A 46,849-nucleotide genomic window follows, 5' to 3' on the forward strand; every position below is an offset into this window, starting at 1 on the left:
GAGGCGGGGCAGGCCTGGCCGGGCCGGGCCGGGAATGTCAGGTGGCCGCGCTGAAGAGTTCCTCCAGCAGCGGACGCAGTGCTTCCGGGTTCTGCACGTGAGGGCTGTGGCCGACGCCGGGAAGGATCACCGGGTCGGGCACCAGCGTGCGCAGGTGGTCCGCCGGGCTCATCGGGTCGGTCTCCCCCGCCGCCAGCCGCACCCGCGCCCGCGCGGCGCCGAGCAGGCCCGGCAGGTCCGGGCGGCCGACGGCGAAGGCGCCGGGGTCGAGGCTCAGCCGCCACCCGTCCTCCGCTTCGACCACCAGCCTGCTGTCGATCGCCGCCGACGGCAGCCCGGCCACCTTGGCCGCGCGGTCGAGGGCTTCCTCGGGTGAGGCGAACAGCCGGGACGGCTTGGCCGCGAGCTGCGCGGACTTCGCCAGGTCCTCAGGGGTCCAGCTCACCTTGATGCCGATACCGCACACCGCGGCCACCGGCACCCCGAACCAGCCGCCCGCCAGAGCCAACCCGACGACACCGCCGAGTGAGTGGCCGAGCACGACGACCAGCCCGTCGACCGAGCCCGCGACCTCGGCGGCGAGTCCGCCGAAGGAGTATCGGGTCAGGGCGGGCGAGTGGCCGTGGCCGGGCAGGTCGGGGGCGACCCAGCGGCCGGGCCACAGCGGCGTCACGCCCTTCCACACCTCGGCGGTCGCGCCCAGGCCGTGCAGCAGCAGCAAGGTCGGCCCGTCGACGCCGCCCCGCGAGACGTACAAGTTGTCCACGTGCCGATCTTGCCGCACGCGCCGCCCGGCGGTACAGAATGCGGGCATGGACGCCGCGCCGATTCTCGACCCGGACACCTACGTGACCGCCGTGCCGCACACCCTGCTGGCAGGCCTTCGCGGGGAAAGCGCCGTCCGGTGGGTCGAGGAGCCCGACGGCCCCGGGTTCTGGGCGGTCCTGCGGCACGCCGAGGTGCGCCACGTCCTGCGCACGCCGGAGGTCTACTCGTCGCGCCTCGGGGCGACGCAGATCCGCGATCCCGAGCCCGAGGCCCTGGCCTACGTGCGCCGGATGATGCTCAACCAGGACCCGCCGGACCACTCACGCCTGCGCGGCCTCCTGACCAAGGCGTTCACCCCGCGCGCGCTGGCCCGGCTGGCCGACCGGATCGACGGTTGGGCGCGTGACCTCGTCGCCCGGGCGGTGCAGCGCGGCGAGTTCGACTTCGCCAAGGACGTCGCCGCCGACCTGCCGCTGCTGACCCTGGCGGAGGTCTTCGGCGTGCCCGCCGAGGACCGGTGGCTGATGTTCGACTGGAGCAACCGGGTGATCGGCTTCCAGGACCCCGAGTACGCCGTCAGCGACACCGAGGGCGCGGGGTCGACCGACCTGGCCCGGCAGGCGCTGCGGCTGCGACCGAAACCGGGGGCCGACGGGCGGATGCCCGACCCGCGGACTCGGGACGGGATGCCCGACCTCTACGCCTACGCCAACGGGCTCGGCGAGATCAAGCGCTTGCATCCCGGCGAGGACGTCATGAGCACCCTGATGTCGCATGTGGACGAGGAGGGCGGCAGGGTCTCGATCGAGGAATTCGAGAATCTCTTCTGGCTATTCTCGGTGGCGGGCAATGAGACGCTCCGCAACGGCATTCCGGGTGGAATGATCGCTTTGTTGTCCCATGTGGACTCTTATCGCCGACTCAAAGCCCAACCCGAGCTTCTGCCGAGCGCCGTCGAGGAAATGCTGCGGTGGTGGACACCGGTGATGCATTTCCGCCGGACGGCCACAGTGGACACCGAACTCGCCGGGACACCGATCGCCGCGGGCACGAAGGTGGTCGTGTGGTTCTCCTCGGCGAACCGCGACGAACGAGTCTTCCCCGACCCCGACCGGTTCGACATCACCCGCAAGGGCGCAGAACACCTCAGCTTCGGCCACGGCCCGCACTTCTGCCTCGGCGCACATCTCGCGCGGGTGCAGATGCGGGCGATGTTCCGGGCGGTGCTGGACCTGCCGTACCGGTTGACTCACGCGGGCGAGCCGGTACGGCTGCGGTCGAACTTCCAGAATGGGATCAAGAGCCTGCCGCTGACCACGGCCGCGTGGTGACGGCCGTGGTCACCGGGTCAGGTCAGCAGCCGCCGCAGTTGTAGTACGTGACATCCCAGTGGTTGCTCTCGAGGTAGTAGATGTTGCCCGAGCCGGAGCGCCACTTGTTGCCGCCGATGTAGCTGAAGTTGTTGCGGATGTAGTTGCCCACGCAGGTGTAGAGCGAGTAGTCGAGCTTGTAGCCGTTCCAGTGGCTGTAGGTGCCGCTGGCGTGGCCGGTCTCGGTGCCCCCGGTGATGTTGAGCGCGCAGCCGGACGCCCGCTTGAGCGTCTCCGCGCCCTGGACCGTGGTCAGGTTGATCTGCTCGAAGGACGTGCAGGTCGAGTTGTAGCGGTTGCTGCAGTTGCCGCTGGAGGACCAGGTGATGCCTGCGGCGCGGAACCGGGCGGCGGCCTCGCTGTGGGAGAGCTTGGTGACCAGCACGCTCATCGGCGTCGCCGCCGACGGGGTGAACACCCGGTCCCGCTCCTCCACGGCGGCGGAGGCCTGCCCGGTGGCGAATAAGGAGCCGAGGATGGCGACCGCGGCGACGATCGCGGCCTTGATCGGGGTGGTGCGCATGGAGTGTCCTTTCGGTGGGCAGCCCTCACCGACCCGGGGCGCTCCGGGTGTCGGAGGGTGTGCGGCAGCGGCGGGAACGCTTGTGCCCCAACGGACGCGGTGGGGACGACAGGGGAACGTCCGGTGGCGCGGCTAGCAAGAACGAGCGTAACCGGCAGACATCCATCCACAGCTGCGACGACTGGAAGTTTCCCGAGCGTTCGTCACAAGTCAGGGGGTCGCGACGAACGCGTAGTGGGCGTGGACCGCTTCCTGGCCGGTGTAGTTCGGGCCCGCCGCCGCATCGGCGCCGAGGTAGGCGTACGGCAGTCGCACGTCGCGACCACCCCGCAACGAGACGCGTCGCCGCCTGCTGTCGTAGTCGAAACCGGCCGCGCGCAGGGCGCCGGTGAGCCGCCTCCCCCACGGTTGCCCGGAAGGGTCACGCACCGCCGCCGCGTCGAAATCGGCGACGAGCAGTCCGTCTTCGGCGAGCCAGGTCGCGGCCCTGGCCAGCAGACCGAGACGGTCGCCGACGTAATGCAGCCCGTGGACGCAGGTGATCAGGTCGAACCGGCCGTCGGTCTCCCAGTCGGAAAGCGAGGCCACCAGCAGGTCCACCCGCCCGGCCGAGGGTGCGAAGCAGTCCACCAGGTCGACCCCGACCAGCGGCACGTCGCCCACCAGCCCGGCGGCCTCGATCAGCGCGCGACCGCTGCCGCAGCACAGATCCAGCCACCCTCCCGCGCCCGCCGACGCGACCGGGTCCACGCCGAGCTCACGGCGGTAGGAGTCCAGGCCACGCCCGCGGTTCATCGCGTTGTTGGCGACCACCGACGACCGCGCGAGCGTCGCGTCGTCGACCAGGCCGTCAGAGCTCAACGGGCACCCCGGTGGCCGCGGACCGCAGCGCCGCCTCAAGCGTGTCCACGACCACCACCGACTCCGCGGGCGGCACCGGCGGCGGGCCGTCCCCGCGGACGCACGCGGAGACGGCCTGGTAGAACGCCAGGTAGTCGCCCTTCTCCGTGGGCACCTTCCGCACGCCGTCGTCGGTAAGGACTTCGCCCCACTGCGACTCCGGGTACTCGCCGAAGCCCGCGTCCGTGGGCAGCGTGCCCTCCACGGACGCCTTCTCCTGCGGGTCAAGTCCCCAGCCGCGGTATCCCGCGTCCGCACCCACCACGATGAACCGGGGCGCGACCGGCATGGTCACGCTGCTCATCCGCAGGTAGGAGCGCACGCCGTTCGCGTGGGTCAGCAGGACCGTGGCGTCCTGCGCGACGGGGGCCGCCGGGTTCGGCGACCGGGTCTCGGCATGGACCGACACCGGCTTGCCGAACAGCACGACCGCCTGGTCGACCAGGTGGCTACCCAGGTCGTAGAGAATGTCGGCGAGGTCGGCCGGGTCGGCGCTGACCTTCCACGATGTGCGCGCCTTGCGAGACGCGCGCTCGAACCGCGACTCGAAGCGGCCGATCTCGCCGAGGTCTCCGTCGGCGACCAACCGACGGACGGTGCGGAAGTCGCCGTCCCAGCGCCGGTTCTGGTACACCGTGAGCATCCGGCCCGCCCGCTCGGAACGCTCCACCAGGTCGCGGATCTCCGCGCCGGTCGCGGCCACCGGCTTGTCGACGACCACCGCCATCCCCGCGTCCAGCGCGGCGCGCGCCTGCTCGACGTGGAACCGGTTGGGCGAGGCCACCACCACGACGTCGATATCCGACCGCCGCCACAGCTCGTCCACAGTGGACAACACAGTCGCGTCCGGATACCGCCTCCCGACTTCCGCGGCCCGCTCGGCCGAACCGGTCACCACCGCGCCGACGCTCAGTCCGTCGGCCGCCTCGACGAAGGGGGCATGGAAGGCGCGGCCAGCAAGGCCGTAACCGATGATCGCTACTCGGAGGTCGTCCACCCTCACATTCTTTCAGCCATCGCGTCCTTACCGTCCCACCGCCACGACTGGACCGCCTGGTAGACGCACAACATCGCCCAGAGCTCCTGCGCGACGCCGTGCGGGTCCTGCGACCGCAGTGCCACCGACTCGGTCTGCAGCGCGTCGAACACCGCCGCGAACCGCCAGCGCTCCCGGTGCAGCGCCGTCAACTCCGCCGCGGGCGCCCGCTCCGGGTCGACCAGTGTGGTGACCAGTGCCGTGTCGCTCGACTGGATCACCCGCACCGCGATGGAGCGCGCCATGGGGTCGCGCTCCGGCAGCAGCCGCGAGAGGTACGACTGGTCCGACAGCACCCGTAACCGGGGCAGGTCGACCGTCTCGCCCACCCGCCACAGCAGGTGCGCGCCCTGCTCCCCCGCCGACCGCCACACGTCGTATGCGGCCTCCGCGCGGTGCGCGACGACAAGCGTGTCCGGCGCGATCGTGCTGATGAGCCGGGCGTCGAGGTCGGCGTCCGAGCCGCCGACGGCGACGTCGAGCAGCGCGCCGTCGCCGTGCGCGGCGAGCGCCGCCATCCGCACCTCGGCGGTGTCGAACGCGGCGAGGTTGGCCGCCGTGTCCGGCACGTCGATCGTGCCGCCGTCGAGCGTGCAGACCCGCAGACCGCGCCACACGGCCGGGGTGTCGAGGTCGGCGACCGCCCGGCGCAGGAACAGCCTGCGCATCACTTCCGACCCTAATCGCTTGCGCGCCTTGGTGATCGACCCGGTGCTCGGCTCCGCGCGCTTGCCCGTGGTGATCCCGGCCCACCGCATGCCCGTGGTGAGCCGGGTGAGGACGGCGTCGTACCCGGAGCCGCCGAAGAGCCACATGGCGAGACTGAAATAGACCATGGTGCGCGCGGGCAGCGCTCTGGAGCGCTGCTCGCGCACCCCGGCCGCATCGATGGCGGCGTCGACCTCGTCCGGGGGAAACGCCTTGATCAGCATCCCGATGGCGATGCGGTCGGACAAACGGTCGCGCGAGGCTTTGGACGCGCGTGTTATCCCACCCACTTATAGGACCTTTCACCCGATGTACGTCTAAGGAAGTACCCTATCCGACCCGATGTGTCGGAGATTGCGGCGCCATGAATAGCACTGATCGACCCGTCGGCGCGATACCCCCCGGCTGGAAAAGCAAATTCGGATCGGCCTAAGCTGAAGATTCGTCCGGCCGTCGAGCGCGGCGCGGACACGGTTTCCGGCGCACCCATTCGAGCGGAAACCGCTCCGTCGGAGAAGGAGTGTTCATTCATGTTCCGCAAGATGCTCATCGGTGCATTCGGCATCTCCGTCGCGGTGGTCTGTGCCCCCGCGGCGAGCGCGCACCACGTGCTTCCCCAATCCGCCGCCCTCGTCCTCACCGTGACGGGGGCGGATTCGCCTGCCGTGACCGGCACGCTGCAGTGCGGCCCCGCAGGCGGCAAGCACCGCAAACCCGCGGCGGCCTGCCGCGAGTTGTCGCTGGTCGACGGCGACTTCGACAAGCTCAACGTCGACCCGGACCGGGCCTGCACGCTGCAGTACGACCCCGTCCACGTCACGGCCACCGGGCATTGGAAGGGCAAGAAGGTCGACTTCGCCACGAGCTACGGCAACCCGTGCCAGTTCGCGGTGACGACCGGACCGGTGTTCGCCGTCTGACTCGCGGAGATCGTTCCGATCGGGCTGTGCCGTGCCCGATCGGATGGTGACAGACCGGTGGGCCACGCCCGCCGGTCTGTTTGCGTTCGGGGACGACCACATCGTTACTCCGTTGACGCATAGTCACCCATTCACCGCATTGATACCACCGGATCGAACGAATGCGGAGAATCGCGTTACTGATTGTGGCATCAAAAGGACGTGATCAACGCCACGTCCACGTCCATATTTCGGCGACTGGTTGACGAGTCAACTTGCGTCTGGGTGACGCCAACAGTGAATCCGGGTGCATATATCCGCATGCGAGGGAAGACGAACGTTGTTCAACCGAACAAACGGCGCAGATTTCACTCGACCGGCCGTGCGTCCTCCGGGTGACGTCCAAACGAGTGAGAGGTGGAGTCAGGGCGTCGAGTACGAGGTAGTTTCTCGCGAGTGACTGGTGAGATCTGGGCGTTACCTAGCGGGAACGACACGACGAAGCCACCGGAGCCAAGCCGTGGCCTCGCCGATCTCGACCAGGCCGAGGAGTTCCTCGAGCTCTTCCACGCGGAGAACCCCGCCGCCGGTCCGCTGTCCGAGCGGGTCCGCTGGGTCCGCGCGGAGTTCGAACTGACCGGCACGTACCGGCACACCAGCGCGGAGCTGGAGTTCGGCGCTCGGGTCGCCTGGCGCAACAGCGCCCGCTGCATCGGCAGGCTCTACTGGCGAAGCATGCGGGTCCGCGATCTCCGGGCGGTGCGCGCGCCCGCGGAGGTCGCCGAGCAGTGCGTCGAGCACCTGCGGATGGCCACCAACGGCGGCAAGGTCCGGCCGCTGATCACGATCTTCGCGCCGGACGCGCCGGACGCGCCCGCGCCGAGGATCTGGAACGAGCAGCTGATCCGCTACGCCGGTCACCGGCGGCCCGACGGCACCGTCCTGGGCGACCCACGCTACGTCGGTTTCACCGCCGCCGTGCGAGACCTGGGCTGGGCGCCCGAGGGCGCGCCCGGCGCGTTCGACGTGCTGCCGCTTGTCGTCTCCGGACGCGACGAGGGCACGGTCGTGCACCCGCTGCCGCGCGACGCGGTCCAGGAGGTCGAGCTGCGGCACCCGGATCACCCGTGGTTCGCCGAGCTGGGCCTGCGGTGGCACGCGGTGCCCGCGATCAGCTCGATGCGTCTGTCGATCGGGGGCGTGGACTACCCGGCCGCGCCGTTCAACGGCTGGTACATGGGCACCGAGATCGGCGCGCGCAACCTCGCCGACCACGACCGGTTCGACTTGCTGCCCACCGTCGCGGAGCGGCTCGGGCTCGACACCAGCCGGGAGGCGTCGCTGTGGCGTGACCGCTCCCTCGTCGAGGTCAACGTCGCGGTGCTGCACTCGTTCGCCGAGGCCGGCGTGGCGATCACCGACCACCACACGGAGTCCGCGCGGTTCCTCACCCACGTGGAGCGCGAGGAGAAGGCGGGGCGCACCTGCCCGGCCGACTGGAGCTGGATCGTGCCGCCGATGTCCGGCGGGATCACCCCGGTCTTCCATCGGTACTACGACACGGAGTCCCTGCGCCCGGAGTTCGTGGCCGACGAGTCGGCCACACGGACCGCGTTGAGCGGGGTGCCGCCGCGGTTCCCCGAGTCGACCGATGGGCCGATCCCGTGGTCCTACCTGCACACCCCGCTCCCGCGGCGCGAGCATCAGGTGAACGGCACCCAGGCGCTCTGAGTCAAGGTGTCGAGGTCGCTGGCGAGCATCCCGCTGCCGGACACGGTCCACAGCATGCCGCCGACCACCAGCGACCGGCGGATCTGCACGTCGCCGTACTGGGTTCCGAGCGGGTGGGTGAGCCGCCCCGCCTCGGTCAGCGAATCACCCTGCAGGCGCAGGACGACGGCCGCCGACCGATGGGTGGGTCCGGCTTCGTTCAACGGAAGCACGACGAGTCCTTTAGCCGCCCAATAGAGGAAGGCGTGCGGCTCGAACTCGACCTCGGACGTCGCCCCGGCCACGTGGAAACCGGTGACTTTGCGCGCCTGGGCGGACTTCGTGTCGAACAATGACACCTGCGTTCCGGTGGCACGGCCCTGTTCGGTCGCCTCTTGGCCTACACCGAGCAGCCGTCCGTCGCCGACCGGATGGAGGTATGCCGAGTACCCGGTGATCTTCAGCTCGCCGGTGGTCCTCGGCTTCGTCGGGTCGGACAGGTCGACGGTGTAGAGCGGGTCGGTGCGGCGGAAGGTCACCACATAGCCGGTGTCGCCGATGAACCGCACCGAGTGGATGCGCTCGGTCTTGCCCAGCCCGTCGAGCCTGCCGATCTCGGCGAGTTCGGCGCCGCGCCTGGTCAGCACGACGACGGAACTGGAGGATTCCTTGCTCTGGTCGCAGCAGCCGGGGTCGTCCATGGTCGTGGCGATCCGCAGGTTCCCGCGGTGTTCGGACAGCGAGTACTGGTTGAGCAGGGTGCCGCGAACCATCCCGGAGGCCTGGTAGACGGGCTTGCCGGGCTTGGCGATGTCGAACTGGTGCACGGTGGTCGTCGACGCCTGCGGGAGGCCGGGCATGGGCTTGCCGCGGCCGTCGGCGGGCAGGATACCCGCGTGCGACTGGCGGTCGTCGGCGACGTAGAGGCTGTTCGCGGTGCCGTAGACGGTGTCGCCGTCGGCGGCGAGGCCCACACCGTCACCGATGCCGAGACTTCCGAGCATGTCGAAACTGAGCACCGACAGTGTGGAGGTGCCGGTGTAGTCCCCGGGCCTGCTCAGCGCGGTGCAGTCGTAGAGCGGCCCTTCGGCGGGGGTGCCGGGGCTGTGCCGCGGGATCCAGTCATCGATCTTGGACTTCTCGATGACCTCCTTGTTGCGCCGGGTCGCCTCGGCCTCGTCGATTCCCTGCGTGGGCATGACGAACGGCAGCCGGGGCTGCGAGCGCACGACAACCCGGGCCACGGAGCCGACCTGGCGCGCGTCGATGTACGAGCCGTCGACGGTCAGCGAACCCGTGATCCGGGCGCCGCCCGCGAGGTCGACCTGCACGAGGGTGAGCCGCCCGCCATGCATGGTCGGATGCGGGCTGTCGTAGGCGATGGCGTCGTTGGGGTAGGCCGTGACCAGCGCGCGGTCGCCGTCGAGCAGCATCGCCGATGGCTGGCCGTCGGGGATCTTCAGCGTGGCGGTGACCGTCTTGGTGGCCGCGTCCACCACGCGCAGCGTGCCGTCGACGATGCTGACGATCCGCTTGCCGTCGGTCTTGACCAGGTCCGGCTCGTCGGCGGCGGACTCGTGGTTGTTGGTCCCGGAGTACTCCCCCGGCGCCGCCGCGTCCTTCTGCTGCGCCGAGCCTTCCGCCGGTGCGGCGCCCCGCTCCATCAGCATCGGCGACTCGAAGCCGTACGGCCCGACCTTCTTCACCCCGGCGGCCTTCAGCTCGGCCAGTGCCTTGTCGCACGAGTCGAACGCCACCAGACGCACGGCCGAGGCCTCGACGACCCCCGGTCGGTGGGCCTTGTCGGCGGTCTTCTGCCCGCCCACCCAGTACGCGGCGCCAATGACGCCCGCTCCCGCCACGGCGATGGCCACCGTGGCGACGCCGATCCGGGGAAGTCTCCGTAAGTCGCTGCTCATGTGCCAAGGACGAAGCGGTGGGGCAACGAGGTTGCATGGAAGCCGGACAACTGTCAGTGTTTGACCTTGAGCGGAAAGTGGCGATCTACGTTACTTTCTCCCGGAATCCGGTGAACTCCCCCACAAATGCGCACGAACCCGCACATTCGGGATACTCTAGGCGCATGACTGTCGCGTTGGAGACCGTACTCGCCAAGGCAGGCCTGCGCATCGGCCCGGCGGAGTTCGCCGAGATGATCGAGGAAGCCACCCGTCGGCTCTCCCCGGCCACGCCGGACCCAGCCGACTACTTCTCCGCCGAGCAGCGGGACACCCTCACCGAGGTCGGACTCGACCTGACCCCACGCCGTCCCGACGAGGTCGACTCGCGGGCGCGCGCGGTGGCCGCCCAGACAGTCCTGCGCGATTCCGCGCTGACCGTCGGCGACGCGGCCCAAGCCGTGGGCGTCGACACCAGTCGCATCCGCCACCGGCTCTCCGCGGGCAGGCTCGCGGGCTGGAAGGACCGCGGCGGCTGGCGGCTGCCCGCCTGGCAGTTCGCCGCCTCCGGCGTCCTGCCCGGCCTCGACGTCGTGCTGCGCTCAGTCCCCTCGGACCAGCCGCCGCTCGTGGTGGCCGCGTTCATGACCACCCCCCAGCCCGACCTGCGGATCAACGACGAGCCCGCGACGCCGCGGCAGTGGCTGCTCGCCGGTGGCGACCCCACCCGGGTCGCGGCCCTGGCCTCGATGCTCGGCACACCGGCCTGACCCTGCGAAGACTGGACCAACGCACGATGTCACGGCTCCCCCAGCCGCCGGTTCCCGCTGCCCTCAAAACGTTGCTGCGTGTCGATGAGGACGTCGTCGCCGTCCACAGTGGAACGCACTTGGTCCGCGTCTTCGCGGCGGGCGGCGCGCACCGGCAGCGCTGGAACTCCTTCCGCTACACCGGCCCCCTGCCACACGCCCGGTTCGACCCCCACCCGGTCAACCGCGACGGAGGCCCGACAACCGAGTCCGGCCACGGCGCGCTCTACTTCGGACTGACAGTGCGCACCAGCGTCGCGGAGGTGTTCCAGCAGACCTCGGTCGTCGACCGCTCGACCCGCCGCCCGCACCTGGTGGTGTTCCGGCCGCAGCGCACCCTGCGCCTGCTGGACCTGTGCGGGCTGTGGCCGACCCGGGCGGGCGCGTCGCAGGAGATCAGCAGCGGCAACAAGACCGTCACCCAGGCGTGGGCCCGGGCGATCCGCTCGGCGCACCCGGAACTGGACGGGGTCTGGTACAGATCGTCCATGGACAGCGGTGAGCCGGCGATCTGCCTGTGGGACCCGCCCGCGCGCGGCACCCTGCCGACGTCACCGGACCTGCTGCTGCCGCTGGACTACCCAGGCTTGGACCTGCCGCTGGCTCGCATCTGCGAGGAGCTCAACTACACGCTCCTCTGAAAGGTTGGGATCGCCATGGATCTGCCGCGCCCCATCGGCTTCGTCCTCGGTGGCGGGGGCAGCCTCGGCGCGATCCAGGTGGGCATGCTGCGCGCGCTCGCCGAACGCGACATCATGCCGGACCTGGTCACGGGGACGTCGGTCGGCTCGCTCAACGGAGCCCTGATCGCTCAGGCGGGCTCGCCACCTATTGAGCGGCTCACCGATATCTGGTCGCGGATGACTCGGCAGGCGGTGTTTCCGGGGACGTTGCTCGGACAGGTGCGAACGTTCCAGCGAACCAAGACGCACCTGTTTCCCAGTGACGGGTTGGCGGCGGTGGTCTCCGAACATCTCGGCGGTGGGGTGGCGTTCGAGGACCTGCGGCTTCCGCTCGGGGTGGTGGCGATGGACGTGGCGACCGCGCGGCCAGTGCTGATCCGCTCGGGCCCGGTCGCCCCTGCTGTGCTTGCCAGTGCGGCGATTCCTGGCATCTTCTCGCCGGTGGAACACGAAGGTCGCGTGCTCTACGACGGGGGCGTCGTGGCCAACGTGCCGATGCGGCAGGCGATCGCGATGGGGGCTCGGTCGTTGGTGGTGCTGGATTGCGCGTTTCCCGGTCGGCTGCCTGAGGTGCCGCGCGGGATGGCGGAGATCGTGCTGTACATGGCGATGGTGTCGATGCGGCAGCAGGCGGTGTTGGAGGCGCCGTTGGTGGCCGCTGAGGTGCCGGTGGTGTATTTGCCGGGGCCGCCGTTGATTCGGGTGACGCCGTTGGACTTCACGCATACGCCGGAGCTGATTGGTGAGTCCTATGTGGTCAGTAGTGCGTTTCTGCACGGGCTGACGGTTTCCGGGCCCGGTCTCTACGGGGCTCCGGGCCGGGTGTGACTCACGTATCGTCCACAGGGTTTCCGGGTCGCCCACTCACAAGTGGCGGCCGAACCACTCCAGTACCGCCTCGAAGCGTTGCTTGCGGTGGCGGGGTTGGCCCGACCGGGTCAGTTCGTGGCCCTCGCCCGGGAAGATGAGCATCTCCGCGGGAACGCCGTTGCGGCGCAGCCGGACGAACATCCGCTGTGCCTGTTCCAGTGGGCACCGGTAGTCGTGTTCGGAGTGGACGAGTGCGATCGGCATGTCGATCTTGGCCGCGTGCGTCAGCGGGCTCATCGCCTTGAGGGCGTCCGGGTCCGTGCCGCAGTAGGCCTCGGCGAACCACCAGCCGATGTCCGACGTGCCCTCGAACGACTCCCACGAGTTCAGCGCGCGCTCGCTCCACGCGGCCTTGAACCGTGAGCCGTGGTGAGCCGCCAGCCAGCTGGTCATCCAGCCGCCGTAGGAGCCGCCCATCACGCCGACACGGTTGGGGTCCAGGTCGGCGCGTTCGAGGACCGCGTCCAATACCGACAGCACGTCGTCGACGTCGACTGTTCCCATGGCGCCGATGACGGCTCGGCCGTGGGACTGGCCGTACCCGGCTGAGCCGCGCGGGTTCGGCAGCACCACCGCATACCCCGCGGCGGCGTAGACCTGGGCTTCGTCGTACAGGCCCCAGCCGTGGTACATGAACGGGCCGCCGTGGACCGCCAGGAGAACGGGGTGCGGGCCCTCGCCTTCCGGCAGCACCAACCACCCGTGGGTGGCGTAGCCGTCGGGCGCGGAGGCCTTGACCTCGATGAGTGGGCGCACCCCGGCGGCGCGCAGCGGACCGGAGAAGTCGGTAAGGGCGCAGGTCTCGTCGCCGGTCACGAGCACGACCTCGCCCGCGGAATCCCAAGTAGACAGTGAGACGACGATCCGCTCGCCGTCCGCGGTGAATCCCTTGACCATGCCTTGGTGTCCGGCCACCAGGGTCAGTTCCGAAAGTGTGGCCCCGGCCGCTCCCGTGGCGACCCGGCGCAGCTCGATCGCGCCCTGGTTCCGCACGCCGACCAGCACGCCGGCGGCGGTCACCAGCGGCTTGCCCGCGGCGACGTCGCAGTCGACGGTCTCGGAGTCGGTGAGCCTGCGCGGCTCCCCCGGCACGCCGTCCAGGCGCAGCGGGACCGCCCACAGTCCCGTGTTGTTGGCGACCGCGGCCGTCCCGGCGAACGCCTCGCCGAGGTAGACCACCATGCCGTCGTCGGTGACCACCGGATGGTTCGCGGAACCGGCGCTGCGGGCGAGCAGGATAGGGCTGCCCCCCTCGGCGGGCACCGCCCACAGGTCGACGTTGAGGGTGTCCTCGATGCCCCAGTCGCGCCTGGCGCGGACGACGACGTGCTCACCGGACGGCGTCCACGCGGGCTCCGCCACCTCGGCGGCACCCTCGGTCAGCACGACCGGCTTGGCGTCCGGGTCGGCACTGTCCACGACGAACAGCTGGATCGGACGGTCGGCAAGGTAGCCGCTGTCGTCGAACCGGTAGTCCAGCCGGTCGATCCACCGCGGCGCCTCGGACGGCGGGTCGGGCGTGCCGTCCGGCCCGTCGGCCCCGTAGCGGCCGGCGTCGGGGATGCGCGCGGTGAAGGCGATCCGCCGGGAGTCGGGTGCCCACACCGGGGTGCCCGCGCCCAGCGGCAGGTCGGTGACCTGGCGTGCCTCGCCACCGTCGACCGGAATCACATAGACCTGTGGCTTGACACCGGGCCCCGTGGTGCGCAGAAACGCGACCTGACTGCCGTCCGGCGAGATCGCCGGGGCGACGTCGCGGAAGCCCTGGGTGAATTCCCGGGATTCCCCGCCGTCGATCGGAATTCGGCGCAGGCCGCCACGGTAGGAGTTCGCCTCGAGATCCGGGGTCGACACTCCCACCAGCAGCAACTCGCCACGCATCGCGGGCGCACCTGGCGCCGCCAGCAGTTCGATGTCTTCTGGACGCACCAGCCGACCGTACCGGACAGTCACCTGGCCGATGGACGATTGATTATTCCCATACCCGCCACAGAAATATGGGAGCAGCTATTCAGCCCGTTCTCAGTGCTTCTGTGCGGCGGGCTCAGTCAGGTCCGATTCGTCCTCGGCGTCATTGGCTTCCGTCTTGCGCGATTTGATGAGGCTCGCGACGGTCGTGACGACCAGGACACCCACGATGACCGACAGCGAGACCTGGATGCCGATGGTCGGGACGCCCAGCGGCTCGCCGCCGTTGATGAACGGCAGCGTGTTGGTGTGCAGCGCCTCGAGTACCAGCTTGACGCCGATGAAGCCGAGAATGATCGCCAGGCCCACCGACAGGTAGACCAGCTTGCGCAGCAGGCCGCCCAGCAGGAAGTACAGCTGGCGCAGCCCCATCAGGGCGAAGGCGTTGGCGGTGAAGACCAGGAACGGTTCCTTGGTGAGACCGAAGATGGCCGGGATCGAGTCGACCGCGAACAGCAGGTCGGCGGTGCCGATGGCGATCATGACGATGAACATCGGGGTCACGAACCGCTTGCCGTCGAGCTTCACGATCGACTTGGCACCGTGATAGTTGTCCGTGACCGGGAACAGCCTGCGGACGAATCGCGTCATCGCGTTCTCTTCGTATTCCTCGTCCTCGCCGAGCCCCTGCCGCGACAGCTTCCAGGCGGTGTAGATGAGGAACAGGCCGAACAGGTAGAACACCCAGCTGAACTTGGCGATCGCCACCGCGCCGACGGCGATGAAGATGCCGCGCATCACCAGGGCGATCACGATGCCGACGAGCAGCACCCGGTGCTGGTGGATCTTCGGCACGGCGAACGCCGACATGATGATCAGGAAGATGAACAGGTTGTCCACCGAGAGCGAGTACTCGGTGATGTAGCCGGCGAAGAACTCACCCGCGTACACCGGTCCGGAGAAAGCCCAGACGGCACCGCCGAAGGCGAGAGCGCAGCCGATGTAGAAGGCGACCCACCGACCTGCTTCGCCGATGGTGACCTCGTGGGGTTTGCGGTCGACGATCAGCAGGTCGATCGCGAACAGGACGAGCAGGCCGCCGATCGTGGCGAACCAGGCCCAGGCAGGAACTGCCATTGATTTAACCTCCGGTGTACGGGCAAGCGCCGAGCACCGGAGGTCTCTTCCGCCGGACAACTCGTCCGACCGCCGGCCCCGGGTCCCCGAAGGGTCCGTGTTGACGACACCGGCGCGAAGGAATACTCCCCTCCGAGCACATACTTCTGCCGATTGTTCCTTGTCAGGTGCCAAGACACCAGCGGGGGGCCCGGGTCGGGGGCTTGTGATTGGTCACAGCCGCCCTGCTGGGAACGCTCTCAGCAAGTCTCGAATACCTTCGTCAGCGTGCCCAGCTTTCCCCGAATCCGCCCGAGACAGGTGGCCACCGCCCTGCTCGTGGCCGCCGTCGCCGCCGCAGGCATCGTCTGGCTGAACCGAGGTGACGAGCCGCCCCCGGTGCAGACCCACGAAGCCCTCCTGGCCCTGCCCGGCGGGCCTGGCGAGACCGCCCCGGTGTCCCTCGACACCACCCTCTACCTGCCCGAACGTACCCCGGCGCCTGCTGTGCTCGTCGCGCACGGGTTCGGCGGCAGCAAGCTGAGCGTCGACGCCGACGCGCGCGAACTCGCCCAGCGCGGCTTCGTCGTGCTGACCTGGTCGGCCCGCGGCTTCGGCCGCAGCGGCGGCCGGATCGCGCTGAACTCCACCGACCACGAGGTCGCCGACGCCCGCGGGCTCGTCGACTGGCTGGCGAAGCGGCCCGAGGTGATCCTCGACGGCGAAAATGACCCGAAAGTGGGAGTCACCGGCGGGTCGTACGGCGGGGCGCTGTCGCTGCTGCTCGCGGGGACCGACAAGCGGGTCGACGCGCTCGCCCCGGTGATCACCTACAACGACCTGAGCCAGGCGCTGGTGCCCAACTCGGCGACCCTCGGCGAGGTCGCTGGGTCGCCCTCGGCCAACGCCTTCGCCGACGACGGCGTGTTCAAGCGGTCGTGGGCAGGGATCTTCTTCGCCTCCGGCATGGGCGCCGCGGGCCTGGCGAACCCCTCGGCGGAGGCCACCGAGGCGGGCGACGAGGAGCCCAGGGACTCGGGCGGGGCGGCGGCGCCGGTCGACGTGGGCAGGCCGGACCGGCTGCCCACGCCCGACGACGGCAACCCGTGTGGACGGTTCGTGGAGTCGGTGTGCCGCGCGTACGCGCAGGTCGCGACGACCGGGCGGGCCGACCAGGCCACGATCGACCTGATGCGGTCGGTCTCGCCGAGCTCGGTCACCAAGAACATCACCCAGCCGACGATGCTGGTGCAGGGCGAGCAGGACACCCTGTTCGGCCTCGACCAGGCCGACGCCACCGCCCGGCAGATCAGCGCGGCGGGCGGCGAGGTCAAGGTCGTCTGGTACACCGGCGGCCACGACGGCGGCAAGCCCGGACCGGGTCTGCGCGGCGAGATCGCGGACTGGTTCGACTTCCACCTGCGCGGCCTCGGCGACGACCCCGGCACCCCGTTCGAGTACGCGGTCCAGGGCGCGCTGCGGGCCCAGGGCGCGCCGTCGGTGCGCACCGTCACCGCGAGCGGGTATCCCGGCCTGACCGGGGGCCCCGCCACCGAGCGCAGGGCCGTGCGGGTCGACGGGGTGGCGCAGACGATCGTGAACCCGCCGGGCGGCAATCCGGCGTCGATCAGCAGCATGCCCGGGCTCGGCTCGGTCATCAGCGGCTCGGCCCGGCTAGCAGGCCGGGTGGCGATCGACCTGCCCGGCCAGTCGGCGCGGTTCGCCAGCCCGCCGCTCGACCAGCAGCTGCTGATCGCGGGGGCGTCGACGGTCCGGCTGCGGGTCTCGACGGTGCCGAACCTGCCCGCGCCCGACGGCGCGGTGCTGTTCGCCAAGCTCTACGACGTGGGTCCGGACGGTGTGCGGACCCTGCCCGGCTCCGCTGTGTCCGCGTTCCGCGTTCCCGGGCTGCCCACGGATGGCACGCCGGTGGAGGTGACGGTGGCGCTGCCGGGGATCGTGCGGCCGATCGAGACCGACCACCGCATCGAGCTGGTCGTGACCACGACCGACCAGGCGTACGCGACGCCATCGCAGGCCGCCGCGTACAAGGTCGAGCTGGCGTCGGATACTTCGGTGCAGGTGCCCGTGGTCGCGGGCGCGCGGTCGAGTTCGGCTCCCCCGGCGGGTCCGCTGATCGGCATCGGGATCGTGCTCGGCATCGGGCTGATCGCCGGGATCGTCGGGATGATCCGCAGGCGCCGCGAGGACGACGTCGACGCGGAGCTGACCGAGGTGCCGCTGGTGATCGAGAACCTGTCCAAGTCCTACCCGGGCGGGTTGCGGGCGGTCGACTCGCTGTCGTTCCGGGTCGAGCGCGGCCAGGTCCTGGGTCTGCTGGGGCCCAACGGCGCGGGCAAGACGACGACGCTGCGGATGCTCACGGGCCTGATCTCGCCCAGCGACGGGCAGATCCGGGTGTTCGGCCACAAGATCCACTCCGGTGCGCCGGTGCTGTCGCGGATCGGGTCGTTCGTCGAGGGCGCGGGCTTCCTGCCGCACCTGTCCGGGCGGGCGAACCTGGAGCTGTACTGGGCGGCGACCGGTCGTCCGGTCGAGCGGGCGCACTTCGCCGAGGCGCTGGAGATCGCGGGGCTGGGCAACGCGGTCGAGCGCAAGGTCCGCACGTACAGCCAGGGCATGCGGCAGCGGCTGGCGATCGCCCAGGCGATGCTCGGGTTCCCGGACCTGATGGTGTTGGACGAGCCGACCAACGGGCTCGACCCGCCGCAGATCCACCAGATGCGCGACGTGCTGCGGCGCTACGCGGCCACCGGCCGCACCGTGCTGGTGTCGAGCCACCTGCTCGCCGAGGTGGAGCAGACCTGCGATCACGTCGTGGTGATGCACCGCGGCAAGCTGGTCGCGGCCGGCTCGGTCGACGAGATCGTGGCGGGCGGCGGCGAGGCGACGTTCCGGGTCGACGACCCGGAGTCCGCGGCCGAGGCGCTGCGCGGGGTCACCGGGATCAACGCGGTGACCGTCGAGGGGTCCCTGGTGCACGCGGACCTCGACGGACTGCCGCGCTCGGCTGCGCTCAGCGTGCTGGTCAAGGCGGGGGTGGCGGTCGAGCAGGCGGGCCCGCGCAGGCGCCTTGAGGACGTCTTCCTCGAACTGGTCGGAGAGGGATCATGAACGAGAACGGCCACAAAGACGTTCCCGTGGTAATTCACACGAACGTGTCGACTGTCCACACCGACCCGGCGGCGATCGACGAGATGGCGGTGGCGGCGGGCAAGGAGTCCACCGGGTTCGGCCCGGACGGGTCGGTCGAGGGCTTCCGGCAGGGCCGCACGCTGCCGTTGCGGGTCGAGCTGGTCCGGCAGCTGCGGCGTCGGCGCACGCAGTTCCTGCTGGCGTTCCTGGTGGTGCTGCCGTTCCTGCTGTGGGCCGCGTTCGAGTTCGGCTCGTCGGACAACGCCCGACGCTCGGGCGGGTTCGTCGACCTGGCCACGGCCAGCGCGCCGAACTTCGTGGTGTTCATCCTGTTCGCCACGGGCAGCTTCCTGCTGCCGATGATCGTCGCCCTGTTCTTCGGCGACACCATCGCCTCGGAGGCGTCGTGGTCGAGCCTGAAGTACCTGCTGTCGATGCCGGTGCCCCGGCAGCGGCTGCTGCGGCAGAAGGCGATCTCGTCGGGTCTGCTGTCGCTGCTGTGCCTGGTGCTGCTGCCCGCGGTGGCGCTGGCGGTGGGGATCGTCTTCTACGGCACCGGTGAGGCGGTCAGCCCGACGGGCGACGCGGTGTCGTTCGAGGACTCGATGCTGGCGCTGGTGTTCTCGATCGCGTACATCTCGGTCAACCTGCTGTGGGTGGCGGCGCTGGCGCTGTTCCTGTCGGTCACCACGGACGCGCCGCTGGGCGCGGTCGGCGGCACGGTGCTGGTGTCGATCCTGTCGCAGATCCTCGACCAGATCACCGCGCTCGGGGACCTGCGGGATTACCTGCCGACCCACTGGTCCTTCGCCTGGTCCGACCTGATCGCCACCGACATCGACTGGTCGAACATGACGAAGGGCGCGTTCTCCGCGGTCACGTACGCGGCGGTGTTCTTCTTCCTGGCCTCCCGCCGCTTCCGCACCAAGGACATCACCAGCTGACCCGCGAGTCGGGTGGGGTGTGCGGGCGACGGGGCGGGGAGAGTCTGAAATGATCGCGCTGTGGCGGAAGTCGACTACTACGAGCTACTCGGCGTGCGCAGGGATGCGTCGGCGGTCGAGATCAAGTCGGCGTATCGGGCGCTGGCGAAAGTCATGCATCCCGACGCGGGCGGGACGGCTGGGACGTTTCGTCTGCTGAAGACCGCCTACGAGACGCTGGCCGACTCCCGCAAGCGGGCCGAGTACGACCGGGGTGACCGGGAGCGGCCCGCACCCGAGGTGCCCAAGCCGCGGGCGCGCAGGCGGATGTACCGGGACGAGCCGGTGTACACCCCGCGGGGCTGCGACCTCCCGCCCGCGTCGCTGTCCTGGTGGCACCTGACCAAGCACCAGCCGCGCATCGGCTACGTGCGCACGCCGGGGCACGCCCCCGCCGCCGCCGCGCTGATCGGCACGGCGCTGCTGACGATTCCGCTGCTGCTGCCGGGCGAGCTGCCGACCGCCGTGCTGGTGTGCTGGCTCGCGCTGGTCGTGACCGCGCTGGGCGCGATGATCCGGTTGCTGCGGTCGTACCTGTCGGCGGCCAGGGCCAACCGGTCGGCGCTGGCGGAGTTCGGCGAGCGCACGGTGTTCGGAGTGGCCGACGACGAGCCGGTCGGTGAGCGGCTGACCAGCGAGATGCTGGTCAACTACCTGGCCAGGCTGCCCGGAGCCCGCGTGTTCCATGGGCTGTCGCGGCCGGGATCGGTGTTCGCCGACATCGAGCACGCCGTCCTCTGTGGACACCGGCTGGTGCTGGTGGAGTCGAAACTGTGGCTGCCCGGCCACTACGAGATCGACGACGACGGTTCCCTGTGGCGCAACGGCCACGCCTTCCGCGGCGGCACCACCAACTTGTTCGACGCGGTGGCGGCCTTCCAGGACCACCTGCCGGACGTCGACGTCCGCGGGGTGCTGCTGCTGTACCCCAACCGCCGCGGCCCCCTGACCGCCGACGACGCACCGGGCCTGGGCGTCTCGGCCATGGTCCCGGACCAGTTCGTCCAGGACATCGGCGACTGGCTCTCCGTCGACTGCGCTTTGGTGGACCAGCGGATCCTGCGCAAGGTCCGCGCCCGCGTAGTGCGGGAACCGGACGCGGCCTCCGCCTCGGCTTAGCGCGTCCTGCGGCCGATCAGCAACGCGGCCGAGCCGTGGGTGAGCATCTCGACTCCGGGGTCGAGGGGAACGTGCGCCCCGCTTGAGGCGTTCTCGTCGGAAAGCGCCAGACACCAGCCGGGCACTTTGAGCACGATCTCGTCCATGGCGCGGCAGTCTGCCGCACCGCGTGTCCAGCCTTCGACCGCACTGACCTGCGTGCTCAGGCGAACAATCGCGTTGTGGTGTGCGGTGTCCACCGAAGACACTGAGCCGTGCTCATCCTGGAACCGGTCATTGAAACGTTCGACACGCGCGACTTCGCCTGCTGGCCGGTGGCGCATCCAACCGACGGCCTGGTCTGTCTCTCGGCGGAGATGACCGCCGCGGAAATCGGTGTCGCGGTGGCCGCGATGGTGCCGCGTGAGGTCGCCCAGGATCAGGAACCCGTCAAGCTGCTCCGCGGCGTCATCGGCGCGCAAGCCCTGATCGTCTCCGGCGGCCTGCGGGCGCGCGATGCCGAGACCGGGGTGAGCATCGCGCCGAGTTGCCGCTGTGGGCTGGAGACCTGGCGCGAATGGAGTTCCGTGCTGGACGGTGGGGCAGCCATGGCTCGGGCACTCGCCCGCACCTTGGGTCGAGCACGTCGACGGCGGTGTGCGGATCTGGTCCGACGGCGGGTTGGGCGAGGACGAAGCTCCTTGGCCCCGTGAGCAGATCGCCGTACCGCTCGATGCCTTCAGCGCCGCGCTCGACCAAGCGCACCTGAACCGGCTCGGCTTCCTCAGCGCGGCGCGTCGGTGGGCCCAGGCGCTTTCCCCTGACACGGCCGGTGATCTGGAAGCCAAGCTGGACAGCGGCCTCCAGATCACCGGCCGCCTAAGCGCTCAGCGCGAGGCCAAGCGGGCCCAGTTGGTCGCTCACGCCCGCCTTCGCCGCCAGCTCCACCAGCCGCTTGCGCTGGGTCGGTGTCAGCGCGTTCACCGCCGTCGCGAGTCGGTTCAGGCCCGCTTCGTCCAACGCCGCCAGCACCGGCAGGACGTCGTCGCCGAGTTCTTCCTGGGTCGTGGCGTCCGCGCTGATCACCACGTCCAGCACGTCCGGGATGCGTGAGTCCGGGACCATCGCGAAGATCGCCGCGAACCGGTCGTCGTCCTCGCCGTACACCGCGGTGCGCAGGATCGCGTCGGCGTCGAGTTCCTGGACCACGACGCGGAGAGTCGCCTCGGGCAGTTCGCCGATGAACCGACCCATGCTGACGTAGTCGCCGCGGTCGGTCAGTTCCATGCCGACCTCGACCACCTTCGCCGCGGGCAGTGCCGCGAGCACCCCGGCGGCCCGGCGCGGGTCCAGTTCGGCGGCGACGTCGGCGAGGAATCCGACCGGGAGCCTGCCCGCCATCTCGACAGCCCGCTCCGGCTCCAGGACACCGGCTATCCGGGCGCACAGCAGCGGGCCGAACGACTTCTGCGCGACGGTCGTGGTGACCGCCACCGGGACGAGTCTGCTAGCCGCGGCGATGCGTTCGAACATGCCGCGGTTGGCGCTGAACAGGACGTCGGTGGCGCGTTCGCGGATGACCCGCAGGTCTTCGAGCGGGAGGTCCGCGAGGTAGGAGAACCGCTCGGGTTCGTCACCGAGGAGCCTGGCCAGCTTCACCAGCTCCGCCCGGATCTTGGCGCTCACAGGCCGATCACCTTGCGGACCAGCGGCCGGACCAGCCGGGGCACCTGCTTGAGCGAGTCGTCGGCCGCCTTCGCCAGGCTTTCGCGCTGACGCCTGCGCGCGTCGCGCAGGGCGGCGGTGAGATCGCCCAACGCCTCCGCGTCGAGTGCCTCGACCCTGGCGGGCAGCTCCGACCGGAACTGCGCGCGCAGCTCCGCCACCACCTCGTCACCCTGTCGCGTCACGCGAAACCTCCCATTCATCCGGCTCCACGTTAAGTCATCACCTGTCGCTGGCGGTGGCACCGCTCCGAACGTCACTTAGAGCTACCTACCAGTTCCGAGCCGCCCATATGTCACCTACCTACAGCAACTCACGCACAGTTGCCACAACCGCCTCCAACCTGCTACCCGCCCATCACAGAGCGACACATAGGCGTTTGCAGTAGGGCCATAGGTCCCTGTCCTGGAGTTCACCTGGCACATACCGTGCGGACACTTCCGCATCACAGCCAGTGAACGTGAGACGCCCGAGATGCACGTATTCATCAGCTACTCAAGACGAGACCAGGCTTCGATCACCCAACTGCGCGCGGACTTCGAACGACTAGGCCACCAGGTGTGGTTCGACCGGCAGAGCCACGGCGGACAGCAGTGGTGGGACGAGGTGCTGCACCACGTCCGCGGCTGTGTCGTCTTCGTCTTCGCTGTCTCCCCCGACTCCATCCGCTCCTCGGCGTGTCTCGCCGAACTGCGCTACGCCGCGGCGCTGCGCAGACCGATCCTGCCGGTGGTGGTGAGCCGGGTGCCCCGCGCCGATATCCCCGAGGGCCTCGGCACGGGCGCCGTCGACTACACCGAGCGGTCCGCGGAGACCGCGATCTCCCTGCTCAAAGCGTTCAACGCGCTTCCCATGGCCAAACCCCTGACCTCCCGACTGCCCCAGGAGCCCGAGATCCCCGCGACCTACCTGCACGCCTACCTCGACCGCATCGACGCCGATGAGCTGGCCGAGGAGGACCAGGTCGAGTTGCTCGACCAGTTGCGGACGCGGCTCACCGACGAGCACGAGCGCCCGGAGGTGTGGAACCTGCTGGTCCGGCTGCGCGGCAGGCCCGGTCTGACCGGCCCGGTCGCCGACGCGATCGAGGACCTGCTCTCGCCGGGTTGGCAACCAGACCCGCAGGGTCGGTTCGAGGCGCGCTACTGGGACGGACAGGCGTGGACGACGCTGGTCGTGCAGCACGGCCAGGAGTTCGACGACCGCGGCAGGCCGCCGCGGGTCGATGTCGAGCCGCGCAGGCTCACCGACGCCACCGAACTGCTGCCCCGCGCTGTCGTCGCGCGGGCGCCGGAAGCCCCGGTGCCGAGGCGCAAGAAGACGTTCCCATGGCTGGTCGCCACCGGTGTGATCCTGGTGGCGGGCGGGATCGCGGGTGGGTTGCTGCTGCTGGGCGGCACCGGGCCGGACCCCGGATCGGCCGTGCACGTGGCCCGGAAGTTCGTCGACGCGGTCAACACACGCGATGATCAAGCCATGCAGCAGTATGTGTGTACGGCAGACCTGGAGAAGAACCGTCACCTGTATGGCGCGTTCTTCGACACCGCCAATGTCACCCTGGAGAGTGTCGACGCCCACGGAGATGAGCCCAGATTCACTATTCTCGCTGCTCGTACCATAGGCAACTCGTCGGTAACATTGAGCATCCCGCTGGCCGACCAGAACGGTGAATGGCGGGTATGTGACATCGACAAGGCGCTCTCTGGGCGCTGACGGCGCTTCGGGCGGAGTGGACATGCAGGTGTTCATCAGCCATGCGGGCCCGGATCGGGACGTCGCCGCCAGGTTGCGCGCCGATCTGGCCGCCATGGGCAGGCAGGTCACCCTCGACGGTGGCGAACCCAGCGGCCCACGCTGGTGGGACGGCGTGCTCGCGCGGATCGAGCGGTGCGAGGCGTTCCTTTTCGTCCTCTCCCCCGCGTCGCTGCGCTCGCCGGGTTGCCTGGCGGAGCTGCGCTACGCGCAACAACTGCGCAGGCCGATCCTCACCGTGCGGACGCAGTCGATGCCGGTGCCCGCCGAGCTCGCGGGCACCGGCCTCTACGACCCGGCCATCGCGGGCGCCGACCGGGTGCGCCTGCTGCGCGCCGCGATCCTCACCCTGCCCGCCGCGCCGCCACTGCCGGTGACGCTGGCGCCGCGCCCCCTGATCCCCTACTTCGACGGCTACCGGGCCCAGCTGCAACAGCCCAAGCTCGACCGCACCGCGCAGCACGAGATGCTCGGCGAACTGCGCAGACGCCTGCGCGAGGAAGGCGACCGCACCGCGGTGTGGAGCCTGCTGGTGCGGCTGCGGGCGCGCCCCGACGTGGCCCCCGGGGTCGCGGAGGAACTGGAGAAGCTGCTCGCGCCGGGCTGGCGGCCGGACCCGGAGGGCCGGGTCGAACGGCGCTACTGGGACGGACAGGCCTGGACGACGTTGGTGCGCCACGACGGCCGGGAGTTCAACGAGCGCCGGGTGCCGCCGCCGGAGGCGACGTGGTCGGACCGGACAGCGACCGCCCCGGTCGCGGCGCCGCGCCGCGACCGGCGCCTGCGGCTGGTCGCCGCGGGCGGTGTGGCCGTGGCGGGCATCGCCGCGGGCGCGTACTTCCTGGTCGACCCGGAGCCGACGAACCCGCCGATCACCACCGCCCGGGTGTTCGTCGACGCGATCAACGTCCAGGACAACAACGCGCTCGCCGGAGTCACCTGCGAACGCGACCACGACCGGACCGACCAACTGTTCCTGGCGGGCGGCTTCCGGCTGACGCTGGAGAGCGTCGACCCGGACGCCGACCCGCCGAACTTCACCGTGCTGGCCACCGACCTGGGCTCCGGCGGCGTGGACCGCCGCACGTACCCGCTGGTCAAGGAGTCCGGCGAATGGCGCGTCTGCGCCCTGTGAGCGTTCAGGGCCGCAGCTCGACCGCGGCCCTGAACGAGCCGTCCATGTGGAATGGCGTGGACGTGTGCTCGTGGACCACCAGCCACTTCCCGTCGATCTCGCGCAGGCAGACGGTCGCGCGGTACCACATGTCGAACTTGTGGTCGGTGCCGCGCGGGACGGCCGAGAGCCGGTTGAGGCTGTGGCAGAAGGCGATGTCGGCGTTGGCGGTCACCACGAGGTCGCGGATCTCGTAGTCGACGGGACCGTCGAAGCCTGCGAACCAGGCGCGCAGCCCCTCGGGGTCGAAGCCGGTGCTCCGCAGCGGCGGCGCGAGGTCGTACCGGACCGCGTCGGGGGCGTAGGCGGCGGCGATCGCGTCGAAGTCTCCCTTGCGCATGGCGGTTTCCTGCTCGGCCATCAGGTGCCGGATCTGCTCGTTCATGGTGTGCTCCTCGAAATTCGTCGGGGGTGTTTTCGTCTGGGACGTCGAAGCCGTGGCGGCGGCTTCGACATCCGGGTGAGACTGGTTCGAGAAAACTTTTGGAGGGCTTGTCGTGAAGTACCTGATCCTGATCCACAGCAACCCGCGCTCCCTCGCCGTGTGGGAGACGCTCACCGACGAGCAGCGCATGGAGTTCGGCCGCGGACACATGAGGCTGTCCGACGAGCTCGCCGAGTCCGGTGAGCTGATCGTCTCCGAGGGACTCGGGGATCCCGCCATGGGCAAGCGGGTCTCGGTCCGCGACGGGCGGACCCTGGTCACCGACGGCCCGTTCGCCGAGGTGAAGGAACACCTGGCGGGCTTCCTGCTCATCGAGTGCGACTCGATGGAGAAGGCCACCGAGATCGCCGCGCGGGTGCCCGACGCCGGGCTGACCGAGGTCGAGGTGCGGCCGGTGCTGGACCTGAGCTGGCTCGAGCATTGACCGCCAGGATCGAGGGCCTGCTGCGCGACCTCGCGCCGCAGGTGCTCGGCGCCGTGGTGCGGCGCTACGGCGGGTTCGACTCCAGTGAGGACGCGGTCCAGGAGGCGCTGTTGGCCGCCGCCATGCAGTGGTCGCGCGAGGGGGTGCCGGACAACCCGAAGGCGTGGCTGATCACCGCGGCGGCCCGGCGGCGGATCGAGTCGCTGCGGGCGGACACGGCGCGGCGGCGGCGCGAGGACACCGTTGCCGCGCTGGAGGTGCCGACCGAGGCGTCCGGTGTGGACGACACGCTGACGTTACTGCTGCTGTGCTGCCACCCGGCGCTGACCCGGGTCTCACAGGTGGCGCTGACACTGCGCGCGGTCGCCGGACTCACGACGGCGGAGATCGCGCGGGCGCTGCTGGTGCCGGAGTCGACCGTCGGGCAGCGGATCAGCCGAGCCAAAGCGCGGATCAAGGCGGCGGGCGCGGAATTCCGGCTGCCACCCGAGTCCGAGCTGGCGGAGCGGATGGAACCGGTGCTGGAGGTGCTCTACCTGGTCTTCAACGAGGGTTACACGGCCAGTTCGGGCACGTCGTTGCAGCGGGCGGACCTCAGTTCGGAGGCGATCCGGCTGACCCGGCAGGTGCGGTCGCGGCTGCCGGACGATGGGGAGGTCGCCGGGCTGCTTGCCTTGATGCTGCTGACGGATGCGCGGCGGGCGGCTCGGACTCAGGATGGTGAGCTGGTTCCGTTGGCGGAGCAGGACCGGTCACTGTGGGATGCGGCTGCGATCGCTGAGGGGACCGCGCTGATCAGCTCGACATTGGCGACGGCGGCGATCGGGCCGTATCAGCTGCAGGCGGCGATCGCGGCGGTGCACGACGAGGCCGGGTCGGCTGAGGAGACGGATTGGACGCAGATCCTTGGGCTGTATGAGTTGTTGAACGCTTGCGCGCCTGGGCCGATGGTGACGTTGAATCGGATCGTGGCTTTGGCGATGGCGCATGGGGCTTCCGAAGGGCTGGCCGCACTGGCGACAGCCGAGTCGGCGCTTGGCGGGCACTATCGGGTTGGTGCCGTGCGGGCTCATCTGTTGGAGATGGCTGGTGAGCTTGAGGCTGCTCGGGGCGAGTACGAGGTTGCTGCCGCGCGGACGCTCAATGTGGCTGAGCAGCGGTACTTGCGGGGCCGGGCGGGGCGGATCTTTGGTTGATCTGGCGGACGTTGAACGCGCACCGCGCGGCATGAAAGCGCGTGCGAGTCGGGCCTGACTCTGACGGAGGCGCAAGGTGGACGCTTCGTACTACGAGGAGATCACCGGTATCCCGCACGGACTCACGATCTGGCTGAGCGACCGGCTCGCGGAGAAGGACCTCGCCTGGACAGCAGAGTTCCTTGATGCGAACGAACTGGGCCTCGCCCTGGAACAGATCGCTGATGCGCTCAGCGAGCACGAGCGGCCCATAACGCCCGACGAGCGTGCCGACATGCTCGCTCTCGCCGACCGAATGCAGATGGATGACCGAGTTTTCCGAGCCCTGACGATCTGCCCGGACGCTGAGAGTGGTCGCTCTGCCATCGACGCGAGAGAACATCGTTGACAAGGTGGGCGGGGCTCGTGGTGGCGTGTCATTCCCCAGTGTGGGCTGGCTTATCGTTCCCTATGGCTAAGCGCGGCGGGTGTGGAGGTAGTTGCTCACTACCGCCGCGCCCAGGCCGTCGAGGTCGGGGTTGACCACGCGTCCGCCGCTGCGTTTCGCGATGGTGTCGACGAAAGTGGCCAGGCGTTCGTCCTCGCCGAGCATGAACACCGACACCGACGCGCCGAGTTTGGCCAAGGCGTCGACCTCCGCCAGCGTCTTCGAAATCGTCCGAGGTGTTGTGGGGTAGTTGAATTCGGCGTTTCCGTCCGGCTCCAGGTGTGCCGTGGGTTCGCCGTCGGTGACGACAAGGACCACCGGGTGGGCGTCCGGGTTGCGGCGTAGGTGCCTGCCCGCCAGCAGCAGGGCGTGGTGCAGGTTGGTTCCCTGTTCCCACACACCTTCCAGTGCGGTCAGCTGGCCTATGTCCACTGTGGACGCGTGCCTGCCGAAGGTGATGAGCTGCAGTTCGTCCGAGCGGTATCTGGTGCTCACCAGGTGGTGCAGAGCCAGCGCCGTTCGCTTCATCGGGACCCAGCGGCCGTCCTGCACCATCGACCATGACGTGTCCACGCACAGCGCGATGGCGGCGCGGGCGCGTTGTTCGGTCTCGATAACCTCCACGTCCGCAACGTCGATAAGGACTTCGCCCCGGTTCGTCGATGCCGTCCGCAGCACCGCGTTCCGGACTGTGCGGGAGACCTCCCAGGGTTCGGAGTCCCCAAAGCGCCAGGGTCGGGACGCGCCGGTGGGCTCGCCCGCCGCTCCGGCTCGGGCGGTGTCTCGCTCGCCGCGCCGCATTGTTCCCGCCACGTCCGAGAGCGCTGTCTCGCCCAAGCGGCGCAAGGCTTTCGGCGAGAGGTGCAGGGTTCCGTCCGACGAGCGTTCCAGCAGGCCTTGCGCTCGCAGTTCACGCTCCAGTTCGGACAGTCGGCGGGCATCCACACCCGCGTCGTCGCCCAGTTGGCGCGACAGGGCTTCGAGGTCGATGTCCTCCAGCCGGGCTCCGGGGTAGGACTGGGCCAACTGCTCGGCGAGCGCGTCGAGTTCGGCCAGGTCCGCCATCGCCTGGGCGCCCTCGCCCATGCCCAGCGGGTCCTGACCGCGGAACCTGGTGGCCGACGTCCAGTCCTCCCCCGGTCGCAGCGCGCGCAGGTTAGCGTCCAAGGTGGAGATCTGTTCGGCCAGGCGGGGATCGCCGAAGGCGGCGGCCATGAGGTTCGACAGCTCCTGGCGCTGCTGCTCGCTCATCGAGTTCATCATGCGCTGGGCGGCGGCGGAGCGGGCCGCGAGCGCGTCGATCAGCTCCTCGACGGTGCGCGGGTTCTCCGGGAAGAAGTCGCCGTGCTGGGCCATGAAGCGCTGGAACTGTTCGGTGGTGTCGCCGCCACGCAGGTGCGCCAGCAGCAGGGCGTTCAGGTCGGCCATCATCGCGCGGATGCGTTCGGCGTCCTCGGGGCTGACTTCGCTCAAGGCCTGTTTCATGCCCTGGAACCGGGACTCCATCAGCTCCTGGCCGAGCTTGTCGCGGATGCGCTGGTAAGCCTGGCGGGCCTGCTCGGACCGCCAGTCATAGTCGGCGAGTTCGCGGACCGCGGCGGCGGTGCTCGGCGGCAGCGCGTCGAGTTGGGCCTCGCGGAAGCGGGCGTCGTCGGACGGGTCGGGGAACAGGGCGGACCGCTCGGCGTCGAGCGCTTCGTCAAGCAGGGCACGGACTTCGTTGAGGGTGCCCTCGAGGTTGTGCCTGCGCTGAATGCGGGCCCGGCGTTCCCACAGCCGCCGGGTCAGCTCGTCGAGACCCGTGGTCCCCGTCGTGCCACGCCGAAGGAGTTCCTCCAGCGCCGAGCGCGGCGAGGAGCCGTCCATGATGTCGCGGCCGAGTTGCTCCAGCGCCGCCCGCAGGTCCACCGGCGGGGCCAGCGGGTCCGGCCCCTCATGGAACGGCCCATAGGCGAACTGGCCGGTCATGGCCCGTACACCGCCGCGCCGGTGGTGGCGTCCTTGGCGACCTTGCGGGTGAGGAACAGGTACTCCAGGGCCAGTTCCACCGCGGCGGCGATCCGGCCCGGGGCGGCGTCGGCGTTCACCCCGACGCGGGCGGCGACCTCGTGCAGCACCGGCAGCTCCGGCAGCGCGGCGAGGACCTCGCGGCCGGGGACGCGTTCCCCGGTGGCCACCAGGTTCCCGTCGGCGATCACGTCGATGAGCGGCCGCAGGTCGAGCCCGGCGAACCGGTCGCGCGCGGTCTCGGCCACCGCCCGACGCAGCAGGTGGGTCAGGTGCTCGGTCTCCCGGCCGTCCTCACCGGACTCGAATTCGAGCTTGCCGCGCAACACCTCCGGCACCGAGTCGAGGTCGATCGGCCGGGCCACCGCGGGCTCCTCACCGGTCAGCGCGGACCGGCGCAGCGCGGCGGCGGCCACCGTCTCAGCCGCGGCCACGGCGAAGCGGGCGGAGACGCCGGAGCGCTGGTCGATCGCGCTGGACTCGCGCAGGTTTCGCACGAAGCGGGCCAACACCTCCAGCAGTGGGTCGCCGACCTCGGCGACCAGGTGGGCCTCCTGGCGCACCATCGCGACCTCGGCGGCGACGGTGGTCGGGTAGTGGGTGCGGATCTCCGCGCCGAACCGGTCTTTGAGCGGGGTGATGATTCGGCCGCGGTTGGTGTAGTCCTCGGGGTTCGCGGTGGCCACGACCAGCACGTCGAGCGGCAGCCGCAGGGTGTAGCCGCGGACCTGGATGTCGCGCTCCTCCATGACGTTGAGCAGCGCGACCTGGATCCGCTCGGCCAGGTCGGGCAGTTCGTTGACGGCGACGATGCCGCGGTGGGCACGCGGGATGAGTCCGAAGTGGATGGTCTCCGGGTCGCCGAGGGTGCGGCCCTGGGCGACCTTCACCGGGTCGACGTCGCCGATCAGGTCGCCCACGGAGGTGTCCGGGGTGGCCAGCTTCTCGGTGTAGCGCTCGTCGCGGTGGCGCCACACGACGGGAAGGTCGTCGCCGAGTTCGGCGGCGCGGCGGATCGAGGCCGGGGTGATCGGCTCCAGCGGGTGCTCGCCGAGCTCGGCGCCCTCGATCACCGGGGTCCACTCGTCGAGCAGGCCCGCCAGGGTGCGCAGCAGCCGTGTCTTGCCCTGTCCGCGCTCGCCGAGCAGGACGATGTCGTGCCCGGCCAGCAGCGCCCGCTCCAGGTGCGGCAGCACGGTCTGCTCGAACCCGACGATCCCGGGCCACGGGTCCCGGCCCGCCCGCAGCGCGGCGAGCAGGTTGTCGCGGATCTCGGTCTTGACGCCCTTGGGCAGGTGCCCCTGGGCGCGGAGGTCCCCGGCGGTGCGCGGCAGCGAGTCTGGTGCGGTGTTCTTGGCGGTCACGCGTTCGACGCTACGCACGTTCGGCGCGTAGGTCGACGTGGAGCGCACTCCAGCTAGTGCTCGGCGGCGTGGCGGATGCCCTCGCGGTAGTCGTGGTAGCGCACCCACTCGTAGACGATCAGGCCGACCACGCTCGCGGTCAGCACACCGAGCGAGGCCAGCGCGGGCAGCAGCGCCATCCCGGGCACAACCGCGATCAGCAGCACGCCGAGGGTCACCCGATGCACCTTGAACGCCCGGTTGCACCGCCAGGAGATCGCCGCCTGGGCCAGCAGGTACAGCGCGGTGCCGCCGAACATCGCCCACAGCGGCGGACCGTAGAGCGAGTCGGACAACGTGTGCCCGTCCACGCCCGCGACGTAGTTGAGGACCTTCTTCAGGCCCAGGGCGAGCATCACGATCCCGATGACCATCGGCAGGTGCAGGTAGGTGAATGCGGTGCGCGCCATGCTGGTGCGCTCGGCTCCGCGGACCTTCGCCAGCGCGTGTTCGGCCATCAGCGCATGAGTGTCGAAGTAGCCCCACCACAGGCACGCGGCGATGGCCAGCCCGAGCGCGGCGGCGATCAGGATCGGCAGCGATATCGGCAGCTCGTTGACACCCACGCCGATAGCGACGATGGACTCGCCGAGCGCGATGATCAGGATCAGCCCGTGCCGCTCGGCGAAGTGCTTCGCCGAGGTGAGCCGCCAGCCGCGCACGCCGATCACCGCCGTGCCGCCGTAGTCGGCGACGACCGCGGCGACCCACAGCAGCGTCTGCGCCGTGCCCGAGGTCTGGGCGGCGGCGAGCAGCAGGGTCGTGCCGCCCGCCATGGTCAGACCGAACCGGACGAGTTGGGTGCGCAGCGCCGCGTCCCCGCGCGCGACGATCCAGAACAGCCACAGGTGGACGGACCGCACCAACAGGTAGCCCAGGGCGAACACGGTCGGGCCGTGCACACCGCCCGGCAGGTCGTCGAACGACTCCGGGATGGCGATGGCGACGCCGAACATGGCCGCCATCGCGATCAGCATCGCCGTGCGGGCCAGTCCCTCGTCGGCCTGGACCAGATTGGACAGCCACGAGTAGCCGACCCAGCACCACCACACGACGGCCAGGATCAGCGCGCCTCGGCCCAGTCCGTGCCAGGTCGGCGCGTCCGCCATCAGGGCGGTGACCTGGGTCAACGCGAAGACGAAGACCAGGTCGAAGAACAGTTCGAGGGTGGTGGCCGTCGAACTCTCGGCCATCCGGCGCATCCTGGCGCCCGCGGGCTTGCTCTGGCTCACGGAGGTGACACTAGGTCCTGTCCTGTGAGTCCGGCACGAGCGGCTGCACGCCGGCGCGCCCAGGAACCCCCCGGATCACGAATCCCGCGCACCGGACTCACAGGACAGGACTTATGTTGTCTTGCGTGTTGATACGACTGCGTTGGGATCCCTCGCCCGGGGATTGGTCCGACGGGATCAAGGCGACGGTGCCGTTCGTCCGCCGGAGTGTCTGGTTCGCCGCGGGCCTGGGTGTGTTCTCGGTCGTGCTGCTGGTGGTCGGCCGGCCGATCCCGGGGGTGTTCGGGCTGGTCTGCGCCCTGCTCATCGCCGCGATCCCGTCGATCGGAACCCGGCTCGCGTTCCGCCGCAACCCGATCGCGGGGCGCACCGTCACCGCCGATGTGGACGGTCACGCGATCCGCATGATGACCCTCGACGGCACCGCCTACAGCGACATCGTCCTCGCCGACCTGGCGGGCTGGGCCGAGACCGAGCGGAACTTCGTCCTGCACACCGGATCCGGCGGTTTCCACCCGCTGCCGGGGCGCGCGTTCGACAGTGTCGAGGATCTCGACCAGTTCCGTGACCTGCTGGTACGGACGGTGGGGCCCGCGAGCGGGAGCTGAGCCGGGGAGCTGACGCGCCAGCCGCCCGACACGTGGCGTAACCTTGCCTCTCGTGTCAACTCCGAGTGCGACCTTCGCGGTGTGGGTTTCCGCCTGGCTCAACGGATCCGCCGCCGCTGACGACGTCCTGGACGCCCTGCTCCACTGGGCCGAACTGCACGACGTGGTGGCCGGGGACGAGAGCACGGCGACCGCGCTCGACGTCCCGGTCCGGGGTCAGGCGGGCGGCCAGGTCGCCGCTCTGCTCGCGGCCCTGCGCCGCGCCGACGTCACCGGCGGGAGGCTCGCCCTTCCGGTCGCGGGCGATGTGCGCGGACTGGGTGGCCGAAGCGAGTTCGCGGGCACCGCTTTGCACGCCGGTGAGGCCGTCGTCCTGCATGGCGCTCCGCTGGGCCTGGTCCCCGAACCCGTCGCCGACGGTGTCCTGCGGTGGACAGTCTTCGACATCGGCGACGCCCCGCCCGCCGAGCACCTGCCCCTCGGCGAGGCCGAGCACGAGCTGACCGGCGCCATGCGCGTCGCGGCGGGCGTGCTGACCGAGCTCGGGGTCGCCAAGCACCGCGCCGGTGTCCGCGAGGAGATCACCGCCCGCGTCGCCCACCGCTCGGCCGCGCCGTGGCCGGAGGGCACTCCCCCGCGCGCGCTGCGCGTGCTGCAGCGGGCCAACGAGGTCTCCGCGATCCTGGAGCTGGCCTCCGAGGACGCCCCCGGCAACGCCGTGTCGTCCTCTGCTGCCCGCAGGCGCGCCGAGGCCCTGCGCCCGCTGTTCGACGCGGTCCGGGTGGCCCGACTCGCGGCGGTCGAGGAAGCGGTCCGGGTGTTCTCGGACCACGCCGAGAAGCACTGACCCAACGCGCCCGTTTCGTAGCCGTCGGTGCCCGTGACCGGGCAGACTGCCACGGGTGATCACCGCTCCCTTCGCCGGTCATCCAGGACTGGTCCGCGCTCTCGCGTTCACCTCCGATGGCTCACAGGTCGTCACCGGCGGCGATGACGGCACCGTCCGCTGGTGGGACGCGACCGACGGGGAGGAACAGGCCGCGGTCCAGGCCCTACCCGGCGGCGTGCGCTCGCTGGCCGTAAGGGACGCGTCGGTGTATTGCGGGGGGCCGAAGGGTTCCAGGATCTTCACCTTCGACAACAGCACCATGCTGGAGGTGATGACCAGCGACCCCATCGGCGCGGTCGCCGTTGACGACAACCACCCCTGGTCGTGTGGGCTCGACGGACTGATCTCCGTTTATGGCGGGACGCGGTTCACCATCGCCTACGACGGTCCAGTGCACGCGGCCGCCACAATGGGTGGTCAGCTTTTCTACGGTGGCCCTGCCGGCCTCGTGCAGGCGGTCTCCCCGATCGACACCTCGGCCAGGACGATCACCTCACACCAGCGCGGTGTCACTGCGATCGCCACGGCCCGGGGCACCGGCACGGTCGTCTCCACCGGCCTCGACGGGCTCGTCCGGGTGTGGCGGACCGACGAGGACCGGGTCACCCACACCTTCACCGGGGACGGCAAGCCGCTGCACGCGGTGGCCATCTCCGCCGACGGTCAGGTGGTCACCTTCGGCGGAGCGGGCGGCCGGGTCTGGCAGTGGGACCGGCGCACCGACGCCGTCACCGAACACGCCGACCACGGACACGCGATCCACGCCCTCGCCACTCACCGCGGCCGCGTCGCCGCCGCCTGCGGAGACCGGACCGTGCGGATCACCGGGTCGTCCCCGGTCACCCTCACCGGGCACGGCGGAGGCATCCGGGCGATGGACCTCGCGGGCGGAGCGCTGGTCACCGCGGGCGACGACCTCGCCGTGCGGGTCTGGGACCGCGACACCGGCGACCACCGCACCACACTCACCGGCCCGACCGCCGGAATCCGTGCGGTGCGGGCCTCCCCGACCCAGGTGCGGGCCTTCTGCGAGAACGGCGACGCCTGGCTGTGGGACCTCGACTCCGACGAGGGCACCAAACTGGGGATCGCCACGCACGACTCCACCGTGCACGCCGCGGCCTACCTCGATGACAAGGTCCTCACCGGCTGCCTCGACGGCACCGTCCGACTCTGGACCCCCGACCACGCCCCCGAGGTCATCGGCATCCACCAGGACTGGGTGCGAGCCGTCGCCTTCTCCCCCGACGCGGGCATGGCCTCCGGGAGCGATGACGGCGCCGTCCTCATCTGGGGCGACGAAGTCCGGGACGTGCAGGCGCCCGCGGGCACCGCCGTGCACGCGCTCGCCTTCCTCCCGGACGGGTCGATCGCCGTCGGCACGGCCAGTGGCTCCGTCCGGCTGCACGGGTCCGACCAGCAGACCGCCTACACCGGTCACACCTCCGCCGTGCGCTGCCTGGCCTTCGCCCGGGGCAGGCTCGTCGCGAGCGCCGATGACGGCACGATCCTCGTCTGGCAGCTCAGCCGACCCGATCACCCGACGGTGCTCGACGGGCACCTCGGCCGGGTGCAGTCCCTGGTCATCGACGACGACGGCAGGCTGATCAGCGGCGGCGAGGACGGCACGATCCGGGTGTGGGACCCGATCACCGGCTTCCAGCTCGCAGGCACCGACCTGACCCCGGGGCAGCCCGGACAGCAGCGCGCCGACGTCAGCAACGACGCGGAAAGCAAGCGCGACCTGCTCGGCTTCTCCCGCGATGTCTCCACCCTCGCCGCCCTCATCGCCGACCGGCACACCGTGCCCCCGCTGTCGGTGGCGCTGCTCGGGGCTTGGGGCGCGGGCAAGTCGAGCTTCCTGCGTCAGCTGGAGCAGCAGGTCAAGGCGCTCGCCGAGCGATCGCATGGCAACCCGGAGCAGAGCGCGTTCGCCGCGAACGTGCGCCAAATCCGGTTCAACGCCTGGCAGTACAGCGACGACCACCTTTGGGTGGGATTGGTCGAGCACCTCTTCGACAGCCTCACCCCGCGCGAACAACAGGTGAGCGCAAGCCAGTCCACCGTGACCGAACTGGACGAACTCCGGGCACGCAGCCGTGACCTCGGCGTCGAACTCGAGCGGGCGGAGCGGACCGGTGGCGCCGCCGCGGACCTGCGTGCGCCCGCGCTGCTGCGGTTGCTGTGGCGCGAGCGGACAGTGCTGCGCTCGCGATGGGCGCTCGCCCTGATCCCCGTCGCCCTCGCCGCCGCGGGCGTCAGCTGGGCCCTGTGGGGCTCGACACTGGCGGTGGTGGGCGCCTCCGTGATCGCGATCGGCGCGGCGGTGATCCCGGTTGTCGAGGGCTTGGTCACCGGCTGGAACAAGTTCGCCGGACTCCCCGGGTCGCTGCGGGAGAAAGTGCGTGCGCGCAAGAAACTCCTCGACAGCCAAATCGCCACCAAGGACGCGGCGTTGGCCCGCACCGACCCGACCGCGGGCCTGTCCGCGTTGATCGCCGAGGTGCGGTCGGGGCACTACGAGCAGTACCGCGGGGTCCTCGGCCGCGCGCACGAACACCTGCGGACCCTCAGCCACAACGTCGACGCGGCCCTCGAGAAGTGGCGCGCCGTCCCGCAAGGGCCACCGCCGCTGGAGCGGATCGTGCTCTACGTGGACGATCTCGACCGCTGCCCGCCACGCAAGGTCGTCGACGTGCTCGCCGCGGTGCACCTGCTGCTGGCGCTGCCGCTGTTCGTGGTCGTGGTGGCCGTGGACCCGAGGTGGCTGCGCCGGTCGCTGGAGCAGCACCAGAGCGAGCTGTTCGGCCCGGACAACGGTGTCGCGGCCCGCCCGTTGGACTACCTGGACAAGATCTTCCAGATCACTTTCGCGTTGCGCCCCATGGGATCGAGCGCGGACCGGCTGATCGATGAACTGCTCCCCCAGGCCGAACCCGAATCGCCCCGACGCCCGGAGACCACGCCGCGGCCCGCCCAGCCCACCACCATCACCTCCCCGCCGACGGTGTCCCGCGAGAAGGCGACGCCCACGCCGCGGCGGTCCCCGGTCGCCGACCCGACGCTGCGCCCGGACCGCCTGCTGCTGCGGGAGACCGAACGCGACTTCATCAAGCGGCTCCGCCCGCTGCTCGACACCCCGCGCACGGTCAAGAAGCTGATCAACCTGTACCGGCTGGTGCGCATCGGCGTGCCCGGGACGAACCTCGACCGATTCGTCGGCCATGACGGCGGTCCGTACCAGGCGGTGCTGATCCTGCTGGCGATCGTCCTGACCACACCGGACCAGGCCCGCGACCTGGTGACCGCGCTGCGCACGACACAGGGGCCGGACGTGTGGGAGGTGCTGGCGGATCTGGAAGCCAAGGACGCGAGCTGGCGGCAGACCAATGCCGTTCTCGACGCCATCCGGGCGAGTGTCCCGGTCCACGGCGACGCGGGAACCTATCGCGCGTGGGCGGGGACCGTGACCCGGTTCAGCTTCGAGACTTACGACATGGTCGACTCCGACGATCACATCACCGGAGAGTGACCTCTCTGTCACACTGTCAGCTCCGCCGCCCCACCGATCTCTGGGAGGACCGCACGTGTCGAACCCGCGCACGGCAGCACGCGCCAACACACCGCTGATCATCGCGGTCGTCGCCGGGTTGCTGGCCATCGGCGGGATCTACCTGCTCACCGGGGAGGACAAGCCCGCGGCGACGCGCACCGACTGCGTGCCGCTGGAGATGAGCACCTCCACCGAGAAGGACGAGCTGATCGGCCGGATGGCGGAGCGCTACAACGCGGCGGGTCGCGAGTTCGGCGGCGGAAAATGCGCCAGGGTCACGGTGCACGGTCTGACGTCGGGCACGGCCATGTCGGCGCTGCGCACCGGCTGGGCGGGTGCCGAGACCGGGCTGCCGGAGCCGCAGGTGTGGGCTCCGAGCACATCCTTGTGGCTCAGCCGGATGCCGGCGACGCGCAGGCTCGAGGTGGTGGCCACCGAGGCCCACCGGTCGATCATGTCCAGTCCGCTCGTGGTCGCCATGCCCGAGGAGATGGCCGCGGTGTTGCTGGCCAAGCACCCCGATCCGGGCTGGGACGACCTGCTCGCCCTGGCGACCGCGCCGGGCGGCTGGGCGTCACTGGGCAAGCCGGAGTGGGGCAAGTTCTCCCTGGGCCGCGATCACCCGGAGCTGTCGTCGTCAGGGCTCGGTGCGTCGATCGCGACGTTCCACGCGGGCTCGATCGCGGACAAGTACCCCGGGATCACCAACGAGAGCATCGTCGACGGCGAGGTGACGCGGTTCGTGCACGGCGTCGAGTCGTCGGTCGAGCGCTACAGCAAGGACGCCGCCGAGTTCGTCGACACGCTGTTGGCCGAGGACAAGAAGAAGCTGCCGGTCCCCTTCGTCAGCGCGATCGTCATGCAGGAGCAACTCGCGTACACCTACAACCGGGGTGGACCGAACCGCAAATTCAAGACGATCACACCCACGGACGGCACCCTGCAGTTCGACCACCCGTTCGTCGTGTTGGCCTCGGCCACTGCGGACCAGCGGGCGGCGGCGGACGACTTCTACGCCTACCTCAGCGAAGGCGAGCGGCAACTGGGGTTCCGCGAGGCGGGTTTCCGCGACTGGGCCAATCCCAACGCGCCCACCGAGCAGCTCCGCACCACACTGTCCATCCCGAACGGTCAGCTGGTCTCGGCGATTCCCGCGCCCGCGCCGGACCTGGTCGAGGCGATCGTCAAGGCGTGGAACGGAACCCGGCGCAAGGCCAGGGTGCTGCTGGTGCTCGACGTCTCCGGCTCGATGAACGAACCCGCCGCCGAAAACGACCCGGAGGTGCGGGGCAGCAAGCTCGACCTGGTCAAACCGGCCGCGAAGCGGGCGCTCGACCTGTTGTCCGCCGATGACGAAGTCGGGTTGTGGACGTTCTCCTCACCCGGCCACACCGAGCACGTCCCGGTCGGGCGGGTCGGCGACAACAAGGCCGCGCTGGGTGCGGCGATCGACGGACTCGTGGCGACGGGCGCCACCGATCTCTACAACACGGTCGGCGAGGCCTACGCCAAGATGGCCGCGCAGCCCGACCCGGAGCGGATCAACGCGATCGTCGTGCTCTCCGACGGCGCGGACAGCACGAAGGTCCAGGGCGCCCGGGACGCGCTCCTGGCGAAGATCGACCCAGAGCTGACCGAGACCAAGATGCCGATCTTCACGATCTCCTACGGGCAGCAATCGGACCCGGAGACCATGCGGATGATCGCGGCGACGAGCAAGGCACTGTCCTACGACGCCGTCAAGGACCCGAAGAACATCGACGAGGTGTTCGTCAGCGTCTTTCACAACTTCTGAGAGGCTGCCGCCGAATGGGCTTACAACAGAACCTGCGCGAACCCGCCGGCCTCGCCGCGGCCGTCCTCCTCGGCGCGCTCGCCGCGGCCGTGACCGCCGCACGCACGGACTCGGGGTGGCTGGCCCTGCCGGTGGGCGTCGGTGTCGCCGGGCTGGTGCTTCTCGTCAAGGCGGCGCTGACGAAGGACAGCGCCGCCGTCCCCGCGCGGGCGCGCGAACTGCTGCGGCGCATCTGCCTGACGGCCGTCGACGTTCGACTGCGGGCCACGACCGTGCACGACGCCGACCCGGTCATGGCCCCGACCGCCCGAGTCGTCGACGCCGCATACCGGCTCGCGGCGCTCGTGGCGCGCAACGACCTGCGGCTCGCTCCGACGAGATCGTCGGTCGCCCTGGCGACGCTGACCGACTGCGCGGCCCGGATGGCCGTGCTCGCCAAGCGGGTCGACGGAACCGCGCCCTCCCGGATCTCGGGGCTGGTCGAGGAACTGGGGCTGCTCAAGCGGAACCTGGAGAACGCGGAGAGCGCGGTCGACCACGCGTTGAAGTCCACCTGAGCGCACACGCACCGTCGATCACGCACCTACGGTCGGTCATGTGATGGCATGTTCCGCCTGCTCGTGCGCGGCGAAATCCATGATCCGAAGCGGGAGATTCCCGTTCGAATTAACAGTTCTGAACCCCCATAGTGCCTCCGACCTCGCGTAATGCTGTCGCGGCGTGCAGAACAGGCACTCCATAACCCGGTGCTATGGGATGTTGAGATGAGCGATCGTGGGTCGACTCGCCCAATATGGGCACATTGAACCAACCGCTGTTACCGGAGTCACACCATGACCGCACATCTCGTCGATCGGAAGCCGGGGACTCGACCGCTCGCGCTCGATACCACCCACCTCCACGCGCTGCAGATGGTCGCGCGCGGCGAAGTGGGCGCGTACGGCACGGCGTCGGCCCTGCGCCACCGCTGCGACGACTTGAGCGCCCTCATGGTCAGCGCGCTGTTCACGTTGCGCCGCGACGGTTTCATCGGTTTCGCCGAAGCGGCCGACCCCCGCGACGGCTGGGTCTTAGCCGAGTTGACCTCGGCGGGCGAACGCCTGCTCGACATCTGGCTGCGCCGCGGCCGCCGCTCCCCCGCCGACGCCGCCCGCTCCCGCGACTGGTACGTCCTGCTGCGGTGCGCGCAGCGCGGGGAACTCGGCATGACCGAACACAACGAGATCACCGACCGCGGTGAGCCCATTGGCGGGCGACTCACCGCGCGGCTTCGGGAGTTGATCAACGCGGGTCACGTGGTGATCGGCTCCGCCCGCCTCCGAGACTGCCGATTGGTCACGCTCAGCGAGACCGGCCGGTTGCTCCACACGAAGCTCGACATGTCCCAAGCGAACGGGTGATGATCATGAATCGCATCCCCGACCCGCGCGGCGATGTGTGCTGGGGAACCAGCGCGACGTATCGTGGACGGGCACATCTGGTTCCGGTAAGCCGCACGGTGGGCCTGTGCGGCATGCCGGTGGACGACCGCTTTCGCGATCGTCCAGGCGAACCACTGATGTGCCCGGAGTGCGCGATCGCGTACGTCGCGGCTGTTTTCCCCGCACAGGCTGCAGCGTCAGACCTTCGGCACAGGGTCCGACTGCGCGCCTAGCCGCCAGAGGGTGGCGGGACGGATCCCTGCACCGTCCCGCCACCCTATTTTTTCTCCCCAAACCTCAGATCGGTCGGCGATACTTGTCGCCGGTTCGGCGAAACCGCCGTCTGAGACCTGGGGAAATTCATGAGACGTCTCGCCCATGTGGCGTTATCCGTGTTGCTCGGCGCCGGCCTGTTAGCCGCCGCCACACCCACTTCCATCGCCGCACCCGCGGCGCCCGCCGAACCGCAGGCCGACGCGGCGGCGGGTTTCCACGCCTTGGCGCCCGTCCGCGTGCTCGACACGCGGTCCGGCGCGCCAGTCGGCCCACAACAGTCGATCACGCTCGACCTCTCGGCGAAGGTGCCCGCCACGGCCACCGCGGTGGTGTTGAACGTGACCGGCACGCAGCCGAACGCGAACACCTTCGTCACCGTGTACCCGGCCGGGGCGACGCGGCCGGTCGCGTCCAACCTGAACCTGGTGGCGGGCGAGACGCGGCCGAACCTGGTCACCGTCGCCCTTGGCACGGGACGGCAACTGAGCCTGTTCAACAACGCGGGCACCGTGCACCTGCTCGCCGACCTCGCCGGCTACTACGCGCCGGACGCGACGGGCAAGTTCACCGCCCTGTCGCCAAGGCGGCTGATGGACAGCCGCCACGGGTCGCCGTTCGCCGCTGGTGAGTCCAGGACCATCGACCTGTCCTACTCGGTCCCCACGTCGGCCACCGCGGTGGTCCTCACCCTGACCGGCACCGCGGCGACCCAGAACACCTACGTCACCGCTTGGCCGACCGGGAAGACCCGCCCGGTCGTGTCGAACCTCAACCTGACGCCCGGGGCGACAGCGCCGAACCTGGTGACGGTCGAACTCGGCGCGGACCGCAAGGTCGACCTGTTCAACAACACCGGGAACACCCACCTCATCGTCGACCTGGCCGGGTTCTACACCGCCGACTACGGCGCCCTGTTCACCGCGATCACACCGAAGCGGGTGCTCGACACCCGCAACGGCACTGGCGGTATCGCCGGCCCGATGAACGCGGGCGGGCAGCAGGAGTTGGTCCTGGGCGCGACCCTGCCGTGGTCCACCACGGGTGTGGTCCTCAACCTCACGGGGACCGAGCCGACCCAGAACACCTACATCACCGCGTGGCCCCGGCTCGACCCCAGGCCGGAGACATCGAACCTGAACCTGACCCCCGGTCAGACGTCGCCGAGCCTCGCCGTCGTCGCCGTCGGCACGCTGGCCTCGGTGTCGCTGTACAACAACGCGGGGACCGTGCACCTGATCGCGGACATGGCCGGTTTCTTCTCGCTCCCCCCGGTGTCCTGTGGCAGCAAGTGTGTGTACGCCTGGGGCAGCAACCAGTACGGCCAGCTCGGAACCGGCGCCTACAGCCCGGCGTCCGCCGCTCCGAACCCGGTCTACGGGCTGTCGGGCGTCAAGGCCGTCGCGGGCGCAAGCGCGGGCTACGCCCTGCGTGAGGACGGCACGGTCTGGGCTTGGGGCCCCAATTTCGGGGCTGAGCTCGGAAACGGCTGGGCAGGCGGCAAGTCGGTGGTGCCGGTGCCGGTGGTCGGTTTGACCAATGTGACCGACATCGACAAGGGAATCGCCCTGCGGTCCGACGGCACCGTCTGGACGTGGGGCTACAACGGCCTGGGCAGTAGTGTTCCGACGCCGAAGGCGGGCCTCACCGACATCATCGACGTCGCGGCCGCGTCTGGCACCGGGTTCGCACTGCGCTCCGACGGCACCGTGTGGTCGTGGGGTCTCAACTCCTTCGGCTCGTTGGGCAACGGCTCGACCGAGAACTCCGCGACGCCGGTGCAGGTGTCCGGCCTGACCGGGGTCAAGGCGATCGCGGGCGGCCTGTACGCCGGGTATGCGATCAAGCAGGACGGCACGCTGTGGTCGTGGGGCGACAACCGCCAGGGCCAGCTCGGCCATGGGACCGTGGGTGGCGACGGCTGCTACACCTATCCCCCGACCGCCGAACACTGTTTCTCCGCCGTACCCGCCCCGGTGGTGGGCCTCACGGGAGTCACGGCGATCGCGGCCGACAGTGCCCATGGCTTCGCGGTGCTCAGTGACGGCACCGGCTGGGCGTGGGGCAGCAACTACCAAGGCGGCCTCGGCACCGGCAGCGACTGTGAGTGCGGGACCGGCACGCCCGCCAAGATCAGCGGGCTCATCAACGCCAAGTCAGTCGCGGCCGCCGAGAACGGTGGGTACGCGCTCGACGGCGACGGCAGGGTCTGGGCGTGGGGTGACAACAGCCGCGGCCAGTTGGGCACGACCGACGTGGCCAACCCCGGGTCATACTCGAAGATCGCCCTGCGGCTGCGTGACCCCGTGGGCGTGACGGCGATCGCGGCCACGACACACGGGGCTTTGGCGCTCGTGCCGTGAGCCACGGGCCGGGTCGCCGCACAGGCGACCCGGCCCGCGTCGGTCTTACCGGACGAAATCCCTTACCTGCACGTAAACCGTCGCGTCGGTGAGCAGCGCTGTGTGGCTCAGACACGCGGTCTTCGTGTTGACCGCGCCGCTGAGGACCGCCGTGTCCTTTGGCTCCAGCGCCTCGTCGCACGGCGACCACCAGCTGCCGTACCGGACCGCCCCGGGTGTCTCGTCGCCCGCGTTCAGGTTGTTCAAGAACGTCGAGTTCGGATACATCTCCCGGCACGGCGTGGTCAGGCAGCCGTAGGCGACCGTCGTGCCGTGGTGCGGGCTGCCAAGGCTTGACCAGTCGTCCACCTCGGCAGCGCCACCCTCGAACTTCAGGAACTGCCGGGAGTTCAAGCCGCCCATGGAGTGCCCGACGATGTCGACCTTCGCCGCACCGGTCTGCGCCCGCACCTGGTCGACATAGGTCGCAAGCTGCCTCGCGATGACCACATTGGACTGTGTTGAGTCATAGTCCCAGGCGAACAGCTCGGCCGCGGTGTAGCCGTCGGCCTTGAACCGGTTGATCATCGTGTTCCAGTTGGACGCGTCACCGTTGTAGCCGTGCACAAAAACTATGGGATCACGGGTGATCGCGGCGCCCGCGGGCGCAACCAGGTTGATGGCGGACGCGGCTACGGCGACCACGACGGCGACCACCGGTCGAAGGGAACGCAACGGCATAAGACCTCCTTGTCTGCGAGCGACTCGGCGCACCGGGCGGCCCGAACGAGATCAAGCTGGTCTTCCCAACGACGTCAGGGCGTCCGAGTGACGTTCGGTGTGGCAGGTCGTCGGCGCGGCTCGCAGCACCCGATCGCGCACGGGTCGCCGTTGCGGGTCGCGCCCGCCAGGGTGAAGTCCGACATCTTGCGCGCGGGCGCGCCGGCGAGGTTTTCGCGGACCAGCTCCACGACGAGCTCCGCGAAACGCGGGTCGGTGCCCGGCGTGGCGGCGCGGGCGAAGTCCATGCCGAGTTCCCTGGCCTTGTCCGCCGCCTCGGTGTCGAGATCCCAGACGACTTCCAGGTGGTCGCTGACGAACCCGATAGGACAGACGACGACCGCGCGGACTCCCTTGCCGTGCAATGCTTCGAGATGGTCCACAATGTCCGGTTCGAGCCACGGGATGTGCGGCGGGCCGGACCGGGACTGCCAGACCACGTCGTACTCGGCGGCACCCACTTCGGCGGCAACGAGGCGGGCGGCCTCGGCGACCTGGCGGGAGTAGCGGCGTCCGCCCTCCCCCGGCGGTCCGGCGGCGACATCGGCCGAGTCAGGCACGGAGTGCGCCGTGAAGACCAGTCTGCCGCCGGGAATGGTCGCCTCGCGCACCGCGTCGGCGGCGGCGGCGACGAACAGCGGGTGGTCGAAGTAGTGCCGCAGCTTGGTGAGGTCCGGCGCGTCGGGGACCGCGGCCCGTGCCCGGGCGATGTCCTCGTCGTACTGGCGGCACGCGGAGTAGCCGCCGTACGCGCTGGTCGGGAACACCAACGCGGACCGCACGCCGTCGGCCTTCATCTGGGCGACGGTGTCCTCGACCATGGGGTGCCAGTTGCGGTTGCCGAAGTAGATCGGCAGGTCGACACCCTGGCGTTCCAGCTCCTCGCGGACGGCGTCGATCGCCTCGCGGTTGAGCCGGTTGATCGGCGAGACGCCGCCGAAGTGCTGGTAGTGCGCCTCGACCTCGTCGAGGCGCTCCGGTGGCACGCCCCGGCCCCGGGTGACGTTCTCCAGGAAGGGACGGACATCAGCCGGGGACTCGGGGCCGCCGAAGGACAGCCAGAGCAGTGCGTCGGCCATCACATGCCAAGGGCGTGGACGCCGCCGTCCACCCACACCATGGAGCCGGTGGTCGCGGGCAGCCAGTCCGACAGCAGCGCGCACACGGACTTGGCGACCGGGGTGGCGTCGTCGACGTCCCAGCCCAGCGGGGCGCGGTCGGCCCAGCCCGCCTCGAGCTCGGCGAAGCCGGGGATGGACTTGGCGGCCATCGTGCGGACCGGACCGGCGGCGACCAGGTTGACCCGGATGCCCTCGGGGCCCAGCTCACGGGCCATGTACCGGTTGACCGACTCGAACGCGGCCTTCGCCACGCCCATCCAGTTGTAGGCGGGCCACGCGACGCGCGCGTCGAAGTCCAAGCCGACGACCGAGGAGCCGCGGCCCAGCAGCGGCAGCGCGGCCTGGGTCAGCGACTTGAGCGAGTACGCGGAGACCTGAAGGGCGACACTCACGTCCTCCCACGGCGCGTCCATGAAGGGCGCGCCGAGGCAGCTCTGCGGGGCGAACCCGATGGCGTGCACGATGCCGTCGAGCCCGTCGACGTGCTCACGCACCCGGTCGGCCAGCGTCGCGAGCTGCTCGGGGTTCTGCACGTCCAACTCGATCACCGGCGCGGGCTGCGGCAGCCGCTTGGCGATCCGCTCGACCAGGCTCATCCGGCCGAACCCGGTGAGGACCACGGTCGCGCCCTGCTCCTGGGCGGCCTTGGCCACGTGGAACGCGATCGACGAGTCGGTGATCACGCCGGTGATCAGCAGTCGCTTGCCTTCGAGCAGTCCGGTCATCGCTGGGTGTCCTCCTGGGAATGTTTGGTCAGTGGCCCATGCCGACGCCACCGTCGACCGGGAGCACGGCGCCGTTGATGTAGCCCGCCTGGTCGGACGCGAGGAAAGTGACCGCGGCGGCGATCTCCTCGACCTGCCCGTAGCGGCCTGCGGGGACGTTGCCGAGGATCTGCTTCTTGCGGTCCTCGGTGAGCCCCGCGGTCATGTCCGTCTCGATGAACCCAGGGGCCACGACGTTGGCGGTGATGTTGCGGGAGCCCAGCTCACGGGCGATCGACCGCGCCATGCCGATGAGCCCGGCCTTGCTGGCCGCGTAGTTGACCTGCCCCGGCGCGCCGAGCATGCCGACGACGGAGGAGATGAAGACGACCCGCCCGAACCGCGCCTTGAGCATGTTGCGGGTGGCCCGCTTGGTCACCCGGAACGCGCCGGTGAGGTTGGCGTCGATGACCCGGGTGAACTGCTCCTCGTCCATGCGCATGAGGAGGGTGTCGTCGGTGATGCCCGCGTTGGCGATGAGGATCTCCACCGGCCCGTTGGCGGCCTCGACCTCGGCGAACGCCCGGTCGACGGCCTCGGCGTCGGTGACGTCGCACTGGACGCCGAGCATCCCCTCAGGAGCCCCGGCCCCCCGGTGCGTGATCGCCACCTTGTCGCCCTGCGCCAGAAACGCCTGCGCGATCGCGAGACCGATGCCTCGGTTCCCGCCGGTGACCAGTACCGACCGTCCCATTCCGCTCCCCATCCAGGCCCGCGAACACGTCCGGTGGGGAGGCTATCGGGCTACTGGAACGTAACCTCCCTTGGGCCGACGCGCCGTTCGTCACAGCCCCAGGCGGCGAGGCCTGAGTGTCCACTACGACGTGTTGCCCCGGCGCTTTGTGTCCATTTTCGATCTTCTCGACAACCTCGGCGATCAATGCCGCCAATTGCCACGGAGTCCCACTCACCTCGCAGTACGCGATTGGCCTCGACTTGATAAGCCGCGACACTCTCCATGAGGAATGATGGACCGGACGATCGGTGATGTTTCGACACAACAATCGACGGAGACCATTTGCGGCGAATATCTCGCCCTGTCGATCCGCTGAGCCCTTTTCATCCTGCGGTGGTCTCGTAGTT

40 protein-coding genes are annotated in these 46,849 nt (G+C 70.1%); 21 read left to right on the top strand and 19 right to left on the bottom strand.

Annotated features, from left to right (window positions below; all coding sequences use genetic code 11):
• Positions 1-37: 37 nt before the first annotated feature.
• Positions 38-766 carry an alpha/beta fold hydrolase gene (locus GPZ80_RS22635; protein WP_312880508.1) on the bottom strand — a complete coding sequence of 243 codons (729 nt, stop codon included), beginning with the start codon at positions 764-766 and terminating at the stop codon, positions 38-40.
• Positions 767-812: 46 nt separating this feature from the next.
• Here GPZ80_RS22635 and GPZ80_RS22640 point away from each other — a divergent pair, with 46 nt between their 5' ends.
• Positions 813-2,099 carry a cytochrome P450 gene (locus GPZ80_RS22640; RefSeq protein ID WP_187223013.1) on the top strand — a complete coding sequence of 429 codons (1,287 nt, stop codon included), beginning with the start codon at positions 813-815 and terminating at the stop codon, positions 2,097-2,099.
• 22 nt (positions 2,100-2,121) lie between these two features.
• Here GPZ80_RS22640 and GPZ80_RS22645 read toward each other — a convergent pair whose 3' ends face one another.
• The 4 genes from GPZ80_RS22645 to GPZ80_RS22660 form a co-directional block, all read right to left on the bottom strand.
• The gene (locus GPZ80_RS22645; RefSeq protein WP_187223015.1) at positions 2,122-2,661 is read right to left on the bottom strand and encodes a hypothetical protein; all 540 of its coding nucleotides are present in this window, start codon (positions 2,659-2,661) and stop codon (positions 2,122-2,124) included.
• A gap of 210 nt (positions 2,662-2,871) precedes the next feature.
• On the bottom strand, positions 2,872-3,522 hold the full coding sequence (locus GPZ80_RS22650) for a class I SAM-dependent methyltransferase (RefSeq protein WP_246477353.1): 651 nt from the start codon (positions 3,520-3,522) through the stop codon (positions 2,872-2,874).
• Entirely contained in the window at positions 3,512-4,558 is a 1,047-nt protein-coding gene (locus GPZ80_RS22655) for a Gfo/Idh/MocA family oxidoreductase (RefSeq protein WP_222719698.1), read from the bottom strand. Before GPZ80_RS22655 ends, GPZ80_RS22650 begins: the two co-directional genes overlap by 11 nt.
• Before the next feature lie 2 nt (positions 4,559-4,560).
• Positions 4,561-5,595, bottom strand: coding sequence for a transposase domain-containing protein (locus GPZ80_RS22660; protein ID WP_187223018.1), 1,035 nt, complete (start codon positions 5,593-5,595; stop codon positions 4,561-4,563).
• A 240-nt stretch (positions 5,596-5,835) separates the two neighbouring features.
• On the opposite strand from GPZ80_RS22660, the gene GPZ80_RS22665 reads away from it, so the two are divergent.
• Both GPZ80_RS22665 and GPZ80_RS22670 read left to right on the top strand, forming a co-directional pair.
• A complete protein-coding gene (locus GPZ80_RS22665; protein WP_187223020.1) occupies positions 5,836-6,225 on the top strand; it encodes an SSI family serine proteinase inhibitor in 390 nt (129 codons plus the stop codon).
• A gap of 435 nt (positions 6,226-6,660) precedes the next feature.
• On the top strand, positions 6,661-7,935 hold the full coding sequence (locus GPZ80_RS22670; RefSeq protein WP_312880509.1) for a nitric oxide synthase oxygenase: 1,275 nt from the start codon (positions 6,661-6,663) through the stop codon (positions 7,933-7,935).
• Here the strand turns inward: GPZ80_RS22670 and GPZ80_RS22675 are convergent.
• Positions 7,908-9,833, bottom strand: a complete 1,926-nt coding sequence (locus tag GPZ80_RS22675) for a beta-propeller domain-containing protein (RefSeq protein WP_187223021.1) — start codon at positions 9,831-9,833, stop codon at positions 7,908-7,910. The two genes, GPZ80_RS22670 and GPZ80_RS22675, sit on opposite strands and share 28 nt — an antisense overlap.
• A gap of 164 nt (positions 9,834-9,997) precedes the next feature.
• Here GPZ80_RS22675 and GPZ80_RS22680 point away from each other — a divergent pair, with 164 nt between their 5' ends.
• From GPZ80_RS22680 to GPZ80_RS22690, 3 genes are read left to right on the top strand one after another with little or no spacing between them, the layout of a single operon-like run.
• Positions 9,998-10,582 carry a DNA-binding protein gene (locus GPZ80_RS22680; RefSeq protein ID WP_187223023.1) on the top strand — a complete coding sequence of 195 codons (585 nt, stop codon included), beginning with the start codon at positions 9,998-10,000 and terminating at the stop codon, positions 10,580-10,582.
• Positions 10,583-10,608: 26 nt separating this feature from the next.
• On the top strand, positions 10,609-11,262 hold the full coding sequence (locus tag GPZ80_RS22685) for an RES family NAD+ phosphorylase (protein ID WP_187223025.1): 654 nt from the start codon (positions 10,609-10,611) through the stop codon (positions 11,260-11,262).
• Between the two features lie 15 nt (positions 11,263-11,277).
• Positions 11,278-12,132 carry a patatin-like phospholipase family protein gene (locus GPZ80_RS22690; RefSeq protein WP_187223027.1) on the top strand — a complete coding sequence of 285 codons (855 nt, stop codon included), beginning with the start codon at positions 11,278-11,280 and terminating at the stop codon, positions 12,130-12,132.
• Between the two features lie 36 nt (positions 12,133-12,168).
• Here the strand turns inward: GPZ80_RS22690 and GPZ80_RS22695 are convergent, their stop codons facing one another.
• Together GPZ80_RS22695 and GPZ80_RS22700 are read right to left on the bottom strand one after the other, a co-directional pair.
• Positions 12,169-14,103: a S9 family peptidase gene (locus GPZ80_RS22695; protein WP_187223029.1), complete on the bottom strand. Its 1,935-nt coding sequence runs from the start codon at positions 14,101-14,103 to the stop codon at positions 12,169-12,171.
• A 93-nt stretch (positions 14,104-14,196) separates the two neighbouring features.
• Entirely contained in the window at positions 14,197-15,219 is a 1,023-nt protein-coding gene (locus GPZ80_RS22700) for a TerC family protein (RefSeq protein WP_187223031.1), read from the bottom strand.
• A gap of 267 nt (positions 15,220-15,486) precedes the next feature.
• On the opposite strand from GPZ80_RS22700, the gene GPZ80_RS22705 reads away from it, so the two are divergent.
• The 3 genes from GPZ80_RS22705 to GPZ80_RS22715 are packed head-to-tail and all read left to right on the top strand — an operon-like array spanning position 15,487 to position 20,456.
• Positions 15,487-18,333: an alpha/beta fold hydrolase gene (locus tag GPZ80_RS22705; RefSeq protein ID WP_187223032.1), complete on the top strand. Its 2,847-nt coding sequence runs from the start codon at positions 15,487-15,489 to the stop codon at positions 18,331-18,333.
• Positions 18,330-19,298 (top strand): ABC transporter permease, encoded by a 969-nt coding sequence (locus GPZ80_RS22710; protein WP_187223033.1) that lies wholly within the window; start codon positions 18,330-18,332, stop codon positions 19,296-19,298. The genes GPZ80_RS22705 and GPZ80_RS22710 overlap by 4 nt, the downstream gene beginning before the upstream one ends.
• 60 nt (positions 19,299-19,358) lie before the next feature.
• Positions 19,359-20,456 carry a J domain-containing protein gene (locus GPZ80_RS22715; protein WP_187223034.1) on the top strand — a complete coding sequence of 366 codons (1,098 nt, stop codon included), beginning with the start codon at positions 19,359-19,361 and terminating at the stop codon, positions 20,454-20,456.
• Here the strand turns inward: GPZ80_RS22715 and GPZ80_RS22720 are convergent.
• The 3 genes from GPZ80_RS22720 to GPZ80_RS22730 all read right to left on the bottom strand — a co-directional run bounded on the left by GPZ80_RS22720 (position 20,453) and on the right by GPZ80_RS22730 (position 22,345).
• A complete protein-coding gene (locus GPZ80_RS22720; RefSeq protein WP_187223035.1) occupies positions 20,453-20,917 on the bottom strand; it encodes a hypothetical protein in 465 nt (154 codons plus the stop codon). The genes GPZ80_RS22715 and GPZ80_RS22720 overlap by 4 nt on opposite strands.
• Before the next feature lie 397 nt (positions 20,918-21,314).
• A complete protein-coding gene (locus GPZ80_RS22725; RefSeq protein WP_187223037.1) occupies positions 21,315-22,121 on the bottom strand; it encodes a hypothetical protein in 807 nt (268 codons plus the stop codon).
• A complete protein-coding gene (locus tag GPZ80_RS22730) occupies positions 22,118-22,345 on the bottom strand; it encodes a hypothetical protein (protein ID WP_312880510.1) in 228 nt (75 codons plus the stop codon). The genes GPZ80_RS22725 and GPZ80_RS22730 overlap by 4 nt, the downstream gene beginning before the upstream one ends.
• A gap of 289 nt (positions 22,346-22,634) precedes the next feature.
• Between GPZ80_RS22730 and GPZ80_RS22735 the strand changes: the two genes are divergently transcribed.
• On the top strand, positions 22,635-23,873 hold the full coding sequence (locus tag GPZ80_RS22735) for an Rv0361 family membrane protein (protein WP_187223039.1): 1,239 nt from the start codon (positions 22,635-22,637) through the stop codon (positions 23,871-23,873).
• Between the two features lie 22 nt (positions 23,874-23,895).
• Positions 23,896-25,047 (top strand): TIR domain-containing protein, encoded by a 1,152-nt coding sequence (locus GPZ80_RS22740; RefSeq protein ID WP_187223040.1) that lies wholly within the window; start codon positions 23,896-23,898, stop codon positions 25,045-25,047.
• A gap of 4 nt (positions 25,048-25,051) precedes the next feature.
• On the opposite strand, the gene GPZ80_RS22745 is transcribed toward GPZ80_RS22740, so the two are convergent.
• Positions 25,052-25,471 carry a YybH family protein gene (locus GPZ80_RS22745; protein WP_187223042.1) on the bottom strand — a complete coding sequence of 140 codons (420 nt, stop codon included), beginning with the start codon at positions 25,469-25,471 and terminating at the stop codon, positions 25,052-25,054.
• A 112-nt stretch (positions 25,472-25,583) separates the two neighbouring features.
• On the opposite strand from GPZ80_RS22745, the gene GPZ80_RS22750 reads away from it, so the two are divergent.
• The 3 genes from GPZ80_RS22750 (at position 25,584) to GPZ80_RS22760 (ending at position 27,539) form a co-directional block, all read left to right on the top strand.
• Positions 25,584-25,955, top strand: a complete 372-nt coding sequence (locus tag GPZ80_RS22750) for a YciI family protein (RefSeq protein WP_187223044.1) — start codon at positions 25,584-25,586, stop codon at positions 25,953-25,955.
• On the top strand, positions 25,952-27,151 hold the full coding sequence (locus tag GPZ80_RS22755) for an RNA polymerase sigma factor (RefSeq protein ID WP_187223045.1): 1,200 nt from the start codon (positions 25,952-25,954) through the stop codon (positions 27,149-27,151). The genes GPZ80_RS22750 and GPZ80_RS22755 overlap by 4 nt, the downstream gene beginning before the upstream one ends.
• Before the next feature lie 76 nt (positions 27,152-27,227).
• On the top strand, positions 27,228-27,539 hold the full coding sequence (locus GPZ80_RS22760) for a MafI family immunity protein (protein WP_187223047.1): 312 nt from the start codon (positions 27,228-27,230) through the stop codon (positions 27,537-27,539).
• A gap of 66 nt (positions 27,540-27,605) precedes the next feature.
• Here GPZ80_RS22760 and GPZ80_RS22765 read toward each other — a convergent pair whose 3' ends face one another.
• The 3 genes from GPZ80_RS22765 to GPZ80_RS22775 are packed head-to-tail and all read right to left on the bottom strand — an operon-like array spanning position 27,606 to position 32,220.
• Positions 27,606-29,546, bottom strand: a complete 1,941-nt coding sequence (locus GPZ80_RS22765) for a vWA domain-containing protein (RefSeq protein ID WP_187223050.1) — start codon at positions 29,544-29,546, stop codon at positions 27,606-27,608.
• Positions 29,543-30,949, bottom strand: coding sequence for a sigma 54-interacting transcriptional regulator (locus tag GPZ80_RS22770; RefSeq protein WP_187223051.1), 1,407 nt, complete (start codon positions 30,947-30,949; stop codon positions 29,543-29,545). The genes GPZ80_RS22765 and GPZ80_RS22770 overlap by 4 nt, the downstream gene beginning before the upstream one ends.
• Before the next feature lie 53 nt (positions 30,950-31,002).
• A complete protein-coding gene (locus GPZ80_RS22775; protein ID WP_222719699.1) occupies positions 31,003-32,220 on the bottom strand; it encodes a low temperature requirement protein A in 1,218 nt (405 codons plus the stop codon).
• 125 nt (positions 32,221-32,345) lie between these two features.
• Here GPZ80_RS22775 and GPZ80_RS22780 point away from each other — a divergent pair, with 125 nt between their 5' ends.
• From GPZ80_RS22780 to GPZ80_RS22810, 7 genes are all read left to right on the top strand, one after another.
• Positions 32,346-32,828 carry a YcxB family protein gene (locus GPZ80_RS22780; RefSeq protein WP_187223053.1) on the top strand — a complete coding sequence of 161 codons (483 nt, stop codon included), beginning with the start codon at positions 32,346-32,348 and terminating at the stop codon, positions 32,826-32,828.
• Positions 32,829-32,880: 52 nt separating this feature from the next.
• Positions 32,881-33,675 carry an Rv1486c family protein gene (locus tag GPZ80_RS22785; RefSeq protein WP_187223054.1) on the top strand — a complete coding sequence of 265 codons (795 nt, stop codon included), beginning with the start codon at positions 32,881-32,883 and terminating at the stop codon, positions 33,673-33,675.
• A gap of 55 nt (positions 33,676-33,730) precedes the next feature.
• The gene (locus GPZ80_RS22790) at positions 33,731-37,249 is read left to right on the top strand and encodes a P-loop NTPase fold protein (RefSeq protein ID WP_187223056.1); all 3,519 of its coding nucleotides are present in this window, start codon (positions 33,731-33,733) and stop codon (positions 37,247-37,249) included.
• Positions 37,250-37,304: 55 nt separating this feature from the next.
• Complete coding sequence (locus GPZ80_RS22795; protein WP_187223057.1) at positions 37,305-39,065, top strand: substrate-binding domain-containing protein; 1,761 nt, start codon at positions 37,305-37,307, stop codon at positions 39,063-39,065.
• Between the two features lie 14 nt (positions 39,066-39,079).
• Positions 39,080-39,622: a hypothetical protein gene (locus GPZ80_RS22800; RefSeq protein ID WP_187223058.1), complete on the top strand. Its 543-nt coding sequence runs from the start codon at positions 39,080-39,082 to the stop codon at positions 39,620-39,622.
• Between the two features lie 276 nt (positions 39,623-39,898).
• Positions 39,899-40,465 carry a hypothetical protein gene (locus GPZ80_RS22805; RefSeq protein WP_187223060.1) on the top strand — a complete coding sequence of 189 codons (567 nt, stop codon included), beginning with the start codon at positions 39,899-39,901 and terminating at the stop codon, positions 40,463-40,465.
• Between the two features lie 383 nt (positions 40,466-40,848).
• Positions 40,849-43,122, top strand: coding sequence for an RCC1 domain-containing protein (locus GPZ80_RS22810; RefSeq protein WP_187223062.1), 2,274 nt, complete (start codon positions 40,849-40,851; stop codon positions 43,120-43,122).
• 45 nt (positions 43,123-43,167) lie between these two features.
• Here GPZ80_RS22810 and GPZ80_RS22815 read toward each other — a convergent pair whose 3' ends face one another.
• From GPZ80_RS22815 to fabG, 4 genes are all read right to left on the bottom strand, one after another.
• Positions 43,168-43,842, bottom strand: coding sequence for an esterase/lipase family protein (locus GPZ80_RS22815; protein WP_187223063.1), 675 nt, complete (start codon positions 43,840-43,842; stop codon positions 43,168-43,170).
• Positions 43,843-43,916: 74 nt separating this feature from the next.
• Positions 43,917-44,960 carry a ferrochelatase gene (locus tag GPZ80_RS22820; protein WP_222719701.1) on the bottom strand — a complete coding sequence of 348 codons (1,044 nt, stop codon included), beginning with the start codon at positions 44,958-44,960 and terminating at the stop codon, positions 43,917-43,919.
• On the bottom strand, positions 44,960-45,727 hold the full coding sequence (gene fabI / locus GPZ80_RS22825) for an enoyl-ACP reductase FabI (protein ID WP_187223067.1): 768 nt from the start codon (positions 45,725-45,727) through the stop codon (positions 44,960-44,962). Before fabI ends, GPZ80_RS22820 begins: the two co-directional genes overlap by 1 nt.
• 28 nt (positions 45,728-45,755) lie before the next feature.
• The gene (fabG, locus tag GPZ80_RS22830; protein ID WP_187223069.1) at positions 45,756-46,460 is read right to left on the bottom strand and encodes a 3-oxoacyl-[acyl-carrier-protein] reductase; all 705 of its coding nucleotides are present in this window, start codon (positions 46,458-46,460) and stop codon (positions 45,756-45,758) included.
• Positions 46,461-46,849 lie beyond the last annotated feature (389 nt).

Source organism: Actinokineospora xionganensis (assembly GCF_014323725.1).
GTDB classification, from domain to species: Bacteria; Actinomycetota; Actinomycetes; order Mycobacteriales; family Pseudonocardiaceae; genus Actinokineospora; species Actinokineospora xionganensis.

What these genes read in the sequence shown, in the direction of transcription:
- GPZ80_RS22645 (WP_187223015.1), bottom strand. Translation starts at nt 2,661, where the DNA reads ATGCGCACCACCCCGATCAAGGCCGCGATCGTCGCCGCGGTCGCCATC.
- GPZ80_RS22665 (WP_187223020.1), top strand. Translation starts at nt 5,836, where the DNA reads ATGTTCCGCAAGATGCTCATCGGTGCATTCGGCATCTCCGTCGCGGTG.
- GPZ80_RS22735 (WP_187223039.1), top strand. Translation starts at nt 22,635, where the DNA reads ATGCACGTATTCATCAGCTACTCAAGACGAGACCAGGCTTCGATCACC.
- GPZ80_RS22710 (WP_187223033.1), top strand. Translation starts at nt 18,330, where the DNA reads ATGAACGAGAACGGCCACAAAGACGTTCCCGTGGTAATTCACACGAAC.
- GPZ80_RS22640 (WP_187223013.1), top strand. Translation starts at nt 813, where the DNA reads ATGGACGCCGCGCCGATTCTCGACCCGGACACCTACGTGACCGCCGTG.
- GPZ80_RS22820 (WP_222719701.1), bottom strand. Translation starts at nt 44,960, where the DNA reads ATGGCCGACGCACTGCTCTGGCTGTCCTTCGGCGGCCCCGAGTCCCCG.
- fabI (WP_187223067.1), bottom strand. Translation starts at nt 45,727, where the DNA reads ATGACCGGACTGCTCGAAGGCAAGCGACTGCTGATCACCGGCGTGATC.
- GPZ80_RS22680 (WP_187223023.1), top strand. Translation starts at nt 9,998, where the DNA reads ATGACTGTCGCGTTGGAGACCGTACTCGCCAAGGCAGGCCTGCGCATC.
- GPZ80_RS22690 (WP_187223027.1), top strand. Translation starts at nt 11,278, where the DNA reads ATGGATCTGCCGCGCCCCATCGGCTTCGTCCTCGGTGGCGGGGGCAGC.
- GPZ80_RS22810 (WP_187223062.1), top strand. Translation starts at nt 40,849, where the DNA reads ATGAGACGTCTCGCCCATGTGGCGTTATCCGTGTTGCTCGGCGCCGGC.
- GPZ80_RS22700 (WP_187223031.1), bottom strand. Translation starts at nt 15,219, where the DNA reads ATGGCAGTTCCTGCCTGGGCCTGGTTCGCCACGATCGGCGGCCTGCTC.
- GPZ80_RS22800 (WP_187223058.1), top strand. Translation starts at nt 39,080, where the DNA reads ATGGGCTTACAACAGAACCTGCGCGAACCCGCCGGCCTCGCCGCGGCC.
- GPZ80_RS22805 (WP_187223060.1), top strand. Translation starts at nt 39,899, where the DNA reads ATGACCGCACATCTCGTCGATCGGAAGCCGGGGACTCGACCGCTCGCG.
- GPZ80_RS22765 (WP_187223050.1), bottom strand. Translation starts at nt 29,546, where the DNA reads ATGACCGGCCAGTTCGCCTATGGGCCGTTCCATGAGGGGCCGGACCCG.
- GPZ80_RS22815 (WP_187223063.1), bottom strand. Translation starts at nt 43,842, where the DNA reads ATGCCGTTGCGTTCCCTTCGACCGGTGGTCGCCGTCGTGGTCGCCGTA.
- GPZ80_RS22745 (WP_187223042.1), bottom strand. Translation starts at nt 25,471, where the DNA reads ATGAACGAGCAGATCCGGCACCTGATGGCCGAGCAGGAAACCGCCATG.
- fabG (WP_187223069.1), bottom strand. Translation starts at nt 46,460, where the DNA reads ATGGGACGGTCGGTACTGGTCACCGGCGGGAACCGAGGCATCGGTCTC.
- GPZ80_RS22740 (WP_187223040.1), top strand. Translation starts at nt 23,896, where the DNA reads ATGCAGGTGTTCATCAGCCATGCGGGCCCGGATCGGGACGTCGCCGCC.
- GPZ80_RS22685 (WP_187223025.1), top strand. Translation starts at nt 10,609, where the DNA reads ATGTCACGGCTCCCCCAGCCGCCGGTTCCCGCTGCCCTCAAAACGTTG.
- GPZ80_RS22675 (WP_187223021.1), bottom strand. Translation starts at nt 9,833, where the DNA reads ATGAGCAGCGACTTACGGAGACTTCCCCGGATCGGCGTCGCCACGGTG.